Annotated in this window: 49 protein-coding genes (1 of these 49 cut by a window edge); 17 read left to right on the top strand and 32 right to left on the bottom strand. The window is 65.1% G+C overall.

Going from position 1 to position 47338, the window contains the following annotated elements:
* Nucleotides 1–229 (top strand): hypothetical protein (locus DFP89_RS20535; protein WP_220269839.1); only part of this gene is annotated, 229 nt, incomplete at its 5' end.
* 401 nt (nucleotides 230–630) lie between these two features.
* Here the strand turns inward: DFP89_RS20535 and rpsI are convergent.
* The 4 genes from rpsI to DFP89_RS12925 all read right to left on the bottom strand — a co-directional run bounded on the left by rpsI (nucleotide 631) and on the right by DFP89_RS12925 (nucleotide 3674).
* Complete coding sequence (gene rpsI / locus DFP89_RS12940; RefSeq protein ID WP_114349817.1) at nucleotides 631–1113, bottom strand: 30S ribosomal protein S9; 483 nt, start codon at nucleotides 1111–1113, stop codon at nucleotides 631–633.
* 2 nt (nucleotides 1114–1115) lie between these two features.
* Entirely contained in the window at nucleotides 1116–1580 is a 465-nt protein-coding gene (gene rplM, locus DFP89_RS12935) for a 50S ribosomal protein L13 (RefSeq protein WP_114349803.1), read from the bottom strand.
* A gap of 199 nt (nucleotides 1581–1779) precedes the next feature.
* Entirely contained in the window at nucleotides 1780–3171 is a 1392-nt protein-coding gene (locus tag DFP89_RS12930; RefSeq protein WP_220269838.1) for a glucose/sorbosone family PQQ-dependent dehydrogenase, read from the bottom strand.
* 80 nt (nucleotides 3172–3251) lie between these two features.
* On the bottom strand, nucleotides 3252–3674 hold the full coding sequence (locus tag DFP89_RS12925; protein WP_114349802.1) for a PaaI family thioesterase: 423 nt from the start codon (nucleotides 3672–3674) through the stop codon (nucleotides 3252–3254).
* 88 nt (nucleotides 3675–3762) lie between these two features.
* Between DFP89_RS12925 and DFP89_RS12920 the strand changes: the two genes are divergently transcribed.
* Nucleotides 3763–4563: an enoyl-CoA hydratase gene (locus DFP89_RS12920; protein WP_114349801.1), complete on the top strand. Its 801-nt coding sequence runs from the start codon at nucleotides 3763–3765 to the stop codon at nucleotides 4561–4563.
* On the opposite strand, the gene DFP89_RS12915 is transcribed toward DFP89_RS12920, so the two are convergent.
* From DFP89_RS12915 to DFP89_RS12875, 9 genes are all read right to left on the bottom strand, one after another.
* Entirely contained in the window at nucleotides 4560–5303 is a 744-nt protein-coding gene (locus DFP89_RS12915) for a cytochrome c biogenesis CcdA family protein (RefSeq protein ID WP_114349800.1), read from the bottom strand. The two genes, DFP89_RS12920 and DFP89_RS12915, sit on opposite strands and share 4 nt — an antisense overlap.
* A 76-nt stretch (nucleotides 5304–5379) precedes the next feature.
* Entirely contained in the window at nucleotides 5380–7998 is a 2619-nt protein-coding gene (locus DFP89_RS12910) for an Rne/Rng family ribonuclease (RefSeq protein WP_114349799.1), read from the bottom strand.
* 479 nt (nucleotides 7999–8477) lie between these two features.
* Nucleotides 8478–8690, bottom strand: coding sequence for a hypothetical protein (locus DFP89_RS12905; protein WP_114349798.1), 213 nt, complete (start codon nucleotides 8688–8690; stop codon nucleotides 8478–8480).
* Between the two features lie 16 nt (nucleotides 8691–8706).
* Complete coding sequence (locus DFP89_RS12900) at nucleotides 8707–10032, bottom strand: sigma-54-dependent transcriptional regulator (RefSeq protein ID WP_114349797.1); 1326 nt, start codon at nucleotides 10030–10032, stop codon at nucleotides 8707–8709.
* A gap of 16 nt (nucleotides 10033–10048) precedes the next feature.
* Nucleotides 10049–11842, bottom strand: coding sequence for a sensor histidine kinase (locus DFP89_RS12895; RefSeq protein ID WP_114349796.1), 1794 nt, complete (start codon nucleotides 11840–11842; stop codon nucleotides 10049–10051).
* Between the two features lie 93 nt (nucleotides 11843–11935).
* A complete protein-coding gene (purQ, locus tag DFP89_RS12890) occupies nucleotides 11936–12604 on the bottom strand; it encodes a phosphoribosylformylglycinamidine synthase subunit PurQ (protein WP_114349795.1) in 669 nt (222 codons plus the stop codon).
* Between the two features lie 159 nt (nucleotides 12605–12763).
* The gene (locus DFP89_RS12885; protein WP_114349794.1) at nucleotides 12764–13978 is read right to left on the bottom strand and encodes an NADP-dependent isocitrate dehydrogenase; all 1215 of its coding nucleotides are present in this window, start codon (nucleotides 13976–13978) and stop codon (nucleotides 12764–12766) included.
* Between the two features lie 108 nt (nucleotides 13979–14086).
* On the bottom strand, nucleotides 14087–15229 hold the full coding sequence (locus DFP89_RS12880; protein WP_114349793.1) for an HD domain-containing protein: 1143 nt from the start codon (nucleotides 15227–15229) through the stop codon (nucleotides 14087–14089).
* 41 nt (nucleotides 15230–15270) lie between these two features.
* Nucleotides 15271–15930 (bottom strand): alpha/beta hydrolase, encoded by a 660-nt coding sequence (locus tag DFP89_RS12875; RefSeq protein WP_114349792.1) that lies wholly within the window; start codon nucleotides 15928–15930, stop codon nucleotides 15271–15273.
* 163 nt (nucleotides 15931–16093) lie between these two features.
* Here DFP89_RS12875 and iscR point away from each other — a divergent pair, with 163 nt between their 5' ends.
* The 6 genes from iscR (at nucleotide 16094) to DFP89_RS12845 (ending at nucleotide 22509) form a co-directional block, all read left to right on the top strand.
* Nucleotides 16094–16552, top strand: coding sequence for a Fe-S cluster assembly transcriptional regulator IscR (gene iscR / locus DFP89_RS12870; protein ID WP_114349791.1), 459 nt, complete (start codon nucleotides 16094–16096; stop codon nucleotides 16550–16552).
* A 3-nt stretch (nucleotides 16553–16555) separates the two neighbouring features.
* The gene (locus DFP89_RS12865; protein WP_114349790.1) at nucleotides 16556–17581 is read left to right on the top strand and encodes a Gfo/Idh/MocA family protein; all 1026 of its coding nucleotides are present in this window, start codon (nucleotides 16556–16558) and stop codon (nucleotides 17579–17581) included.
* A 103-nt stretch (nucleotides 17582–17684) separates the two neighbouring features.
* Nucleotides 17685–18791, top strand: coding sequence for a carboxynorspermidine decarboxylase (nspC, locus tag DFP89_RS12860; protein ID WP_114349789.1), 1107 nt, complete (start codon nucleotides 17685–17687; stop codon nucleotides 18789–18791).
* A 54-nt stretch (nucleotides 18792–18845) separates the two neighbouring features.
* The gene (locus tag DFP89_RS12855) at nucleotides 18846–20069 is read left to right on the top strand and encodes a saccharopine dehydrogenase family protein (RefSeq protein WP_114349788.1); all 1224 of its coding nucleotides are present in this window, start codon (nucleotides 18846–18848) and stop codon (nucleotides 20067–20069) included.
* 88 nt (nucleotides 20070–20157) lie between these two features.
* Nucleotides 20158–21429 (top strand): AI-2E family transporter, encoded by a 1272-nt coding sequence (locus DFP89_RS12850; RefSeq protein ID WP_114349787.1) that lies wholly within the window; start codon nucleotides 20158–20160, stop codon nucleotides 21427–21429.
* 69 nt (nucleotides 21430–21498) lie between these two features.
* Nucleotides 21499–22509, top strand: coding sequence for a GlxA family transcriptional regulator (locus DFP89_RS12845; RefSeq protein WP_114349815.1), 1011 nt, complete (start codon nucleotides 21499–21501; stop codon nucleotides 22507–22509).
* Between the two features lie 3 nt (nucleotides 22510–22512).
* Here DFP89_RS12845 and DFP89_RS12840 read toward each other — a convergent pair whose 3' ends face one another.
* From DFP89_RS12840 to DFP89_RS12820, 5 genes are all read right to left on the bottom strand, one after another.
* A complete protein-coding gene (locus DFP89_RS12840; protein ID WP_114349786.1) occupies nucleotides 22513–22791 on the bottom strand; it encodes a putative quinol monooxygenase in 279 nt (92 codons plus the stop codon).
* The gene (locus tag DFP89_RS12835) at nucleotides 22788–23564 is read right to left on the bottom strand and encodes an SDR family oxidoreductase (RefSeq protein ID WP_114349814.1); all 777 of its coding nucleotides are present in this window, start codon (nucleotides 23562–23564) and stop codon (nucleotides 22788–22790) included. Before DFP89_RS12835 ends, DFP89_RS12840 begins: the two co-directional genes overlap by 4 nt.
* Before the next feature lie 117 nt (nucleotides 23565–23681).
* On the bottom strand, nucleotides 23682–24584 hold the full coding sequence (locus tag DFP89_RS12830; protein WP_147273313.1) for a hypothetical protein: 903 nt from the start codon (nucleotides 24582–24584) through the stop codon (nucleotides 23682–23684).
* A gap of 82 nt (nucleotides 24585–24666) precedes the next feature.
* The gene (gene ettA / locus DFP89_RS12825; RefSeq protein WP_114349784.1) at nucleotides 24667–26322 is read right to left on the bottom strand and encodes an energy-dependent translational throttle protein EttA; all 1656 of its coding nucleotides are present in this window, start codon (nucleotides 26320–26322) and stop codon (nucleotides 24667–24669) included.
* A 70-nt stretch (nucleotides 26323–26392) separates the two neighbouring features.
* Nucleotides 26393–27268 (bottom strand): sulfotransferase family protein, encoded by an 876-nt coding sequence (locus tag DFP89_RS12820; RefSeq protein WP_245948719.1) that lies wholly within the window; start codon nucleotides 27266–27268, stop codon nucleotides 26393–26395.
* A gap of 158 nt (nucleotides 27269–27426) precedes the next feature.
* Between DFP89_RS12820 and DFP89_RS12815 the strand changes: the two genes are divergently transcribed.
* Nucleotides 27427–28302 (top strand): hypothetical protein, encoded by an 876-nt coding sequence (locus DFP89_RS12815; RefSeq protein WP_114349782.1) that lies wholly within the window; start codon nucleotides 27427–27429, stop codon nucleotides 28300–28302.
* A gap of 39 nt (nucleotides 28303–28341) precedes the next feature.
* On the opposite strand, the gene DFP89_RS12810 is transcribed toward DFP89_RS12815, so the two are convergent.
* Nucleotides 28342–28845: a cysteine hydrolase family protein gene (locus tag DFP89_RS12810; protein ID WP_114349813.1), complete on the bottom strand. Its 504-nt coding sequence runs from the start codon at nucleotides 28843–28845 to the stop codon at nucleotides 28342–28344.
* Between the two features lie 28 nt (nucleotides 28846–28873).
* Nucleotides 28874–30241, bottom strand: a complete 1368-nt coding sequence (gene rimO / locus DFP89_RS12805; protein WP_181870334.1) for a 30S ribosomal protein S12 methylthiotransferase RimO — start codon at nucleotides 30239–30241, stop codon at nucleotides 28874–28876.
* Nucleotides 30242–30350: 109 nt separating this feature from the next.
* Between rimO and DFP89_RS12800 the strand changes: the two genes are divergently transcribed.
* The 3 genes from DFP89_RS12800 to DFP89_RS12790 all read left to right on the top strand — a co-directional run bounded on the left by DFP89_RS12800 (nucleotide 30351) and on the right by DFP89_RS12790 (nucleotide 31823).
* Nucleotides 30351–30827, top strand: coding sequence for a hypothetical protein (locus DFP89_RS12800; RefSeq protein WP_114349811.1), 477 nt, complete (start codon nucleotides 30351–30353; stop codon nucleotides 30825–30827).
* A 28-nt stretch (nucleotides 30828–30855) separates the two neighbouring features.
* Nucleotides 30856–31206 carry an MliC family protein gene (locus DFP89_RS12795; protein WP_181870330.1) on the top strand — a complete coding sequence of 117 codons (351 nt, stop codon included), beginning with the start codon at nucleotides 30856–30858 and terminating at the stop codon, nucleotides 31204–31206.
* Nucleotides 31207–31430: 224 nt separating this feature from the next.
* Nucleotides 31431–31823, top strand: a complete 393-nt coding sequence (locus DFP89_RS12790; RefSeq protein ID WP_114349780.1) for a hypothetical protein — start codon at nucleotides 31431–31433, stop codon at nucleotides 31821–31823.
* Between the two features lie 89 nt (nucleotides 31824–31912).
* Here DFP89_RS12790 and DFP89_RS12785 read toward each other — a convergent pair whose 3' ends face one another.
* The 6 genes from DFP89_RS12785 to DFP89_RS12760 all read right to left on the bottom strand — a co-directional run bounded on the left by DFP89_RS12785 (nucleotide 31913) and on the right by DFP89_RS12760 (nucleotide 36490).
* Nucleotides 31913–32674 (bottom strand): ABC transporter permease, encoded by a 762-nt coding sequence (locus tag DFP89_RS12785; protein WP_114349779.1) that lies wholly within the window; start codon nucleotides 32672–32674, stop codon nucleotides 31913–31915.
* Nucleotides 32671–33600, bottom strand: coding sequence for an ABC transporter ATP-binding protein (locus DFP89_RS12780; RefSeq protein WP_114349778.1), 930 nt, complete (start codon nucleotides 33598–33600; stop codon nucleotides 32671–32673). Before DFP89_RS12780 ends, DFP89_RS12785 begins: the two co-directional genes overlap by 4 nt.
* Nucleotides 33601–33836: 236 nt before the next feature.
* Complete coding sequence (locus DFP89_RS12775) at nucleotides 33837–34028, bottom strand: hypothetical protein (protein WP_114349777.1); 192 nt, start codon at nucleotides 34026–34028, stop codon at nucleotides 33837–33839.
* A 67-nt stretch (nucleotides 34029–34095) separates the two neighbouring features.
* On the bottom strand, nucleotides 34096–34890 hold the full coding sequence (locus DFP89_RS12770) for a lysophospholipid acyltransferase family protein (protein WP_245948716.1): 795 nt from the start codon (nucleotides 34888–34890) through the stop codon (nucleotides 34096–34098).
* Nucleotides 34890–35819 carry a cell division protein FtsX gene (locus DFP89_RS12765; RefSeq protein WP_114349776.1) on the bottom strand — a complete coding sequence of 310 codons (930 nt, stop codon included), beginning with the start codon at nucleotides 35817–35819 and terminating at the stop codon, nucleotides 34890–34892. The genes DFP89_RS12770 and DFP89_RS12765 overlap by 1 nt, the downstream gene beginning before the upstream one ends.
* On the bottom strand, nucleotides 35816–36490 hold the full coding sequence (locus DFP89_RS12760; protein WP_114349775.1) for a cell division ATP-binding protein FtsE: 675 nt from the start codon (nucleotides 36488–36490) through the stop codon (nucleotides 35816–35818). Before DFP89_RS12760 ends, DFP89_RS12765 begins: the two co-directional genes overlap by 4 nt.
* 126 nt (nucleotides 36491–36616) lie before the next feature.
* Between DFP89_RS12760 and DFP89_RS12755 the strand changes: the two genes are divergently transcribed.
* On the top strand, nucleotides 36617–37612 hold the full coding sequence (locus DFP89_RS12755) for a zinc-ribbon domain-containing protein (protein WP_181870329.1): 996 nt from the start codon (nucleotides 36617–36619) through the stop codon (nucleotides 37610–37612).
* On the opposite strand, the gene DFP89_RS12750 is transcribed toward DFP89_RS12755, so the two are convergent.
* The 5 genes from DFP89_RS12750 to argH all read right to left on the bottom strand — a co-directional run bounded on the left by DFP89_RS12750 (nucleotide 37613) and on the right by argH (nucleotide 43312).
* Nucleotides 37613–40132, bottom strand: coding sequence for a DUF4175 domain-containing protein (locus DFP89_RS12750; protein ID WP_245948713.1), 2520 nt, complete (start codon nucleotides 40130–40132; stop codon nucleotides 37613–37615).
* A 106-nt stretch (nucleotides 40133–40238) separates the two neighbouring features.
* Nucleotides 40239–41504: a diaminopimelate decarboxylase gene (gene lysA / locus DFP89_RS12745; protein WP_114349773.1), complete on the bottom strand. Its 1266-nt coding sequence runs from the start codon at nucleotides 41502–41504 to the stop codon at nucleotides 40239–40241.
* Nucleotides 41504–41779: a DUF2834 domain-containing protein gene (locus DFP89_RS12740; protein WP_114349772.1), complete on the bottom strand. Its 276-nt coding sequence runs from the start codon at nucleotides 41777–41779 to the stop codon at nucleotides 41504–41506. Before DFP89_RS12740 ends, lysA begins: the two co-directional genes overlap by 1 nt.
* Complete coding sequence (locus DFP89_RS20330) at nucleotides 41760–41915, bottom strand: hypothetical protein (RefSeq protein WP_181870328.1); 156 nt, start codon at nucleotides 41913–41915, stop codon at nucleotides 41760–41762. The genes DFP89_RS12740 and DFP89_RS20330 overlap by 20 nt, the downstream gene beginning before the upstream one ends.
* The gene (gene argH, locus DFP89_RS12735; RefSeq protein WP_114349771.1) at nucleotides 41912–43312 is read right to left on the bottom strand and encodes an argininosuccinate lyase; all 1401 of its coding nucleotides are present in this window, start codon (nucleotides 43310–43312) and stop codon (nucleotides 41912–41914) included. Before argH ends, DFP89_RS20330 begins: the two co-directional genes overlap by 4 nt.
* Nucleotides 43313–43339: 27 nt before the next feature.
* Here argH and DFP89_RS12730 point away from each other — a divergent pair, with 27 nt between their 5' ends.
* Entirely contained in the window at nucleotides 43340–43882 is a 543-nt protein-coding gene (locus DFP89_RS12730; RefSeq protein WP_245948723.1) for a TlpA disulfide reductase family protein, read from the top strand.
* Here DFP89_RS12730 and DFP89_RS12725 read toward each other — a convergent pair.
* Nucleotides 43857–44444: a DNA-3-methyladenine glycosylase I gene (locus DFP89_RS12725; RefSeq protein WP_114349769.1), complete on the bottom strand. Its 588-nt coding sequence runs from the start codon at nucleotides 44442–44444 to the stop codon at nucleotides 43857–43859. The two genes, DFP89_RS12730 and DFP89_RS12725, sit on opposite strands and share 26 nt — an antisense overlap.
* Before the next feature lie 91 nt (nucleotides 44445–44535).
* On the opposite strand from DFP89_RS12725, the gene DFP89_RS12720 reads away from it, so the two are divergent.
* From DFP89_RS12720 to phbB, 3 genes are all read left to right on the top strand, one after another.
* A complete protein-coding gene (locus tag DFP89_RS12720) occupies nucleotides 44536–45363 on the top strand; it encodes an EAL domain-containing protein (RefSeq protein WP_114349768.1) in 828 nt (275 codons plus the stop codon).
* 457 nt (nucleotides 45364–45820) lie between these two features.
* Entirely contained in the window at nucleotides 45821–46993 is a 1173-nt protein-coding gene (locus DFP89_RS12715) for an acetyl-CoA C-acetyltransferase (protein WP_114349767.1), read from the top strand.
* Between the two features lie 87 nt (nucleotides 46994–47080).
* Nucleotides 47081–47338, top strand: the 5' end (the start) of a protein-coding gene (gene phbB / locus DFP89_RS12710) for an acetoacetyl-CoA reductase (protein ID WP_114349766.1). The gene runs 468 nt beyond the window's last position; 258 of the gene's 726 nt are visible here — the first part of the coding sequence; the start codon lies at nucleotides 47081–47083; its stop codon lies beyond the right edge, outside the window.

The following is a 47338-nucleotide window of genomic DNA, read 5'->3' as shown; positions in this document are numbered from 1 at the left end:
ACATATCTCTTCAGATATCTCGCAATGTCAAAAAGCAGGGGAAACAAAACAACCTGAACCGCGCCATTTCCTTCGTGGCGCCGTCAAGCCATCAACTTCCCGATTTTTCCCCGTTTCCGAGGCAGAAACCCTATTTAGCGATCCGCTTCGATGCCGTCAAGAGCGTGTCTCAACTTTTTTCGTCGCGCCCCGCTGGGCCCCGTCCGATCCGGCGTCGCCGTTTCGGTGAGCGGGTATCTAGGGTCAGACGATCAGGGCCGCAAGCCGAAAAATGCAGATTCCACGAAGAAAAGTTTTAACTTGCTGATCTTAATAAAGATTAAAGTCGTAGGCCCATGCCGTCTTAGCTGACACCATGAAGGCAATCCTGGAAAGCACGACTCATCCGGGGCGGTTTTCGTCCTTTTCCAGCCCCGATTCACCGCAAAGTGGCGAGTCGCCGGGCGAGAATCCCCTGCCGAGCCATCGGGATTCGCGCCATGGCCGCGCCGGCAGGCGCAGAATCGGCGCCTGCGGCGATTCCCGGCCGCGGAATCACCCCCTGCCCCGCCATGCGAAAGAAACCGGCGGCGGAAATGAAAAACGCGGCCCCGAGGGACCGCGTTTTCGTATCGTATAGAGAAGAGCCAATCAGCGCTTCGAGAACTGGAACGAACGACGGGCTTTCGCCTTGCCATATTTCTTCCGCTCGACGACGCGCGAGTCGCGGGTCAGGAAGCCCGCGGCTTTCAGCGCGGCGCGCAGGCTCGGCTCGTGCAGCTGCAGGGCTTTCGAGATGCCGTGCTTGACCGCACCGGCCTGACCCGAAAGGCCGCCACCAGCAACGGTAGCATAGACGTCATACTGACCGACGACGCCGGCAACCTCGAAGGGCTGGCGCAGGATCATCTGCAGCACGGGACGCGCGAAGTAGGCGGCAATGTCCTTGCCGTTCACGACGACCTTGCCCGAACCGGGCTTCACCCAGACGCGGGCAACAGCGTCTTTACGCTTGCCGGTGGCATAGGCGCGGCCCAGCGAGTCGCGCTGCGCTTCGCGGATCGGAGCTTCGGCAACGACAGTGCCGGTGGTGACCGATTTCAGGTCGTCCAGGGTCTTGATGTCTTCGGCCATGTTCATGCGCTCCGGGTATTCTTGGCGTTCATGGACTTGACGTCCAGAACTTCGGGCTGCTGTGCCTCATGCGGGTGCTCGCCGCCGGCATAGACGCGCAGATTGGTCATCTGCTGCTTGCCCAGCTTGTTGCGCGAGATCATGCGCTCAACGGCCTTGATCACGACGCGCTCGGGATGGGCGCCTTCCAGAACCTGACGCGCGGTGCGGTGCTTGATGCCGCCCGGGTGGCCGGTGTGCCAGTAGTATTTCTTGGCATCGCGCTTGTCGCCGGTCATCTGCACCTTGTCGGCGTTGATGATGATGACGTTGTCGCCCATGTCCATGTGGGGGGTGAAGGTCGGCTTGTGCTTGCCACGCAGGCGCATCGCAACGATCGAGGCAAGACGGCCCAGAACGACGCCCTCTGCGTCGATCAGGATCCACTTCTTCTCGATATCCGCCGGTTTCGCGGTATAGGTTTTCATCGGTCGTCCCTTTTGGGGTGTAATTCGAGATGTGGGTGTATCGGCGAAAGCCGCTTTCCGGTCAAGTGCGTCGAGCGACGATTATACAAGCAAAAACAATTCGTTGCGAAATAGGTATCTAAACACCACATTGCAAGCCCCGAAAACGGGGCGAAAATCCGGGCCGGGCGCCGCTTTTCGGCCGCGCCCGGCGGAATGATCACTCGCCGAAGGTAAAGGCCAGAATCGCCCCGGGATTGGCCATCTGGTTGCTGGTGCCGCCATCTGTCGCGCGGGTGATGCCGCCCGCGTCGGTGGCGACAAAGATGGTCTTGCCATCCGGGCTGATCGCCAGATCGCGATAGCGGTTCTGGCTGTCGAAGAGCTTTTCAATATCGCCCTGCACCGACTTGCCATCCGCGTTCAGTCCCAGCCGATAGACCGCGCCATTCTTGAGGCTGGTCACCAGAAGCGAATTCTTCCAGCCCGGCACCGCGTCGGCGGCGTAATAGTCGATGCTGGCGGGCGATATGGTCGGCCAGCAGATGAAGGCCATGTCGCCGCATTTCTCATAATGGAAGGTATAGCCGTTCCTGACGGTGAAGAAGGTCTTCATCGGCTCGACGAAATCCTCGGCCCAGTCGGTCTCGACATGCTTGGGCACCGAGTCGGGGATCTCATAGTCGCTGAAGGTCAGGCTGGCGCAATCGGGCGCATCGGCCCAGGCGCCATAGACATAGGCCTGATCGTCGCGGAAACCGGCGACAAAGGGCCAGCCGTAATTGCCGCTAGCTTGCAGCAGGTTAACCTCGTCATCGGTCTTGGGGCCCTGTTCGGACTGAAACAGCGATCCGTCCGGACCAAAGACGATGCCCTGCGGATTGCGATGGCCATAGGTATAGACATGGCTGCGCACACCGGCGATTTCCGGGTTGTCAGCAGGGATCCCGCCATCGGGCGCGATCCGCAGGGTCTTGCCCTGATAGGCCGAGACATCGCCCGCCGCGACCTGCTCGGCGGTGGGCAGATCCTGCGCAGCGACATGCTTGCAGAAATTGCCGAACTGGTTCGCGCCATGATCGCCCTGGGTCAGATAGAGCATCCCGTCCGGCCCCAGCTTCAGCCGCCCGGCATTATGATCGTCGCCCGCGATCAGCCCCTCGATCACCGTTTGCGGCTGGCCCAGCGTATTCGACGCCGGATCATGGGTCAGGCGCACCACCCGCATGCGGCGGTCCAGCGCCTCGCCCGCGTCGCCATCATAGACATAGGCGGCATAGACAAGGTTCTGCGCCGGATCCAGCGCCATGCCCAGCAGCCCCTCATGCGCGGTTTCGCCGGTATAGGCGTCCTCGAACTTGTAAAGCACCGCCTTTTCGCCGCTGGTCGGGTCGATGCGGGTGATCTGCGCGGCCTTGCGCTCGGTCACCCACAGATGGCCGTCGGCGCCATAGGTGATTTCCCAAGGCGAGCCCAGATCGGCCGCGACCACCCGAGACTGGAACTTGTCGGCGACGATCTCGACACCCTGCGCGGCGGCAGCGCCGGTCAACGCGACACCAAGCGCGGCCGAGGACATGAGACAGGCAAGCAGGCGGTTCTGGGACGTCATGGCGATTCCTCCGGGATGAAACTGCGAAGAAATCCATTAGCCCCGCTGAACTTCGTCGCGACAAGCCGATTCGGCGCCGCCTATCCCTTGGGCGGGATCGAATAGGTCATCGAGCAACGCGCCACCGGCTGATCCACCCCGTCCGAGCGGATCAGGACATCGCCCACCGCCAGCACGCGGCCCAGCTTGAGGATGCGGCACTCCGCCAGCAGATCGCGCCCCGCCTCGGGCTTGCGCATGAAATCGACCGAGGCATTGGTTGTCACGGCCAGCGCCACCTCTCCGATCCGGGCCAGGATCGCCAGATAGATGGTGACATCGGCCAGCGCGAACATGGCGGGACCGCTGACCGTGCCGCCGGGGCGCAGGTGGCGGTCATCGACCCTGAGCCGCGCCACCAGCATCTGCGCATCCACCGATTCGACCCGGACCTGATCCGAGATCTGCGGGAACACCCGGTCCAGAAACCCGTTCAGCGTCGCGCAATCCATTGCAAGTGCCATGCTTTCCCCCTGCCCCGCACGCGGCTAGACTGAATCGCGGGACCCGGCGATGGCAAGCCGCATCGTAACGTCAGCGAGGGAGACGAGGATGAAGGACGGCAACCCGCAGCCGCTGGTGCTGCGTCAGGATCAGGGGCCGGTCGCGCGGCTGGTTCTCAACAGCCCCGGAAACTTCAACGCCCTGTCCCTGGCCATGATCGATGCGCTTGAGGCGGAGCTGGACGAGATCGCCGCGAATGACGATATCCGCGTGGTGATTCTGGCGGCCTCGGGCAAGGCCTTTTCCGCCGGCCATGACCTGCGCGAGATGCAGGCCGCGCGCGAGGATGGCGACGGCGGCCGCGCCGCCTATGAGCAGCTGTTTTCGCGTTGCGCGGCGATGATGCAGAAAATCCCCGCCCTGCCCCAGCCGGTCATCGCCGAGGTGCAGGGCATCGCCACCGCCGCCGGCTGCCAGCTGGTCGCAAGCTGCGACATGGCCGTCGCGGCCGAGGGCGTGCGCTTTGGCGTGAACGGCGTCAATATCGGGCTGTTCTGCGCCACCCCCATGGTGGCGCTGTCCCGCGCCATCCCGCCCCGCGCGGCCTTTGAATATCTGGTCACCGGCGAGTTCATGGATGCCTCCCGCGCCCGTGAACTGGGCCTGATCAACCGCATTGCCCCGCCCGAGCAACTGGCCGCCCAAACCATGGCGCTGGCCGAGGTGATCGCCGCGAAGCTGCCCGCCGCCGTGCGGCTGGGTAAGCGCGCCTTTCACCAGCAATCCCGCATGGGCTTGGGTGATGCCTATGCCGCGACCGGCCCGGTCATGTGCGAGAACCTGATGCGCACTGACACCGCCGAGGGCATTCAGGCATTTCTGGAAAAGCGCCCGCCGGACTGGGACTAGCCGACCAGCGCCAGCCCCGGAAAGGCCTCAAGCAGCCAATAGGCAAATCGGGCGAAATCGCCGCGATAGAGCGCGACCCCGACGATGACCAGCAACGCGCCCATGACGCGCTCGATCAGCCGCAGATGCGGCTTGATGCGGTTCATCAGCCCCATGGCGCGGTTGATGAAGATCGCCGACAGCAGGAACGGCACCCCCAGCCCGAGCGCATAGATCGCAAGCAGCGCCATGCCCCGCTCGACCGCCGCGCCGCCGGCAGCCAGCGACAGGATCATGCCCAGTTGCGGGCCGATGCAGGGTGTCCAGCCAAAGGCGAAGGCCAGCCCCAGCACATAGGCCCCCAGCGCGCTGCCGCCCCGGTCACCGACATCCATCCGCGCCTCGGTATCCAGAAAGGGGATGCGGAACAGGCGCAGGAAATGCAGGCCCATGATGACGATCACCACGCCCGAGGCTTTGACCAGATATTCCTGATACTGCAGGAACAGCCGCCCAAAGGCCGAGGCCGCCATGCCCATCAGCAGAAAGACCGTCGACAGGCCCAGCACGAAGAACAGCGCCGGCACGACCGCGCTGCGTTCGCCCGATTTCAGCCCGCCGACCCCCACCCCGGTCATATAGGCCAGATAGGGCGGCACGATCGGCAGCACGCAGGGCGACAGGAATGACAGGATCCCGGCCAGCAACGCGACCATCGCGGCGGGCAGGAAGGCGGCGTCTGCAAGCTCGATTCCAAACATGAGCGGCAGATTGCGCCATGAAAAAGGCGCGGGAAAGCCCCGCGCCCCTCACTCTTTTGTCATGGCCGACAGGGCGTTACCCCAAGGACCACCAGCCGCGACGCTTGGGACGCGTATCTTCGGCCTCGGCCAGTTCCGGTTCGGGTATCTGCGCCGGGGCGGCAGAGGCCGGAATTTCCGGCGCCACGGCGGGTTCGGGCTGAACCTCGGCCACCACGACCTCGGCGGCAATCTCGGCCACGACCTCGGGCGCAGCCTCTGCGACAGCAGTTTCCTCAGCCGGTTCCTCTGCGACAATCTGCGCAGGCTCACTCACGGGCAGCGCGCTCAGATCGACGATCTCGGCGGTCTCGACGCTGGTTTCGGCAACGGCTTCGATGGCAACGGGTTCTGCGACCGATTCGGCAGCGGCCTCGGCATCATCCGACTTGCGGCGGCGCGAGCGGGTGCGGCGGCGCGGCTTGGCGTCTTCCTCGCCAGCGTCAACTGCGGCAACCTCGGCCGGAGCCGCCTCGGTGATCTCGGCCACGACTTCGACCTCGGCGGCGTCCCCTGCATCGGCCTGCGCCTCGTCGCCGTTCTCGCCCTCGCCTTCGCCATTCTTGCCGCCACGGCGACGGCGGCGACGGCGGCGGCGGGTCTTGCCGCCATTCTCGCCCTGCTCGCCAGCTTCGCTGCGGGCCTCGTCGCTGCTGTCCTCGGCCTCGGCCTCGACCGCCTCTTCGATGTCGTCCTCTTCCTCGGCGACTTCCTCATCGTCGATCTGCGCCATCAGCCGCGCATCGACCGAGACCACCGGCGAAACCACTTCGGGCACGTTGCGGGTCGCGGTCTTGAACTTCTCGATGGCGAAATCGGGCGAGATCAGCGTCGGATCGGCCTCAACCCGCACCGACATGCCGTAACGCGCCTCGATCCCGGCGATATGCTCGCGCTTGGCGTTCATCAGGAAGTTGGCGACGGCGATCGGCGCCTTGACCAGCACTTCGCGCGAGCGTTTGCGGGTGCCCTCTTCCTCGATGGCGCGCAGGATGGTCAGCGCCAGACTGTCGTCCGAACGGATCAGCCCGGTGCCATGGCAATGCGGGCAGGGCTGCGTGGTCGATTCCAGCATCCCCGGACGCAGGCGCTGGCGGCTCATTTCCAGCAAACCAAAGCCCGAGATGCGCCCGACCTGAATCCGCGCCCGGTCGGTTTTCAGCTTGTCCTTGAAGCGTTTCTCGACAGCGGCGTTGTTCTTGCGCTCTTCCATGTCGATAAAGTCGACGACGATCAGACCGGCAAGGTCGCGCAGCCGCAGCTGGCGGGCAATCTCCTCGGCGGCCTCAAGGTTGGTCTTTAGCGCCGTGTCCTCGATCGAGCCTTCCTTGGTGGCCCGGCCCGAGTTCACGTCGATGGCGACCAGCGCCTCGGTCACGCCGATGACGATATAGCCGCCGGATTTCAGCTGCACGGTCGGGTTGAACATCCCGCCCAGATAGCTTTCCACCTGGAAGCGCGCGTAAAGCGGCATCTGGTCGGTGTAATGCTTCACGTTCTTGGCGTGGGACGGCATGATCATCTTCATGAAGTCCTTGGCGGTGCGGTAGCCGCGCTCGCCCTCGACCAGAACCTCGTCGATTTCCTTGCTGTAGATGTCGCGGATCGTGCGCTTGATCAGGTCGCCTTCCTCATAGACCGGCGCCGGCGCGATGGATTTGAAGGTCAGTTCGCGGATCTGTTCCCACAGCCGCATCAGATATTCATAGTCGCGGCGGATCTCGGTCCGGGTGCGCTGGCTGCCGGCGGTGCGGATGATCAGACCGGCGCCTTCCGGCACCTCCAGTTCAGAGGCGATTTCCTTCAGCTTCTTGCGGTCCGCGGCATTGGTGATCTTGCGGGAAATCCCGCCGCCCCGCGCGGTGTTCGGCATCAGCACGCAATAGCGGCCCGCCAGCGACAGATAGGTGGTCAGCGCCGCGCCCTTGTTGCCGCGCTCTTCCTTGACGACCTGAACCAGCATGATCTGCCGGACCTTGATGACTTCCTGGATCTTGTAGCGGCGCGCGCGCGGACGCTTGGGGGCGCGAATCTCTTCGGTCACGTCCTCTTCGGCGATGGATTCGATGCCGTCATCCTCACCCGCGTCCTCGGCATGGTCGTCCGCTGCGGCCTCGGCAGCTGCGGCGGCCTCTTCGGGCGTGCATTCGATGGGGGCAGCCTCTTGCACCGCAAGTTCGGCGGGCTCGTTGCCGGCGGTCTCATCCTCCAGCAGCGTATCGGCAGCCTCGGTATCGACGATGGTCATGCCCGGAATATCGTCCGAGACGGCAACCGCATCGCCATTGTCGGCGGCGGCGGCCTTGGGCGCCTTGCGGCGGCGGCCATTGCGCTTGGGCTTTTCGGCCTCTTCGCTTTCGGCGGCGGCGGCCTGACGCTCTTCCTCGATCAGGGCGCGGCGGTCGGCAGCGGGGATCTGGTAATAATCGGGATGGATTTCGGCGAATGCCAGAAAGCCGTGGCGGTTGCCGCCGTAATCCACGAAGGCGGCCTGCAGCGAGGGTTCGACCCGCGTCACCTTGGCCAGATAGATATTGCCAGCAAGCTGCCGCTTGTTGACTGTCTCGAAATCAAATTCCTCGACTTTGGTTCCGTCGACCACGACCACCCGAGTTTCCTCGGAATGGGTGGCGTCGATCAGCATTTTCTTTGACATGTTTCCGTCTTTCGGGCAGCCGCATCGGCCCGCCCGTGGGCGGGGGCAAGATACGACTGTCATGTATGAGGACGACAACGGACGCGCGCGCAACAGCAATCGCGGCGGAAAGGGCTTCCCCCTGCCGCCGTTGCCGATCTAGCTGCGCTGCGCGAACCATCGCGTCTGTTACCTTTCTTGGCCCTTTCCGCGGATGCGGGCCGGGCGGCGATGACGTGACCCAGAGGCCCCAAGGGGCATGGGCTTGATTTTCCGCGCGTCGTACACCGGCACTTTTCGGGTGTCGCGGCTGACGGACGCGCTGCGAAACTGGCAGGGGTTGGCAACCCAAAGTTGCGCAAACATCCCCATGACTGGCAAGATAGCGGCGAAGGCGCCGCCGATACAATCGGTTTTTCGCAAGCCGCCTGCCATTTGTTCAAGAGCGTAAGGGCGGGCGCCCCCTCGGCGCGGGTCCGCCTGCCGGCCCGGCGGGACGCTCAGCCCAGCAGGAACACGGCCAAGGCCGCAAGCGGCGCGGCCATCACCAGCCCGGCAATCAGCAGCGCCACAAAGGGCCGCCCGGCCGCATAGCGGCAGGCGGCGACGGCCAGCATGATCACCCCGCCGACCGACACCGCCAGCAAAAGCAGAGCAAGCTGGATCAGGCCGTCCAGATTGTAGCCGCCGACGGCTTCGGTGCGAAAACGCATGCCCACCCCCGGGACGTTACAGATAGTCGCCCCGGCTCAGCCCGTATTTGGCCATCTTTTCGTTCAGGGTCCGGCGCGGCAGGCACAGTTCGTCCATGACGGCGGCGATGCTGCCCTTGTGGCGGCGCATGGTATTGTCGATCAGCATTTTTTCGAAGCTTTCGACATATTCTTTCAGCGGCTTGCCCTCGGTGGTGGTGGCCTGCTGGGTTTCCTCGCCATCCGCCATCAACAGCGACGCGATCGAGCCCGAGCCGCGACGGTTCTGCAGGACAGCGCGTTCGGCCACGTTGATCAGCTGGCGCACGTTGCCGGGCCAGGGCGCCTGCAACAGCTGGGCGGCCTCTTGCGCGGTGACCTGCGGCGGCTCGCAGCCATATTCCTCGGCGAATTGCTCGGTCATGCGGTTGAACAGCGCCAGGATATCCTCGCCGCGCGAACGCAAGGGCGGCAGGGTGATCTTGAGCGCGGTCAGGCGATAGAACAGGTCGGGCCGCAGCGAATCCTCGGCCTTGCGGCCTTCGCCGCGGGCATTCGAAATGGCGATGATCCGCGTCTCGGCCGGGCTGCCCTGATCGCTGATAAAGGCCAGCAGCCGCGCCTGCAGGGGGTCGGACAGTGCCTCGATATCCTCAAGGCACAGCGTACCGCCGCGCGCTTCCTCGACAGCGGGCAGACCGTTTTCGACCGGGCCGAAGAGCTTGGCGGCCAGCACCTCGTCATTATAGGCAGCGCAGGAGATCGGCACGAATTTCTTGCTGGCGCGCGGCCCCACGGCATGCAGGGCATGGGCAACCAGCGTCTTGCCGGTGCCGGTTTCGCCATCGATCAGCACGTGGCCATCGGCCTGCCCCAGATCAAGGATGTCCTCGCGCAGGCGGTCCATGACCGGGCTGGCGCCGATCAGCTTGGACATGACCTGCTGGCCCTCGGACAGGTCGCGGCGCAGGGCACGGTTGTCCAGCGTCATCCGCCGGGCCTGACTGGCCTTTTTCACCAGCTCGGTCAGGCGCTCAGGGTTGAAAGGCTTTTCCATGAAGTCCATGGCACCGATGCGCATCGCTTCGACCGCCATCGGCACGTCTCCATGACCGGTGATCATGATGACCGGCAGGCCCGAATCGATACCCATCAACCGCTTGAGGAAAGCCATCCCGTCCATGCCCGGCATGCGGATATCCGAGACGACGACGCCCGGCCAATCGGCGCCTATCACCTTCAACGCCTCATCGGCGCTGGCAAAGGTTTCCGTATCAAAGCCCGAAAGCACCAGCCACTGGCTGATCGATTCGCGCATATCCGGTTCATCGTCGACAACGGCTATCTTTAACGTGCGGCTCATGGGCCATTACCTCATTTTACTCTGCGGCCATCCGGGGGCCCGTCTTGCGGCCCGGATCCAGAAGCGGCAGTTCAAGTTCAAAGACGGCGCCCTTGCCGCCTTCATCAGATGCATTATGCGCGGTCAGCCGACCTCCGAAATCTGCCGCGATCCCCGACGAGATCGCAAGCCCAAGCCCGGTGCCCTCACCGGGGGTCTTGGTCGTGAAAAAAGGTTCAAACAGATTTTCCAGGTCCGAGACACCCGGCCCGTTGTCGCGGACGGACAAGAAAGCGTGAGAACCGGCGCTGACAGTGATCTCGATGGCGGGGTCGCGGATGCCCTTGATCGCATCGACGGCATTGCGCAGCAGGTTGATGATGATCTGTTCAAGCCGGATACGGTCGCAATAGACCATCACCGGAAAACGCGGCGCATTGCGCTGCAAACGGATGGTGCGGCTGCGCAATTGCGGCTCCATCATCACCAGCGCGCTGGAGAGCGCCGCGCGCAGGTCGACCGGCTCAAAGGCCTCGCCGCCCTTGCGGGCATAGGATTTCAGCTGCCGGGTGATGGCGCCCATGCGCTCGACCAGATCGTCGATGCGCTGGAAACTGGACAGCGCCTCCTCGCCGCGCCCGCGCTGCAGCAGCAGACGTGCGCCGGCCAGATAGGTCTTCATCGCGGCAAGGGGCTGGTTCAGCTCATGGCTGACGCCCGCCGACATCTCGCCCAGGGCCGCCAGTTTCGAGGATTGCTGCACGGTCTGCTCGGCCACGCGCAATTCCTTCTGCACGCGCTCGCGTTCGGCGATCTCGCGGGTCAGGCGCATGTTCAGCGCCCGCAGATCGGCCGATTCGCGCATATAGGCCGCCGATTCGACCCGCGCCCGCCGTGACAGCAGATAGAACGCCGCCGCCAGCAGGATGGCAAAGCCCATGATGACCAATGCCAGAACCGCATTCACCCGCTCACGCACCGAATCATAGGTGGTGAACGAGATCATCTTCCAGCCGCGGAAGGGGATCCGCGTCTCGGCCTGCATCACCGCCTTGCCCTGCAGATAGGCGTCGGCGGCGGGCGAGGTCCAGTCCGCCGTCACCTGAAACGCCCGCGAGATGGCCGAGGGCGCCGAGCGCACCGCCAGCGCCTCGGGCAAGGTCAGCCCGCGCCAGCGCGGCTCGGTGGACAGGATGATGTTGCCCTCGCTGTCGGTGACCGCGATAGCGTCCGAAATTCCCGCCCAGGACCGCACCAGAGGCGTCAGATCGGTGCCGACGACGACCACCCCCAGCGTGCGCCCGTCCGAGACCACCGCCCGGGAATAGGTGAACTCATAGCCGCCCTGCGGATTGGTGGTGACGTTGAACACGGTGTCCTTCGAGCGCAGCGGCTCGACAAAGAACGGCTCCTGCACGTAGTTCTTGCCCAGCAGATTGCGGTCGGTCGATCCGACCAGCCGCCCGGAAGCATCCAGAAGCCGGATCGAAGCCGCGCCGATTTCCTTCTGGGCCGAGATCAGCCGCGCCGAACTGCCCGAGAAATTGTTCCCCGACAGCGCCAGAATCAGCGACGGATCGCGCGCCAGCAACAGGGGCACGACCGAGGTGCGCTGCAATTCCGACAACAGGTTCCCGGTATACAGCGCCGAGCGCAGCTCGGTCCGCACCCGCGTGGTTTCCGAAAAGCGCGTGGTCAGCCAGGCATTGGTGAACCAGATCGTCGCCGCCGCCGCGACCAGCAGCAGCGCGATGGCACCGCGCAGCCCCCAGCGGCTGGCCCGGCCAGTCCGCTGATCGCCATTCGTGGCTGCGTGATCATCCTCTTGCATGAGCCTCCGGCACCATCCCCGACGGGGGCCTTCGCAGTCTAATGCGCGACGGGGCGTCGCTCAAGTCAGGCGGCTGGGATCGGCCCGCCCCGGTCAGGCGGCGACCAGATCCCGCATCAGCGACACGAAAAGCTTCGCGCCATCAGTGCCGCCATGGACAGTCTCGGCGGCGCGTTCGGGATGGGGCATCATCCCCAGCACGCGGCGGTTTTCCGACAGAACCCCGGCGATATCCTCGACCGAGCCATTGACCGGCGCGGCATAGGTAAAGGCGATGCGGTCCTGATCCTTCAGCGCGGCAAGACCTTCGGCATCGATCTGGTAATTCCCGTCATGATGCGCAACCGGCACGGTGATGACATCGCCCGGGGCGTAAGCGCTGGTATAGGGGCTGGCCGAGGTCGCGACCCGCAGACCGACCTCGCGGCAGATGAATGTCAGACCGGAGTTGCGCATCAAGGCGCCGGGCAGCAGGCCCAACTCGGTCAGAACCTGAAAGCCGTTGCAGATCCCCAGCACATAGCCGCCGCGTGCCGCATGCTCGCGCACCGCTCGCGCAATCGGCGAATGCGCGGCGATGGCGCCGCAGCGCAGATAGTCGCCGAATGAAAACCCGCCCGGCACCGCGACCAGATCGATGCCCGCCGGCAGCGCCTCGTCCTTGTGCCACAGCCGCACCACATCTGCCCCGGCAGCATCCAGCGCCACGGCAAGATCGCGGTCGCAATTCGATCCGGGAAAGGTAATGACGGCAGCTTTCATGGCACGACTCCGGTTTTGACCCTGCCGCCCCTTTAGCCCAGAGCGCGCCCGCTGTTAAGCCGCTTTGACTTCTTCCATGTCCAAATATCCATCGGACAGCGCCGTAAGCGAAAAGGGCCGGGATTCCCCCCGGCCCCTCGCAACCTGCCTGTCGCCCGATCAGCCGATCAGCGCGTTGTTCAGATATTCGTCGACCTTTTCCAGATAACCCATGGTGGTCATCCATTTCTGGTCCGGCCCGACCAGCAGCGCGAGGTCCTTGGTCATGTAACCACCCTCGACCGCCTTCACGGTGACCTTCTCCAGCGTCTCGGCAAAGTTCATCAGCGCGGCGTTGTCATCGAGCTTCGCGCGATGCTTCAGCCCGCCGGTCCAGGCAAAGATCGAGGCGATCGAGTTGGTCGAGGTCTGGTTACCCTTCTGATGCTCGCGGTAATGGCGCGTCACGGTGCCATGCGCGGCTTCGGATTCCACGATCTTGCCATCGGGCGTCATCAGAACCGAGGTCATCAGCCCCAGCGAACCAAAGCCCTGCGCCACGATGTCGGATTCCACGTCGCCATCGTAGTTCTTGCAGGCCCAGACATAGCCGCCCGACCATTTCAGCGCCGAGGCCACCATGTCGTCGATCAGGCGATGCTCGTAATGGATGCCCTTTTTCTTGAACTGCTCTTCGAATTCCTCGGCATAGACCTTGGCGAACAGGTCCTTGAAGCGGCCGTCATAGGCTTTCAGGATGGTGTTCTTGGTCGAGAGATAGACCGGATAGCCACGGCTCAGACCATAGTTCAGCGAGGCGCGGGCGAAATCGATGATCGACTGGTCAAGGTTGTACATCGCCATGGCGACGCCCGAGCCGGGGGCCTGATAGACCTCGTGCTCGATCACCTCACCATCCTCGCCGACGAACTTGATCGACAGCGTGCCCTTGCCCGGATAGCGGAAATCGGTGGCCTTGTACTGGTCGCCGAATGCGTGGCGGCCGACGATGATCGGTTTCGTCCAATGTGGCACCAGACGCGGCACGTTCTTGGCGATGATCGGCTCGCGAAAGATCACCCCGCCCAGAATGTTGCGGATGGTGCCGTTGGGCGATTTCCACATCTTCTTCAGGCCGAATTCCTCGACGCGGGCCTCGTCGGGAGTGATGGTGGCGCATTTCACGCCGACGCCGTATTTCTTGATCGCCTCGGCCGAGTCCACGGTAACCTGGTCGTCGGTGCGGTCACGCTCCTCGATGCCCAGATCGTAATATTTCAGGTTCACGTCGAGATAGGGCAGGATCAGCTTTTGCTTGATGAAATCCCAGATGATCCGGGTCATCTCGTCGCCGTCGAGCTCGACGACAGGGTTCGCTACCTTGATCTTCGACATGGGTGGTCCCTTTGGTTAGATTCGGCTCGCCCGCGCTATAGCGGCATTCGCCGTAAAAGGAAAGGCCGGTATGCGATTGCATACCATTCGAAACATTCTGTCGCAGGCCTATTGCGGGCGGTTGAAAAACCCCTGCGCCCGCGCGTCCAGCCAGCGCCACAGATGCGGCGCCCCGCGTTCGATGCGCACACCCACCCGCTCTACCAGCTGGGCATAAGTCACCTCATATTCGATCCAGCTTCCGCCACCCGAGACAATGTTCTGCATCACCGGCTGTGCCCGGTCCAGCGATTTGGCAAATACCGCATCCGGGCTCTCATTCTTCTCGAACTCGGCCCAAAGCGCGTGGAATTCCTGCCCCTGCGCCGCAGGCAAAAGCCCGAAGATGCGCCTGGCGGCGGCCTCTTCGGCGGCAGCCTGCGCAGCACCGTGATGGGCGGCGCCATTCGCAGCGTGGATCGGCACGTCGCCGGCGTCGATCTCGACCAGATCATGCAGGATCAGCATGCGGATGACGCGGCCGATATCTGTGCCTGCCCCGGCATGGGGGGCCATGACCAGCGCATAAAGCGCCAGGTGCCAGCTGTGTTCGGCGCTGTTTTCATGGCGCGAGGCATCGCCCAGCGTGCTGGCGCGATAGACGGACTTCAACCGGTCGGCCTCGGCCAGAAAGGCCAGCCGCTGCGCCAACTCGCCCACGGGCGCCCGGCCCTCCAGCAAATCCGTCGCGGCCGCCATCGCCTCGGGCCATTCCGACCAAAGCCGCGCGGCGCGACCGCCATGCATATTGCCTTGCACAATGGCAATATGATCGGGCAGCGGCGAGGCCGCGCAAAGCACCTGAAACAGCGGCTGGACGTGATCCATCCGCTTGGCCATGCGCGCATCCGCGCTTTCGCCGACCTCGAATTCGCGCCAAAGCGCCATCAGCGCCGCGCCCTCGGGCAGCAGGCCAAACAGCCGCTCGGCGGCCGCACTTTCAGCAGCGGCCAGCGCCGCCATGTCATGGGCCAGATGGATCGGGTGATCGCCGCAGTCGATCTCGACCAGATCATGGATCAGGATCATGGCGATGGCCCGGTCCGAAGCCCCGAACACCATCGCATAAAGCGCCACGTGCCAGCTGTGCTCGGCACTGTTTTCGGGACGCGACAGGTCCATCAGCACATTGGCGCGGTCGACGGATTTCAGCCGGTCCGCCTCGTTCAGAAACGTAAAACGCCGCTCCAGCGCCGTTTCTTCTTCACTCAAATATCCCGGGGTCCGGGGCAGAGCCCCGGTCCGTTCATCACTCACCGCGTCGTCTCGGTCAGGCGGCGGCGGACATAGGTCTGCACCGTGTCGATCATCGGCTTCATGTAGATCTCGTCATCGCGGAAGAAATGGTCCGCGCCTTCGATTTCCTCATGGGTGATGGTGATGCCCTTTTGCTCGCGCAGCTTGCCCACCAGGGCATGCGTGTCCTTGGGCGGCGCCACGCGGTCGGCAGTACCGTTGATGATCAGCCCCGAGGCCGGGCAAGGTGCCAGGAACGAGAAATCATACAAGTTCGCCGGCGGCGCCACGCTGATAAAGCCGGTAATTTCCGGCCGGCGCATCAAAAGCTGCATCCCGATCCAGGCCCCAAAGCTGAAACCCGCGACCCAGCAATGCTTGGAGTTGGGGTTCATCGCCTGCAGGTAATCCAGCGCCGAGGCGGCATCGCTCAATTCACCGATGCCCTGATCGAACTCGCCCTGGCTGCGGCCCACGCCGCGAAAGTTGAACCGCATGACGGTAAAACCCATGCGGTGAAAGGCGTAATGCAGGTTATAGACGACCCGGTTGTTCATCGTGCCGCCATATTGCGGATGCGGGTGCAGGATGATGGCGATGGGGGCGTCGGGATTGGGCTGGGCGTGATAACGGCCTTCCAGACGACCTTCGGGGCCGGGGAAAATCAGTTCGGGCATGGGCTTCCTTTGAAACTCGGGTTTCTTGACCCTGTGGCGGCGCGGCTCTAGATCGTTATCTGGGAAGCGCGCCCGGCCAAGGCAAGACGCATTCAAGGACGGCCCCGGGGTTTGGGCCCCGTGGCGCGTTTTGTCTATGCGTCGCGGGCAGAGGAGAGGCAAGATGAAACTGTCAACCAAGGGCCGCTATGCGGTCATCGCGCTGGTCGATCTGGCCATTGCCAAGGGCGATGACCTGACCTCGCTGGCCGAGATCTCGAAACGGCAGGACATCTCGCTGCCCTATCTGGAACAGCTTTTCGTGCGCCTGCGCCGCGCCGGACTGGTCGATTCCGTGCGCGGGCCGGGCGGCGGCTACCGGCTGGCCAAGGCCCCCGAGACGATCCGTATCGCCGAGATCCTCGAGGCGGTGGATGAAACCGTCAGCGCCATGCATGTCGGCGCCGGTGCCTCGGGCGGGGTCTCGGGGTCGCGGGCGCAGACGCTCTCGAACCGGCTCTGGGAAAGCCTGTCGGCGCATGTTTATGTGTTCTTGCACAATCACACGCTGGCGGACGTGGCGCGCAACCAGTTGCTGCCCTGCCCCGCCCTGCCCAAGCTTCTGTCGATCGTGGACGACTGATCCATGCGGGTCATGGTCGCCGGCCTTGGCAATATGGGGCGCAGCCATGCGCTGGCATGGGCAAGGCAGCCGGGCGCGGAACTGGTCGGGCTGGTAAACCGCTCGCGCATCGCGCTGCCGCCGGAACTGGCGGGTATCCCCTTCAGCCACGACTTTCACGAGGCGCTGGAGCGCCTGCGCCCCGATATCGTGGTCATCGCCACCTATTCCGACAGCCATGCCGAATATGCCATCGCCGCCTTGCGGGCCGGCGCGCATGTCTTTGTCGAGAAACCCCTTGCCACCACGGTCGCGGATGCCCGCCGCGTGGTCGAGACGGCGCGGGAAACCGGCCGCAAGCTGGTCGTGGGCTACATCCTGCGCCACCACCCAAGCTGGCAACGCCTGATCACTGAAGCCCGCGCCCTTGGCGGCCCCTATGTGTTCCGGCTGAACCTGAACCAGCAAAGCTCGGGTCCGACATGGGCGGTCCACAAGGCGCTGATGCAGACCACGCCCCCCATAGTCGATTGCGGCGTCCATTACGTCGATGTCATGTGCCAGATCACCGACGCCGCCCCGGTCGAGGTGCGCGGCATGGGCCTGCGCCTGTCGGACGAGATCGCCGGGGACATGTATAATTACGGCCATTTCCAGGTGATCTTCGACGACGGCTCGCTGGGCTGGTATGAGGCGGGCTGGGGTCCGATGATGTCGGATACGGCGTTTTTCGTCAAAGACGTGGTCAGCCCGAATGGCGCCGTCAGCATCCGCATGCCGGCTGACGCGCGCTCGGACGATATCGACACCCATACGCAGACCTCGAAGCTGCGGCTGCACCGGGTCGGCCAGCCCGATCAGGACCTGTCGATGGACGGAGAGCCGGGCCATCAGGACCTCTGCGATGCCGAAGCCGCCTTCATGGCCCGCGCCATCGCGAATGATACCGACCTGACGCGGCACATGCAGGATGCGGTCGCCTCGCTGGCGGTCTGCCTTGCGGCGGACGAATCCGTGCGCTCGGGCCAGCCGGTACGACTGCGCGTCTGATCCGTCACGCAAGCGTCACCCTTCCTTGCGAAACCGCCCGCGTGGCCCTAAATGAGCCATTCCTTTTGACCTTCAACGGTTTCGCCACCGGGGGACCCGCACCATGTCCGATCTGCAGACGCCTTACTACCTGATCGACCTTGCGAAGCTGCGGGTAAACATGGAGCGCATCCAGTATCTGCGCGAACGCTCGGGCGTGAAATGCCTGCTCGCGCTGAAATGCTTTGCGACATGGTCGGCCTTTGACTTCATGCGGCCCTTCATGGACGGCACCACCTCGTCCTCGCTGTTCGAGCTGCGGCTGGGGCATGAGGAATTCGGCAAGGAAACCCATGCCTATTCCGTGGCTTGGGCGGATCATGAAATCGACGAGGCGCTGGGTTACGCCGACAAGATCATCTTCAACAGCCTTGGCCAGCTGGACCGCTTTGGCGCCAGGGCGGCGGAACGCGGCATTGCCATGGGCCTGCGCCTGAACCCGCGTTTTTCGACCAGCGGCTTTGATCTGGCCGACCCGGCCCGCCCCTTCTCGCGCCTTGGCGAATGGGACCTGCCGCGGCTGGAATCGGCCTTGGACCGCATTTCCGGGGTGATGATCCACTACAATTGCGAGAACGGCGATTTCGACCTGTTCGACGCCCAGCTTTCGCGGATCGAGGCCGAATTCGGCGGCTTCCTTGCCAAACTGGACTGGGTCAGCCTTGGCGGCGGCATCCATTTCACCGGCGAGGGCTATCCGCTGGACCGCCTTGCCGACCGCCTGAAGGCATTCTCGGAGAAATTCGGCGTCCAGGTCTTTCTGGAACCGGGCGAGGCCAGCATCACCAGATCCTCCTCGCTTGAGGTCACCGTTCTGGACCTGATCCACAATGGCAAGGACGTGGCCATCGTCGATTCAAGCATCGAGGCGCATATGCTGGATCTTCTGATCTATCGCGAAACCGCCAAGCTGCCGCAATCGGGCGATCATGCCTATCAGATCGCCGGCAAGACCTGCCTTGCGGGCGATATCTTTGGCGAGGGGCGCTTCCCGCAGCCCCTTAAGGTCGGCGACCGCATCAGCATTGCCGATGCCGCCGGCTATACCATGGTCAAGAAGAACTGGTTCAACGGCGTGGCCATGCCCGCCATCGCACTGCGCGAGGAAGACGGAACGATCCGCGAGGTCCGCCGGTTTTCCTATGACGACTACAAATCCAGCCTGTCCTGAGGGCTTCCCTCAGACCTAGCCAACCCATTCCTCTGCCCTGAAAAGGAGACTGAATTGGCCAAGAACGTGCTCATCATCGGCGCCGGTGGCGTCGCCCAGGTGGTCGCGCATAAGGTGGCGCAAAACGCGCAGGAATTCGGCACGCTGCATATCGCCAGCCGAACCGTCGCCAAAGCGGACAAGATCATCGCGAGCATTCGTGAAAAGGGTCATCAGGTCGAATTCAGCGCGCATCCGCTGGATGCGATGGACAGCAAGGCCGTGGCCGCGCTGATCCGCAGGATCGACGCCCATATCGTCATCAACGTCGGCTCGTCCTTCGTGAACATGACCGTGCTGGATGGCTGCATCGAGGCCGGCGCCGCCTATCTGGACACCGCCATCCACGAGGACCCGGCCAAGGTCTGCGAAACCCCGCCGTGGTATGCAAACTACGAATGGAAACGGCGCGAGGCCGTCGCGAAAGCCGGCATCACCGCCATTCTGGGCGCGGGCTTCGATCCCGGCGTGGTCAACGCCTATGCCCGTCTGGCCGAGGATGAATATTTCGACAAGATCGACTCGATCGACATCGTCGACATCAACGCCGGCAGCCATGGCCGCTGGTTCGCGACCAATTTCGACCCGGAAATCAACTTCCGCGAATTCACCGGCACCGTCTATAGCTGGCAGGGCGGCGAATGGCGCTCGAACAAGATGTTCGAGGTCGGGCGCGAATGGGACCTGCCCGTCGTCGGCAAGCGCACCGCCTATCTGTCCGGCCATGACGAGGTCCACAGCCTTTCCGCCCGCTACAAGGACGCCGATGTGCGCTTCTGGATGGGCTTTGGCGAGCATTACATCAACGTCTTCACCGTGCTTCAGAACCTTGGCCTGCTGTCGGAACAGCCGGTCAGAACCGCCGAAGGGCTTGAGGTGGTGCCGCTGAAGCTGGTCAAGGCCGTGCTGCCCGATCCCGCCAGCCTTGCCCCCGACTATGAGGGCAAGACCTGCATCGGCGATCTGGTCAAGGGCACCCAGAACGGCCAACCGGGCGAGGTCTTCATCTATAACGTCGCCGATCACAAGGACGCCTGGAACGAGGTCGGCAGCCAAGGCATCAGCTATACCGCCGGCGTGCCCCCGGTCGCCGCCGCCATTCTGGTCGCGCGCGGCACCTGGGACGTCAGGAAGATGGTCAATGTCGAGGACCTGCCCGCCCGCCCCTTCCTTGAACTGCTGGGCGATCTGGGCCTGCCCACCCGCGTCATTGACGCGACTGGCGATCACCCGATCTGATCCGACCTGACCCAATCGACAGGTCCGCGCCGGGGAACCTCGGCGCGGGCCTTGTCGTTTCCAACCTGCGAACAGGAGGAAACGGTGCATGACGCCTGACGAAAACCGCCGCCCGCATATGTTCCCAAGCTCGGACGGCGCGGCCCGGCCCAGCGTCGGCACCGTCGCCAACTGGGCGGTGATCGGCATTTTCCTGATCCTGCTCTTCGGGTTTTTCGCGCAGGCCCGCAACTTTCTGATGCCGGTGACGCTGGCGATCCTTCTGTTCTTTGTCTTCATCCCCTTTCGCCGGCTGATGGAGCGGCTGGGCGTCAGTGCCACCGTCACCGCCGCCATCGTCTCGCTGGGGCTGGTCGTGTCGGTGGTGGTGATCGGGTTTCTGGTCTCGGGCCCGGTGAACCGGCTGATCGAGAACGCCCCCCAGATCTCGACCCGGCTGGAACAGCGCCTGACCGAGATTCGCCAGAACTTCCGCGGCATCGAACGCGCCGCCGAAAAGCTCGATGAGATCACCGGCGGCGGCGACAGCCCCGAGGCCCCGCCCGGCACGCTGGCCCCCGATGCCACGCTGACCGGCACGCTGAGCAGCCCCGCCTCTCCGGGCCAGCCCGCCCAGCCGGACCAGAAGATCGAGGTTCAGGTCCAGACCACGCCCGAGACCTCGACCCTGGCCAGTGTGCTGAACCTTGGCCCGGCCTTTGTCGGCCAGATCATCTTCACGCTGTTCTTGCTGTTCTTCCTGATTTCCTCGGGCGACCTGATCTATCTGAAAATCGTGCAAAGCTTTGACACGATGCGCGAAAAGCGCGCCGCCTATATGGCCCTGCGCGAGATCGAGGACAGTCTTGGCACCTATCTGGGCGCCATCACCCTGATCAATGCCTGTCTGGGCGTCACGGTCGGTCTGGCGATGTGGGTCTGGGGCATGCCCAGCCCGTTCCTGTTCGGGCTGATGGCCTTTCTTTTGAACTATGTGCCCTATCTGGGCTCGGTCACCGGGGTCATCATCGCGGCGCTGATCGCGCTTTTCGTCTATGACGATCTGTTCACGCCGCTGATGGTCGGGCTGACCTATCTGGCGCTGACGTCGCTGGAGGGGCAGCTGATCACGCCGTTCTTCGTCTCGCGCCGGTTGCAGCTCAATACGGTGGTGGTGTTCCTGACCGTCGCGCTTTGGGCATGGCTGTGGTCGGTTCTGGGCATGATCGTCGCCGTGCCGGTCCTTGTGGTGATCCGCGTGCTGGCCGAGCATATTCCCGGTCTGAACAAGTTCGGCAACTTCCTGGCCGGCGAGGCGCCCCCCGCGCTTGAGGATGACGACGAGGACGAGGCCCCCGATCAGGCGGCCGGCAGGGCCTGATACGATTCACTGGATAAGTGGCGCAAACATGGCATGATCGCGACATAGCCAATGGGCGATTCGCGACGCATGCCGGACACATCCCCCCCACCCGACCAGAGCCAGCCCCGGCTGCGCATCGGCTTTCTGCTGGCCCCGCGCTTCACGCTGTCGGCCTTTGCGACCTTTGTCGACGTGCTGCGGCTGGCGGCAGATGACGGCGATGGCTCGCGCCCGATCCGTTGCCGCTGGAAGGTGCTGTCGACCGACATGGCACCGGTTCAGGCCTCGTGCTGCGCAAGGATCGAGCCGGACGAGCGGCTGGGCGACCCGGCGCGCTTTGACTATATCTTCGTGGTCGGCGGGCTGATCGAGGGGGGGCCGGGCCTCTCTTCGGAACATGCGACATTTTTGCGCCGCGCGGCGCAGGCGCGCGTGCCTCTGGGCGGGCTGTGCACCGGGGTATTCGCGCTGGCGCGGCTGGGGCTGATGGACGACTATCGCTGCTGCGTCAGTTGGTTCCACCATCAGGATTTTCTGGCCGAATTTGAAAAGATGCGCCCGGTCTCGGACCAGATCTTTGTCGTCGATCGCGACCGGCTCAGTTGTTCGGGCGGCGTCAGCGCCGCGCATCTGGCGGCCTTTCTGGTCGACCGCCATATCGGCGGTGCCGTCGCGCGCAAGAGCCTGTCGATCCTGATGATCGACGAGCCGATGCAGGGCGACCGCCCCCAGCCCGGCCTGCCGCTGGAGCTGAATGCACGCGACCCGCTGGTGCGCCGCGCCCTGCTGGCGATGCAGCAGAACCTGCAAGCGCCGCTGCCGATTGCCCGCATCGCCCGCGATCTGGGCGTCGGCCGGCGCAAGCTGGAGCGTCACTTCAACGCCGATCTGGGCATCCCGCCGGCAGATGCCTCGATCCGCATCCGTCTGGCGCAGGCGCGGATGCTGCTGACCCGCTCGGACCGCACGGTGACGCGCATCGCCGAGGAAACCGGCTTTTGCGACGCCTCGCATCTGATCCGGGTCTTTCGCGAAAGCGAGGGGATCACCCCCGACCTGTGGCGCCAGCAAAGCCAGGGCGTCGAGAACCTAGCCTAAGCTTCAGGCGATGCGCGACCAGCGCGTGACCTGCGGGCGCCCGTCCAGAAGCGGCAGGATCCGGGGCAGGATCCCCGCCAGAAAATCGGTGTTGTCATGGGCGCGCTCGGCCTCGGGGCTGTCCCAGACCTCGATCGAGGTGAACTCGTCGCCGCTTTGGTAATAGCCGTATTCGACGCAGCCCGGCTCGGTCCGGCTGTGCCCGGCCAGATCGCGCAGCAGGGCGACCAGCGCCTCGGCCTGACCGGAGCGGGCGCGGAAACGGGCGGTGACCCAGATCACAGGCGCTTATCCCATTCCTCGGCCTGCTCGCGCCGGGCCATGTCCTCGGCCGCCTTGGGCAGGACGGTGCGATAGGGCGGATGTTCGGCGGTGATGACCCCGATCATGGCGGTGATCATCTCGGCGGGATCGGCCTGCCGGGTCAGTTCGCGCACGGGCCAATGCGCCATGACCCGTTCGCCCTGCCCCCACCACTGGTCCTGCGATTCCATGCCGGTATCGTTGAAGCCGGTGCGATAGGCGCCGGGATTGACCGTGCAGACCTGAACGCCGTAAGGGGCCAGTTCCTCGCGCAGGGCGGCGCAGAAGCCCTCGACCGCGTATTTGCTGGCCGAATAGGCGCCGTCCCAGGGCACCTTGACCAGCCCGGCGACCGAAGATGTCCAGACAATCCGCCCGCCACCCGCCCTGATGAATTTTTTCGCCGCGCCCTGCGCCATTTCCAGCGCGGCAAAGACATTGGTGTCAAAGATGCGGCGGACGATCTCGGGCGGCAATTCGGCGACGGGACCGGATTCCATGATCCCGGCATTGTTGAAGAGCACGTCGAAATCCAGCGCCAGCGCGTGGCTGCGGTCGATCTCAGACAGCACGTCCAGCTTGATGACCCGCAGTTCCAGCCCGTCGCGCGCAGCCTCGGCGCGCAGATCGGTCACCTGCGGCCAGATATGACAGGCGGCAATGACCTTGTGGCCGGCCCGCGCCAGCCCCAGCGCGACCCCGCGCCCAAAGCCCGAGCCTGCCCCGGTGATCAAGACGGTCTTGCTGGTCATGGCGGCGTCCATTTGGTGCTGTTTCATCCCGAGGACCAAGTTTAACGGCCCGGCAGGCGCAGTCCAGCCATGCCTGCAAGGCAAGGAAGGTCGCGGCGGGATCCGCCTCGCGGCCTTTCAGGTGAAATCGGCCAGCGTTTCGCCGCGGGAAAACTGGCCGTCCAGCGTCAGTTCCCTTGGAACCGCCTTCGCATCGCCATAGCGGTCGGCCAGAACAGCGGGCCGGGTCGCGGCATCGTCGAAATAGTCCAGCACCGAGCCGAAATCCAGCGCCACGCTGCCGCGCTGCGCGCTGGAAATGGCAATCGGCTTGGTCCAGATCCCGGCGCTGATCAGCAGGGGCTCGCCCGGATAGGCGGGGGCGACCTTGTCCAGCAGCAGCCGCCACCGGTCCCAGATAAAGCCGTGATCGCCGCCGCAAAGGCGCTCACGGTTCGGATAGGCCGGGCATTCGTAATAGCGCAGACGCCCGTTCATCTTCTGGTTCAGCCGGGTGACCACGCCCTTGCGGGTGGACGAGGTGATCAGCGCGACCGAGCGCGACTCTTTCAGCAGCGCCGCGATGAAGCCGTTTTCCGCCAGATCGACATGCGCCCAGGCATTCGTCAGCGCCGCGTGTTTGTTGAAGCGAAAGCGCTGCATCGCAAGGCGGGTCTCGGCCAGACGGCGGGCATCATCGGGGTTCAGCGCGCCCCGCTCGTAATTGCGGATCGGGTAAAGGCTGATCAGACGCGGCACGATCTGGTCATCGGGCAGCGACAGAACGTCATCTGGCAATGGCGGTCCCAGAAGGTCGCTGCGCAGGCCGACGATATCGGCTTTCATCGCCGCATCCTCGATACGCTGGCCCAGCCATTCCACCTGATCGGGCGTGATGTCGCGCCCCAGAAAGGCCTGAAGATAGGCCCATGCCGGCGTGTCCGGCCTTGGCCGCGCCAGGATGCGCCCGCCGGTATCGCCAAATCGCAGCAGACTGGCCCCCTCGCCGCGGCTGATCGCGCGGGCAAGCAGGCGGGCCACGGCGCCACCGTCCAGCAAGGCATCGCCGGACGGCAGCGCGGCCTGGGCATCCTCAGGCGGTCTGCGCCATGGCCACATCGGATTAACGGGTGAACTTCTTGTATTTCACCCGCTTGGGCTCGATCGAATCCGGGCCGAGGCGGCGGACCTTGTCGGCCTCGTAATCCTCGAAATTGCCTTCGAACCATTCGACACGGGCGTCGCCCTCGAAGGCGAGGATATGCGTACAAAGCCGGTCAAGGAAGAAACGGTCGTGGCTGATGATGACCGCGCAACCGGCGAAATCCTCAAGCGCGGCCTCCAGCGCCTGCAGGGTTTCGACGTCCAGATCGTTGGTCGGTTCGTCCAGCAGCAGGACGTTCCCGCCCGATTTCAACAGCTTGGCCATGTGGACGCGGTTGCGTTCACCGCCCGACAGCAGGCCGACTTTCTTCTGCTGGTCGCCGCCCTTGAAGTTGAAGGCGGAGGCATAGGCGCGGCTGTTCATCGTCGCGTCGCCCAGAACGATCTGCTCTGCCCCGCCCGAGATTTCCTCCCACACGGTCTTGTTGGCATCCAGCGCATCGCGCGACTGATCGACATAGCTCAGCTTGACCGTATCGCCAAAGGTGATGGCACCGGCATCGGGGGCCTCATTGCCGGTCAGCATGCGAAACAGCGTCGACTTGCCGGCGCCGTTCGGGCCGATCACGCCGACAATGCCGCCCGGCGGCAGCGAGAAGGTCAGGTCCTCGATCAGAAGCTTGTCGCCCATGGCCTTTTTCAGGCCCTCGACCTCGATCACCTTGTTGCCCAGACGTTCGCCATTGGGGATGATGATCTGGGCATTGGACAGTTTTTCACGCTCGGACTGGCCGGCCAGTTCGTTATAGGCGTTGATCCGGGCCTTTTGCTTGGCCTGACGGGCCTTTGCACCGGCGCGGATCCATTCCAGCTCGCGCTCAAGGGTCTTTTGCTTGGCCTTGTCTTCGCGCGCTTCCTGTTCCAGCCGCTTGGCCTTTTGTTCCAGCCAGGCCGAGTAATTGCCTTCGTAAGGGATGCCGCGACCGCGATCCAGTTCCAGAATCCAGCCGGTGATGTCGTCAAGGAAGTAGCGGTCGTGGGTGACGATCAGGATGGTGCCGGGATATTCGATCAGGTGCTTTTGCAGCCAGGCGATGGTTTCGGCGTCAAGGTGGTTGGTCGGTTCGTCCAGAAGCAGCATGTCGGGCGCTTCCAGCAAAAGCTTACACAGCGCCACCCGGCGGCGTTCACCACCCGACAGCGATTCGACATCGGCATCGTCGGGCGGGCAGCGCAGGGCCTCCATCGCGACGTCGATCTGGCTGTCCAGATCCCACAGGTTTTCCGCGTCGATTTCGTCTTGCAGCTTGGCCATTTCCTCGGCGGTTTCGTCCGAGTAGTTCATCGCCAGCTCGTTATAGCGGTCCAGCTTGGCCTTTTTCGCGGCGACGCCCAGCATGACGTTTTCACGCACGTTCAGCGCCGGATCCAGATGCGGTTCCTGCGGCAGATAGCCCACGGTCGCGCCCTTGGCGGCCCAGGCTTCACCGGTAAAATCCTTGTCGATACCGGCCATGATGCGCAGCAGCGTCGATTTACCGGCGCCGTTCACCCCCACGACGCCGATCTTGACGCCGGGCAGGAAGTTCAGGCGGATATTTTCAAAGGTCTTCTTGCCGCCGGGATAGGTCTTGGACACCCCGTCCATGTGATAGACATACTGGTAGGAGGCCATGATCTTTCCCCGTCTGCTGAATCCGTGATTGTCGCGGATATGTAGTCGAGCGGCGGCAAAAGGAAAAGGCTCAGCGAAGCTGGCCGACGAATTCCGGGCCGAAGGTCCGGTCAAGAAATCCGAACTGCGGCTCAAGCTTCTCGCGCAGCCGGGCTCGCGCCTTGTCGGGAACGGTCAGCGCCGCGTCGGATGCAAACACCTTGCGCCCGACATCGCGATAATCGAAGGGCTTGAGGTCAAGAAAGCCCTCGATCCGGCGCAGAAAGCCCAAAGGATCATGCGCGATCATGCCGAAGGGCAGGTAAAGCAGCCGGTCCGGCCCGAAACACGCATTCCAGCGCGGCACATAGCTGAGATAGTCGCCGCGATCCATCAGCACCGGGTCCTCGACCTCATTCAGCCAGTCCTCGACGGTCTGGGGACGGCGGCGGGCGCGCATGAGATTCATCTTGAGCTGCGAAATCGCGCGATCGACCGGATGGCGGATGATATAGATGAACTTGGCCTGCGGCAGGAATTTCGCCACGAACTCGACCCCTTCGGCGGGCAGGGTCGAATATTCAGGCGTCACGTCCATGGCCTTGGCATGGGCGGGCGCGGGGGCGAAAACCAGCTTGTACCAGTGGTTCGTGAACATCGGCTCGCGCGCGATGCGGTCAAGATAGCGCTGCATTTCCTTGGGCATCTCCTGCCCGCGCGCATCCCAGCGTTTCTGGATGTTGATCCGGCCACGGCGGAAGTGCCAGGGCAGCCATTTGCGATGCTCTTCGATATAGCGGTGATTGAAGAACTGCGCCTCCTTGAAGGGCGGGGTCCAGATGTCGGGGTGCTGGCCCAGCATCTGCGACATCCAGGTCGTGCCCGCCTTCTGCGCGCCGATGCCCAGAATGTCGGGCTTGCGGGGTTTGCCTTCGGGGTCCCAGTCCATCCGTATCGCCCTTGTCATCACCAGTCCCGTCCTAACTAGGGCAGCCGCATCAGCGGCGAAAGCGCCGCGTCTGCGAAATTCGGCAACACTGGCGCGAATGCCGCAAAAGCCCTTTGCGGCGCATCGACAGGATTGGCCGATGCCGCTAACCTGCGGTCCAGACGGAGAGGTTCACGATGACGAGTTTCCTGCAAAACAACGGCTGGAAGGGCGTGCCCTATGCCCTGCCGCGCCAGCGCAAGTCCACGCATTCCATCGACGACGCCATGCGCCGCAACCGGGTGGTGCCGCCCGCGCAATGCCGCGACAACCGCGCCAAGCTGACCAATCTGCGCCACCTGATCGCCGGCGCCGAGCGCGAATACCGCGTCATGTCGGCCGAACTGGACCGGCTGAACGACGACGGCCGCTTGTGGCTGGTGGTCGACATCATCCACAAGACTTCGCTGGCATCGCTGGATCTGGCGGCAGCGCTGATGCAGTCCATGGGGATGAAGCAGGGCGATCTGGCGCGCAAGATCGCCGATGGCGTGCAGACGACCAGCGATATTGGCGGCGCGGCGGTGGGGCTGGCCAATGGCAGCGTCTCCAAGACCGAATTCTTCCGCACCGCCGGCCAGCGGTTGCTGACCCATACCCAGCCCAAGGGCGCGGGCGGGGCGATGGCCAAGGGCAGCGCTGATATCGCGCTGGGGGGCTGGTCCAGCCTCGACAATATCGTGAATGCGCAGGGCGGCCCCTCATCGGGGGCCCGTACCGGCGAGGCCGGGATCGAGCTGGCCGCCGGCCTGATCCAGCGCAGCGCCGACACGCTGGATGCCGGAACGCCCGGTGGCAGCCTCGATGCCAAGCATATCAGCGCCGTCGCCCAGATCGCCAAGGCCATGGCCAGCTATAACCGCGAGCTTGAGGGCGCCTTCAACCGGCGACTTGAGACCTCGGGAAACCTGATGGCGACCAAGGCCACCATGCAGGCGACCTTGCAACGCGCCATGGCGCGCTATCGCCGCGATGCGGCCGAACTGGAAAAGCTGCTGGAGGGTTGCCTTTAGGCGCGGTCCTGCGCCGCGGGACCGGTCTCAGGGCCGGTCTCAGGGCCAGACAGTTGCGGTTTCGGCCATGGCCCGCTTGGACCGCAGCGCATTCAGCGCCACGCCATGCACCAGTTGCGAGGGCGCGGCGCAGAGATCGCCCAGCACCGTCACCTGAAACGGCGCGGCATGTTCCGACATGGCGGTGAAGACGACGCAGTTCTGGGTCATCATCCCGCAGATCAGCAGGCTGTCGACGCCCTCAAGATGCGTCATCAGGTCAGTGCCCTGAAAGGAATCGGCATAGTTCTTGGTCACCACCGGCGCATCGCCCGCCGCCGCCAGAATGCCGTCGCGGATCTCGGTGCCGGGGGTTCCGGCGGCAAAGATCGGCTGATCGGCGGGAAACTCGTGGCGGATCAGGATGATCCGGTCGCCCGCCGCCCGCGCCCGCGCCATGGCGTCCAGAATCCGGGCCTCGGTTTCCTCGGCCTGAAACAGCGGCGCCTTGCCGCCGGGAAAATATTCCTTCTGCACGTCAATGACGATCAGCGCACGGGTCATGCCCATCCCTTCCGTTGCTTGCCGGGGATCAGAGCCGTCCCCAAAGGTCGTATTCGCCGGCCTCGTCCACGGTCACCGGGACGATATCGCCGGGGCTCAGCGCCTCGAAACCTTCGTCGATGAACAGGTTGCCGTCAATCTCGGGGGCGTCGGCCTTGGTGCGGCAGGTGGCGCCGTCCTGATCCACGGCATCCACGATCACCTCGATCCGGCTTCCGACCTTGGCGGCCAGCTTGGCCTCGGAAATCGCCTGCGCCTTTTCCATGAAGCGGTCCCAGCGGTCCTGCTTGACCTCGTCGGGGACGTGATCGGGCAGGTCGTTGGCCCGCGCGCCCTTGACGTTTTCGTATTGGAAACAGCCGACGCGATCCAGTTGCGCCTCGTCCAGCCAGTCCAGCAAGGTCTGGAACTCGGCTTCGGTCTCGCCGGGATAGCCGACGATGAAGGTCGAGCGCAGGGTGATGTCGGGGCAGGCCGCGCGCCATGCGGCGATCTCGTCCAGCGTCTTTGCCGCAGCCGCCGGCCGCGCCATGCGCTTGAGCGTGTCGGGATGGGCGTGCTGGAAGGGGATGTCCAGATAGGGCAGCACCAGCCCGTCAGCCATCAGCGGGATCAGGTCGCGCACATGCGGATAGGGATAGACGTAATGCAGCCGCACCCATGCCCCCAACGAACCAAGATCGCGCGCAAGGTCAGTGATATGGGCGCGGTGGCCGCGTTCGGTGGCGTATTTGCGGTCCAGCCCGTAAGCGCTGGTATCTTGCGAAATCACCAGCAATTCGCGCACCCCTGCCTCGACCAGCTTTTCGGCCTCGCGCATCACCGCATGGGCGGGACGGCTGACCAGACGCCCGCGCATGTCGGGGATGATGCAGAACTTGCAGGCGTGATTGCAGCCCTCGGAAATCTTGAGATAGCTGTAATGGCGCGGCGTCAGGCTGACGCCCGAGGCGGGCAGCAGGTCGATGAACGGGTCCGGGCTGGGTGGCACGGCGCCATGCACCGCGTCCAGCACCTGTTCATATTGCTGCGGGCCGGTCACGGCCAGAACTGACGGATGCGCGCCGGTGATGTATTCGGGTTCCGCCCCAAGGCAGCCGGTGACGATCACCTTGCCGTTTTCGGCCAGAGCCTCGCCGATGGCCTGCAGGCTTTCGGCCTTGGCGCTGTCCAGAAAGCCGCAGGTGTTCACGATCACCGCGCCCGCGCCCTTGTAATCGGGGCTGATCGCATAGCCCTCGGCCCGCAGGCGGGTCAGGATGCGTTCGCTGTCCACCAGCGCCTTGGGGCAGCCAAGGCTGACCATGCCGATGGTCGGCTGGCCTTCGCGGCGCGCGCTGTCAAAGATCGGCGCGGGGGCAAGGTCGGGGCGTAGCTGGGGCGGGTTCTGGCTCATGGCCGGCATATAATGCGCGGCGCGGCCGTTGTTAAGCACGAAGCGCGGGCGGCGCATACACCGGAACGTCATTTGGCGCGCTTTGCCGCGATATGGCAATCTGCGCGCCATGAAAACGCTCCGCCATATCGCCCGAATCCCGGCCCTTATCGGCCTGACCCTGACGCTTGCCGCCTGTGTCGCGACCACCACCGCCCCGCCGGTCGAGGCCGCCCCGCGCGGCAAGCCGATCGTGATCGCCAACAATCGCGGCGGCAACGTGATCGAGATGGTCCAGTATCGCAACAAACTGGCCGCCAGCGGCCGCCCGGTCGAGATTCGGGGCTATTGCGGTTCGGCCTGCACGATCCTGATCACCATGCCCAATGCCTGCCTTGCCCCTGACGGAACGGTCGGCTTCCACGCGCCGCGCATCCCCAACACCACCATCATCCCGCCGCTGGTCGATGAGATCATGGCCAGATTTTATCGCAACGGCATTCTGGATCGCTGGAACTCGACCTGGAAACATTCGTTAAAGATCCAGAAGATCTCGGCCAAGGAATATGTCCGGCTGGATCCGCAAACGCGGCTCTGCCGCAAGTAAGGCCGCATTTTATCACCGGAGCATGAGAATGACCGCTTTCCGCTGGGCCCCTGCCCTGTTCATCGCCCTTTGCACCCCGGCTTTCGCCGGCGCCAGCCTGACGATCCCGCTGGAGACCGGCGCGGAGGCGAACATCACCACCGCGCGCTATTCCTGCGCCGGCGGCGCGCCCTTTGCGGTGCAATACATCAACGCGGGCGAGAACAGCCTGGCGCTGATCCCCGTCGATGGCAGCGAGCGGGTCTTTGTGGCCACCGTCTCGGCCTCGGGGGCGCGCTATGTCTCGGGCGCGCATGAATGGTGGAGCAAGGGCGACAGCGCCACGCTGGATGACACCATGACCGAAGACCCCGCTATGGACTGCGCCCCCGCCGAATAAGCACGGGGCAAACACGGCCAGAAACCGACAGGACGGCCCGCTCCCGCAAGGGAGGCGGGCCGTTTTCGGTCATGACGGGCCCTTTGGCAGGACGCCGCAGCCATTACGCAACGTCATTGCCGCCTGCCGGTCGATCCGGCCCGCCACATGTTGACAGCGATCACTTTCATTCCCATCTCGGACTCAACAAAGTTTCCAATGTAAACTTCCCCCGAGGAGCCGAGATGAAAACCCTGTCCGCCGCTGCCGCCACCACCCTTGCCACCGCGCTTTTCGCCGCCACCCTGCCTGCCTCGGCGGGGATGGGCGCCGAAACAACGATCCGTCTGGCCGCGCCGCTGGCCGGCGCAACGCTCAATAGCGATCAGGCCGACATGTCGGTCTATTACACGCAAGGCAAGGACAAGACCCTTGAGGTGGTCGCGACCTATGTCAGCGACAGCGCGCCGCAGCCCCTGCAGATGTTCATGGCGCTGTCCGATGGCGACAAGGTGCAGTTCGGCCTGCCCGGCCATCCCGAAACGCTTTATCGCTTTGCCCGCAATGGCAATGTCGTCACCGTCACCAGCCAGGCGACCGGCCTAGCCGTTGCCACGCCGGACCCCGCAGGGGCCTGAGCGCGGCCGGGACCAGGGGCCATCCGAGGAGGGGGCGCCGCTGACTGCCTGATGCGGGCGCCCGCCTCTGGTCCCATCATTCCCGCAAGTTATTCCCGCAGCCGCCAGCCGGTCAGGAAGATCCAGCGGATCGCGACCATGCAGGCAACGATCATCAGCCCGACCGCGAACAGCGACAGCCCCACCGGCACGTCGGCCAGATCGAAGAATGCCCAGCGAAAGCCGGAAATCAGATAAAGGACCGGGTTCAGCTTGGCCACGCCCTCCCAGAAGGGGGGCAGCATGTTGGCCGAGTAGAACGCCCCGCCCAGAAACACCAAGGGCGTGATCACCATCATCGGCACAATCTGCAACTGCTCGAAATTCTTGGCCCATAGCCCGATGATGAAGCCCAGCAGCGAAAACGCCGTCGCGGTCAGGATCAGGAAGGCCAGCATCCAGAACGGATGCGCGATATGGACGCCGTTGAACCAGAAGCTGGTCAGCAGGATCACCATGGCGATCAGCACCGCCTTGCCCGCCGCTGCGCCGACAAAGCCCAGCGTGACCTCGATCCAGCCGGTGGGCGCGACCAGATACTCATAGATCGTGCCCGAGAATTTCGGGAAATAGATGCCGAAACTGGCATTGCTGACCGATTGCTGCAACACGGTCAGCATCATCAGGCCCGGCACGATGAAAGCGCCGTAAGGCACGCCCTCGACCGACTGGATGCGGCCGCCGATGGCCGCGCCGAAGACCACGAAATACAGGACCGTGCTGAGGACGGGCGAGGCCAGAGATTGCCAGACGGTGCGGAAGAACCGCGCCATTTCATGGCCAAAGATCGCGCGGACGGAACGCCAGTTCATGCTTGCGGCTCCTCGACCAGAGAGATGAAGATTTCCTCAAGGCTGCTTTGCTTGGTCGAGACGTCGCGCACGGCGATGCCCGCTTCCGCCAGATCGGCCAGCAGACGGGCGATGCCGGTGCGTTCGGCCCGCGTGTCATAGTCGTAACCCAGCGCGTTTCCGCTGGGCGACAGCGTCAGCCCGCGCCCCTTGAGTATCGGAGGCAGCGCGATCAGCGGCTGGTCCAGCAGGATGGTCAGATGCTTTTTGCCGAATTCGCCCATCAGCTCGGCCTTGGGCTGGCACAGCAACAACTGGCCGCGATTGATGACGCCGATGCGGTCGGCCATGTCCTCGGCCTCTTCCAGGTAATGCGTGGTCAGGATGATGGTCACGCCCTGCGCCCGCAGATCGCGCACCACCGCCCACATCTCGCGCCGCAGCGCCACGTCGACGCCCGCCGTGGGTTCGTCCAGAAACAGCACCTTGGGCCGGTGCGACAGCGCCTTTGCGATCAAGACCCGGCGCTTCATGCCGCCAGACAGCTCGCGCGTGCGGGCATCGCGCTTGTCCCACAGCGCCAGACTGCGCAGCAATTGTTCGACATAGGCCTCGTCCGGGGGCTCGCCGTAAAGGCCGCGGGTAAAGCGCACGCAGTCGATGACCTTCTCGAACGGCTCCAGCAGGATTTCCTGCGGCACGAGGCCGATCAGCTTGCGCGCGCCGCGCCAGTCGGTGCGGATGTCATGCCCGCCCACGCGCACGGTGCCGCCCGTGGGCACCACAAGCCCGCAGATGATCGAGATCATCGTGGTCTTGCCGGCGCCGTTCGGCCCCAGCAGCGCGAGGATCTCGCCCTCGTTGATCTGCAACGAGACGTCGTTCAGCGCCACCGTGCCGCTGTCATAGCGTTTCGAGAGGTGGTCGATATCGATGATCGGACGCATGCGCCCTCCTTGACTTTGGCTTGGGCCGGGGGCCTGGGGTCGTGGGCCGGGCGCATTGGACGTAAGCCCCGGGTCCGCGAAGCACAATCCGCCCGCCGAAGATTTTCGCCCCATCCGGGCACGGCACCGGGCTGGCAGGGGTAGATCGTCCCGCATGAGCCAATGCACCCCGCCCCCGTTTATCGCCGGCAGCTTCCCCGCCGGCGCAGGGAATGTCCAGAAGCGACGGCGCACGGCTATTCGCCCTGCATCTCGGCCTTGCCGGCACGGCTGGCATGTTGCGCGAAAGCCTCGATCATTGCATCGGGAAAACCGGCTTCGCGCGCCGCCTGCCGTTTGGCCGGGCCGATCACGCAGCCTCGCTTTTCCAGAAACACCAACAATTCGGTCCGCGGCACTGAACACAGCCAGCCATAAGCAGCCAGCACGGCCAATCCTGCGCAGAGACCAGCCAGAAGAAACCCAAGCCCTAGCCCCGGGCGCCACGTTTCAGGATCACGCCCCATCCACGGGCTGGACTGCGATGGGCTGGCCGCCGGCCTCGGCGTAAAGCCGCAGGCTGGCGGGCTCGATCTGCTGGAACAGGATCTCCATGACCGCACCGGCGCGTTCGCCCGCGGGCAGGACCGGCAGGAATTCGATCACCGCCGTGCCACCCCGGATCGGAAAGCCGCGCTTGGGCCAGAACATGCCGCAATTGACCGCCACCGGCACGATGGGCAGCCCGGTCGCGCGCTGGATCGAGCCGACCCCGTGCTTGTAGGGCAGGCTTGTGCCGGGCTTGGTGCGGGTGCCCTCGGGGTAGAAGACCAGCTGGCCAAGGCCATCGGGGCTGGCCATGGCGCCCTCGACCTCGGCGATGATCTGTTTCAGCGCGTCCTTGCCCTTGGCGCGGTCGATCGGAATGCAGCCGACCTTGCGCGCGAACCAGCCCATGATCGGCACGTTCAGGACCGCGCGTTTCATCACGAAGGCGCGGCGCGGGCAGACATGCGCCAGCGCCAGAATGTCCAGAAAGCTCTGATGCTTGGCGGCGATCAGGCAATCGCCGGCCGGGGGCGTGCCGCGCACCTCGACCCGCAGGCCAAGGATGACCCGCGCGGCGCCCATCATCTGGCCCAGCCAGAGGGTCGCCACGCGATTGGCCGAGGCGCGACCGCGCAACCCCTGCGGCAGGCCCCAAAGCCCCAGAACGATGGTCGCCCCGGCGATATAGAGGTAATAAAGCACCGTCCGGACCCAATCCAAGACCGAGGGCCGACGCGGGCGATAATCCTTCATCAGCTTCATCAACGCACCTCGCGCAGCATCCGCAGCGCCGCCCAGCGGGTCGCGCCAAAGCCGATGGCGGCGGCGGCGACCGGGATCAGCAGCGGCCAAAGCCAGCCCCAGCCCTGAAAGCCAAGGCCGGTCAGAAATCCCCCCGCCTGATCGACCGAGGGCAGCGCCCAGACCGCCAGCAGGCCCAGCACGGTGCCGCCCGCCGCCCCCATCGCGGCGCGGCGGGTAAAGCGGCGCACGAAGGCGGTGGCGATGGTGATGTCGCGCGCCCCGATCAGGCGCAGGACCCGGATCACCTGCCCATTCGCGGCCAGCGCCGCCTTGGCGGCCAGCGTGATCATCGCCCCCGCCGTGGCCGCGATCAGCAAAAGCGAGAACAGCCCCAGCACCCGCAGCCGGTTCGCGGCGCTGACCAGCGGCTGGCGCCAGCGGGTGTGGTCGTCCAGCACCGCGCCGGGCGCCTCGCCTTGCAGGCGCAGGCGCAGGGCCTCGGCGTCAAAGCCCTCGTCGCCCTCGACCACCTCGATCAGGCGCGGGACGGGCAGCGCCTCGACCGGGACATCGGGGCCGAACCACGGCTCAAGCAGCTTTTCGACCTGATCGTCGGGCAGGATTTTCGCCTCGGCGATGCCGGGCGTGGTCTTGAGCGCCTCCATCACCGCGGCGGTCTGCTCATCCAGCTGATCGGCGGGGGCTGAGACGCGCACGGTCACGGTCTGCGCCAGTTCGGTGGACCAGCGCTCGGCCAGCCGGCCGGTGGCCAGCGCCAAAGCCAGCGCGAAGACCGCCAGAAAGGCCATGGCCCCGGCGGAAAACACCGTCAACTGCGCGGTAAAGCCGGTGGGCGGCACCACGCGGTCGGTCCCCGCCGGATCGGGACGGGTCAGTCCGCGCCACAGCGCCGCGAAGTCGAGCGATTTCAGGCCAGCCTTTTTCACAGATCCGCTCCTGCCAGTTGCAGCCGCTTGCCGGCGATGCGCAGCACCCGCGCCTGCACCTGCTGCTTGGCGGCGCGGATCAGGTTCAGGTCATGGGTGGCAATGACCACCGCCTTGCCCGAGCGGTTCAGCTCGATCAGCAATTGCAACAGGCGCATGGACATGTCCCAGTCCAGATTGCCCGTCGGCTCGTCGGCCAAAATCAGGTCGGGCGACATGATGACGGCGCGGGCCAGCGCGGCACGCTGCCGCTCGCCCCCCGACAATTCGGGCGGCATGGCGCGGGCGTGGTTGCCCAGCTGCACCCAGGCCAGCAGATCGCCAAGCGCGGCCATGTCGATCGTCGCGCCCGAGACCATCAAGGGCAGGGCCAGGTTCTCGGCCACCGGCAGATGGTCCAGGAATTGCGTGTCCTGATGGACCACGCCGACGCGGCGGCGCAGGCCGGCAATGCCGTCGCGCGTCAGCCCGGTCACGTCCTGCCCAAAGGCCGTCATCCGCCCCGAGGTCGGCAGCAGCTCGGCATAGCACAGGCGCAGAAAGGTGGTCTTGCCCGCCCCCGAAGGCCCGGTCAGAAAGTGAAAGGACCCCGGCTGCAGGCTAAGCGTCATATCGGCCAGCAGCGGGTCGCCGCCACTATAGCCGAAGGACAGGTTCTGCATCTCGATCACGGGTTCACTCCTTGCACTGCGGCCTGCTTGGCGTGCGGTTCCGGGCTTGATAGAACAGTCCTGCGGCGAATGCGAGACGCCCGCGCGACCGAAACCGTCCGTATCGAAAAGGTGAGAGATCTGTCCATGCGTCTGACCTGCCCCCGCTGCGGCGCCCAATACGAGATCGCGGCTGCGGCCATTCCGGCGGCTGGACGCGAGGTCGAATGCTCGGCCTGCAGCCATGTCTGGTTCCAGCCGGGTCAAGCCAAGGCCGCCCAATCCGACAGCACGCCCTATGATCCGCAGGCCCGGCCAGCCCTGAACCGCCCCCTGAACGAGTCGATCCTGGCGATCCTGCGCGAGGAAACCGCCCGCGAATTGCAGGCCCGCCAAGGCGATACCGGCACGCCCGTCCCCGAGGCGGATCAAAATATCGCGAACGCCGCAGCCGAGGCCCATGCTGCGACGGCCCATGCCGAGGCCGTCGAATTCGCCGCCCCCGACGCGCAGGCCGAGGCATATGCCGAAACGCCGCCCCCCGCGATGCCCGATGGCGACTGGCCGGCAACCACCGTCACCGTGCCCCCGACCGGGGATGCGCCGGAACCGATGGCGCAGCCGCCACTGGCCCCTGAGCCGGAACCGGCTGCCCCCATGACCGAAACCGTGGTCGAGGCCGCATCTGAGATCGTTGAACAGGCATCGGACCCCGAGCCCGCCCCCTTCGAGGCTCCGGAACCCCCACGGCCCGAACCCGAGCCCGAAGACATGCGCCCCGAGCCGGTCGTCGCCGCCCTGCCCGATGCCGCCGAGCTGGCCGCGACGCTGACCCGCAGCAGTCCCGTGCCGACCAGCGCGGCACCAATCGCACCTGAACCGGCCCCGGCCAGCGCCGATACTCGGCAAGCCGAGGCCGAGGCCGTTGCAGCCGCTGCGCTGCCGGTGGCTGCGGCGGCAAAGCGCGGCTCGGGCTATGCCTCGGGCTTCGGGCTGGCGGCCATGCTGGCGCTGGGGATCGTCGCGGTCTATGCGCTGGCGCCGCGCGTTGCCGCCGACGAGGATGGCGGGCTGCTGGCCGAATGGCGCCAGGAAATCGACCGCGGCCGGCTGTGGCTGCACGACCGCATCATTGGCGAATAATCAGAAGTTTTCCAGCAAGCGGCCCAGATAGTCGCGCTCATCGCGGGAACGGTCGCGCTCGGCCTCGCGGCGGCGGATCTCGTCTTGCAGGTCGCGGGCCTTGCGGGCCGGGTCGCCTCCCTCGGCCAGGGGATCGCCACCGGTGATCGAACCGCCATCGCCCGAAAGCGTCCGCCCCAAAGGATCGGTCTGCGGCTGCTGCGACCAAGGCTGCGCCAGCCCGCGCTGGCCGCGCCCGTCGCCCGCCGGATCCTGCGCCCCGTCCCCCTGCTGGCCTTGCTGGCCCTGTTGGCCTTCCTGTCCCTCGGGCTGGTTTTGCGACAGCATGTCGCCAAGCGCCCGCATCCCCTCGCGCATGGACTGGATCGCCTGCGCCTGCCGCTCCATCGCGCCCGAGGGGTCGCCCTGCCGCAACGCCTCCTCGGCCTCTTCCATGGCGCGGCCCGCCTCGTCCAGATCGCGCCGCGCGGCCTCGCCCTGATCGGTGCCGCGTCCGGGCAGCAGGCCCCGCTGGCGGCCAAGGCTTTCGCGCAGCTCGCGCTGGCGGTCGGCCAGATCCTGATTGCCCTGATTGCCCTCAGCGCCGTCCTCGCCCTGCTGCCACTGGCCGTATTGGTCCTGCATCTGGCGCATCGCCTCGTCCGCCAGCTTTTGCTGGTCGCGCAGCGTCTCAGCGAGCTTGCCCATCCGCCCCGAGCGCGCCGAGGATGAGGGATCATCGCTTTGCGTGACGCGCAGGTTCTGCATCATGCGGTTGAACTGCTCCAAGAGCTCCTGCGCCTCGGCCATGCGGCCCTCGTTCATCAGGCGCTGGATCTCGTCCATCATCTGCTGGATCTGGTCGCCGGTGATCTGCTGGTTCCCGTCCTTGGGCGAGCGGTCAAAGCGCTCGGACGGGTCCTCGCCCTGCTGCTCGCCCAGCATGGCGATATATTCGTCGGTGGCCTTTTGCAGCTCGTCCATCAGGCGCTGGATTTCCTCGGGGCTGGCGCCGTTGCGGATCGCTTCGGACAGCCGCTCCTGCGCCTGCTGCATGCGTTCCAGCGCATCGGCCAGCCCGCCATCCTCCAGCGCAACGGCGGCGTCCCACAGCACCTGCGCCAGCTTGTTGCGCGCCTCTTCGGACAGATTGCCCGATTCCAGCGTGCCGATGGCGCCGTGCAGACCGTTATACAGATCTTCCTCGATAAAGCCCTCGGGCTGCCAGCTGACGGCACGCAGAACCTGCGCGCTGCGGGCCGCATTCTGGCGCGACCACAACAGATCGCGGCGCAGCTCGATCAGCGCGGCGGCCAGAGGGTCAAAGAACCGCCGCCCCGGCAGCACCATGGCCATGGGTGGGGCCACCCCCTCCTGCCCGATGCCGTCGCTGACCTTCAGCGAGACGGTGACCGGCAGGTTGGCCCAAGGATGGCGCGACAGATCCTCGGCCAGCCGCCCGCGAATATCCTTGCGCGACCCCGAGGCCGGCAGCGGCAGTTCCAGCGCGATGGCTTCGCGCGGCTCGGGCGCGATGGCCAGACCGAAGCGGCGGTCCACCGCCGCCAGATCCAGCGCGATCACCGCCGTGCCAGCGGCAATGCCATTGTCGTCCGAGGCGGTAAAATCCTGCACCAAGCGACCATCGACGCGGCGCTCGGGTGCGACGCCCGGCGCAACGACCGGCGCGGCATCGGGCAGGACGGTGATCTCAAAACGGCGGCCGGCGATCTCGACCACGCCGTCCCGCTCGGCCAGAAACTCCGGCGCCAAAGGGTCAGCCTCGGCCACCGCCGGGCCGACATCCTGCGCCAGTGCGACACCCTCGCCGTAAAAGCGAAAGCTCAGCTTGGCGCCTTTCGGCAATTCCAGCCGCTGCCCCTCGGGCAAGCCGTTCAGATAGATGGTCGGGCGGCGGGTATAGGCGGGGGGCTCGGCCCAGCCCTCCCATGTCGGGGCGGCGGGAACGTCGGGACGAAGCTCCGGCACCGGGCGAAAGCTCGTGCCAAGCGCGGCAAGGCTCTGCCCCAGCCGGCCCGTGGGCGCAAAGATCAGCGCCATGACCAGCGCCACCAGCCCGATCAGCCGCAGCCCGACCGGATCGCGCCAGCGCAGACGCGCATCGGGCGCAATCGGCCGCGCGCTGGCCGCAAGCCGCTCCATCCGCGCCAGATGCGCATTCCAAAGCGCGCCCGCCCCCTCATCGCCCGCCCCCACCGCGACCCGGTCGCGCAGGGCCGAAAGCGGCCGCCCCGGCAGGGTCTCATCGACCCGCGCCCGCGCATGTTCCAGCGTTGGCGAGCGGAACCGCCAAATCCCCCAGCCAGCCGCCAGCAGGATCGCCAGTGCCACCAGCCCCATGGCCCAGATCAGCGCGGCATTGGAAAACAACTCGGTCGCGCCAAAGGCCAGCGCCGCCAGCACCAGTGCCAGCACGACGCCAAGGGCCCAGAAGGCGCGGGCAAGGGCCTCCCACCACATGCCGGCGCGGGTCAGCCCGACCGCACGCGCCGCCGCAGAATGGCCCCGCCCTTCTTTCATGTGAAAATATCCCACGGGGGCTGGCCGACGAGTCCGCCACCGGTCCGAGGACCGGCGGACGGCGGGGGTGTGAAACCCCCGGCGGTCACGCTGCAATGGGATCCGATCAAAGCCATTCCGGGATGGTATCGCGTCCCAGCATTTCCTCAAGCGTCGGTCTTGCACGAATGACGGCGAAGTGATCGCCCTGCACCAGCACCTCGGGCACCAGCGGCCGCGAGTTGTACTCCGAGGCCATCACCGCCCCATATGCCCCGGCCGAGCGGAAAGCGACCAGATCCCCCGGCGCCAGCCCCGGCAGGTCCACGCCCTTGGCGAATGTATCGCCGGTCTCGCAGACCGGGCCGACCACGTCGAAGCGGCCAACTTCGGCACCCAGAGCGGCCTCGCGCACCGGGACGATATCGTGATGCGCGCCGTACATGGCCGGGCGGATCAGGTCGTTCATCGCCGCATCAAGGATCAGGAAATCGCGCCCCTCGCCCTCTTTCAGATAAACCACCGAGCTCAGCAATATCCCGCCATTGCCCGAGATATTGCGCCCCGGCTCGATCTCGATCTCGCAGCCCAGATCGCCCACGGCGTCGCGGATCACCTGCCCGTATTCAAGCGGCAAGGGCGGGGCGCTGTTGTCGCGCCGATAGGGAATGCCAAGCCCGCCGCCCATGTCCAGACGGCGGATGTCATGCCCGTCCGCGCGCAGAGCACGGGTCAGATCGGCCATCTTGGCATAGGCTTGGCGGAACGGGTCCAGATCGGTCAGCTGGCTGCCGATATGCATGTCGATGCCGACCACCTCGATCCCCGGCAGCCGGGCGGCACGGGCATAAACCTCGTGCGCGCGGGCGATGGGGATGCCAAACTTGTTTTCGGACTTCCCGGTCGCGATCTTTTCATGGGTTTTCGCGTCCACATCCGGGTTCACGCGGATGGCGATAGGCGCGCGCAGGCCCATGGAATGGGCGACGCGCGACAGCAATTCCAGCTCGGGCTCGGATTCGACGTTGAACTGGCGGATGCCGCCCGTCAGCGCCAGACGCATCTCGGATTCCAGCTTGCCGACGCCGGAAAAGACGATCCGCTCGCCCGGCACGCCGGCGGCCCGCGCCCGCGCATATTCCCCGCCCGAGACGATATCCATGCCCGCACCCAGATCGCCCAGCAGTTTCAGCACCGCCAGGTTCGAGTTCGATTTGACCGCGAAACAGACCAGATGATCGGTCCAGTCCAGCGCCTGCTGGAACAGCTTGAAATGCCGGGTCAGCGTGGCGGCGGAATAGACATAGACGGGCGTGCCCACGGCCTCGGCGATGCGGGTCAGCGGCACGTCCTCGGCATGAAGCCAGCCGTCCACATAGTTGAAATGGTCCATCAGACGATCCTGCGAGAGCGGATGAAAAGATAAAGCGGCAGTGCTGCGCCGATGCCAAGCCCCAGCGCGGGCAGGGTCAGCAGCGCGGCCCAGTTGCGGCGCACCATGGTCTCGATCAGGCACCACAGCACCAAGACGATCTGCGCCACGATCTCGGAGGCGCGGGTGCCCTGCCAAAGCCATTCGCCCCGCCACAGCGCCAGCCCGGCGCCCAGCAGCGCCAGTCCGGCCCAGACCAGCCGCAAGGGCGTCAGATCAGAGCGTCGAGACGACACCGACCCGCGCCTCTCCGCTAACGGTCAAGCCGGGTTCAGGTGCGGGCTCCGGGCGGGTTGGCGGGCCATCGACACCGCAGGCGGCACTCAGCGCCAGCAATGCGGCAAGCGCGGTCAGGCGCAGGGAACGGGTCATGCCAGTTTCTCCTTCCAGCGGGCGATCTGGGCGCGAACCTGCGCCGGGGCGGTGCCGCCATAGCTGGTCCGCGAAGCGACGGAATTGTGCACGCCCAGGACGTTATAGACATCATCGGTTAGCGCCGGGTGAACGGATTGCATCTGCGCAAGCGTCAGGTCCGGCAGGTCGCTGCCCTGTTTCTCGGCCATGGCGACCAGCGCGCCGGTGACGTGATGGGCGTCGCGGAAGGGCAGCCCCGCCTCGCGCACCAGCCAGTCGGCAAGGTCGGTCGCGGTGGAGAAACCGGACCCCGCGGCGGCCTCAAGCCGGTCGCGATTGGCATGCAGGTCCGACAGCATCCCGGTCATCGCCGCCAAGGCCAGCATCAGGTTGTCGCTTGCGTCAAAGACCTGTTCCTTGTCCTCTTGCATGTCCTTGGAATAGGCCAAGGGCAGGCCCTTCATCACCACGAACAGCGCCACGGCGGCACCAAGGATGCGCCCGATCTTGGCCCGGATCAGCTCGGCCGCGTCGGGGTTTTTCTTTTGCGGCATGATCGACGAGCCGGTCGAAAAACGATCCGACATGGTGACGAACCGGAACTGGGCCGAGGACCAGATCACCAGCTCTTCGGCCAGCCGCGACAGATGCACGGCGCAGATCGCCGCCGTAGACAGGTATTCCAGCGCGAAATCCCGGTCGCTGACCGCATCAAGGCTGTTCGCCATCGGCCGGTCAAAACCCAGCGCCGCAGCCGTCGCATGGCGGTCGATGGGGAAACCGGTCCCGGCCAGCGCCGCTGCGCCAAGGGGCGATTCGTTCATGCGCCGGCGCGCGTCCTGAAAGCGCGACAGGTCACGGCCGAACATCTCGACATAGGCCATCATGTGATGGCCCCAGGTCACCGGCTGGGCGGTCTGCAAATGGGTGAAACCGGGCATCACCCAATCGGTGCCCGCCTCGGCCTGCGCCAGCGCCGCGCGGATCAGCGCGTCCAGCCCCGCAATCGCGGCGTCGCACTGGTCACGCACCCAAAGCCGGAAATCGGTCGCCACCTGATCGTTTCTGGACCGCGCCGTGTGCAGCCGGCCCGCCGGCTCGCCGATCACCTCTTTCAGCCGCGATTCCACGTTCATGTGGATGTCTTCCAGCGCGGTGGAAAAGGCGAAATCCCCTTTCTCGATCTCTGACAAGACCGTGAGAAGCCCTTTCCCGATGGCCTCGGCATCGCTAGTGCTGATGATGCCTTGTGCCGCAAGCATCGCGGCATGGGCGCGGCTGCCCCGGATATCCTGGGCATAGAGCCGCTGGTCGAAGCCGATCGAGGCGTTGATCGCCTCCATGATCGCGTCCGGGCCGGCGGCGAAACGTCCACCCCACATCGTGTTGGCGGTGTTGGCGGGCTGCTCGGTCATGACGTATCCTTCGAGGGGAATGAAATGCTGCGTTGGCTGGTTCTTTATACGGCACTGGGGATCGGTGCAAATGCCGCGCTGGCCGGGGAAATCGACTGGCAGGCCGCCCATGACGGCGGCCTTGCGAAACTGGCCCGGACCGAGCCGACCCCGGTGCCCGAGACCCCCTTCACCGACCCCGAGGGCGGCACGCATTCGCTGGCGGATTATCGCGGCAAGGTGGTGCTGTTGAATTTCTGGGCGACATGGTGCGCGCCCTGCCGCGAGGAAATGCCCTCGCTCGACGCGCTGCAGGCTGAGCTGGGGGGCGATGATTTTCAGGTCGTGGCCATTGCCGCCGGCCATAACCCGCCCGCCGCCATCCAGAAATTCCTGACCGAGGCCGAAATCGCGAACCTGCCGGTGCGTCTGGACCCGCGTCAGGGCTTAGCGCGCGAGATGGGCGTCATGGGCATGCCGGTCACGGTGCTGATCGACCGCGACGGAAATGAGATCGCCCGCCTGATCGGTGGCGCCGACTGGGCGTCCGAGGCATCAAAAACCCTTATCCGGCAGGCGACAGCGCCTTGACGCGCGCATGCTGCGGGCACTGGATCATGTGATCGTTGACCAGCCCGCAGGCCTGCATGAAGGCATAGGTGATGACCGGGCCGCAGAACTTGAAACCACGCTTTTTCAGCGCCTTGGCCATGGCCTCGGATTCCGGGGTCTTGGCCTGGACCTCTTTCATCGAGGTCAGGCTGTTCTGGATCGGGCGGCCGCCGACAAAGGACCAGATAAAGGGTGAAAAGCCCTCGCTGCCCTCGATTTCAAGATAGATGCGGGCGCCGGTCACCGTGGCCTCGATCTTGCCGCGATGACGAATGATGCCGGGGTTTTGCAGGGCGCGGGCGATCTCGGGCTCGCCCCAGCGGGCGACGCGCTCGGGATCAAAACCCTCGAAACATTCGCGAAAGCTGTCACGCTTGCGCAGGATGGTGATCCAGCTCAGCCCGGCCTGAAACCCGTCGAGAACCAGCTTTTCCCACAGCGCGCGCGGATCGTATTCCGGCACGCCCCATTCATTGTCGTGATAGGCGACATAAAGCGGGTCGGTTCCGCACCATGTGCAGCGGCCAGTGGCATCGGTCATGTTTCATTAACCTCGAGTCCAGAAACCCCGTTGGGTTTACCCGATCTTAGGGGATGATGACCAGACTGCGACGGACGACAGGAGTCTAGGCATGACCGATAAAATCGATTCGCGCCCGGAATTCGGCTCTCCGCTGGATTTCGCGGTGGACCAGCAGGCGCGAGTGACAATGGCCACGGTGCGGCGCGCGGTGTCGCGCGGCGATGCCGTTCTGGCCTATCAGCCCGTGGTGCAGGCGGACCGCACCGAAACCCCGGCCTTTCACGAAGGGCTGATCCGAATCATCGACGAAACCGGCCGCATCGTGCCCCTGCGCGATTTCATGCCGCTGGCCGAAACCACCGAACTGGGGCGGCAGATCGACTGCCTGTCGCTGTCGCTGGGCCTGAAAGCGCTGGCCGAAGAGCCCTCGATCCGGCTGTCGATCAACATGTCCGCGCGCTCGATCGGCTATCCGGCCTGGCTGCAGACCCTGCGCGCCGGCATCGCCGAGGATGAGCGCGTGGCCGAACGGCTGATCCTTGAGATCACCGAAAGCTCGGCCATGGGCATGCCCGAACTGGTCGGCCGCTTCATGCAGGAATTGCAGGCTCATGGCGTCAGCTTCGCGCTGGACGATTTCGGCGCCGGCTATACCTCGTTCCGCTATCTGCGCGATTTCTGCTTCGACATGATCAAGATCGATGGGCAGTTCATCCGCGACATCGCGCAAAAACGCGACAATCAGGTGCTGACCCGGGCCTTGCAGGCCATAGCCCATCACTTTGACATGTTCACGGTGGCGGAATCAGTCGAGACCGCCGACGACGCGGCCTTCCTGATCGAGATGGGTATCGACTGTCTGCAGGGATATTATTTCGGCGCGCCGACCATCGTGCCTCCGTGGCGGTCGCCGAATACCGCCGCAAAGCGCAGCTAGGCCAGGCAAGCTGCCCGGCCCGGTCCGTACCCACTGCTGCCGCTACTGCCGGCGGCGGTGACGGCAAGGACGTTGGCCGCGAAACAGTCAGCAGCGTCCTGTCGGGTCGCGGCCCCAAAGCCACGCCCGTTTCTCTCGACAAAACCCCAGACACGGCCAAGGCTTAGCGCGGGGCGCCGCTCGCCCGGCTGCAAGACCCCGGCTCGGCAAGGCGGCGCGGCGCCGGATTGCCCGGGGGCCGGCAGGTGGTCTTGTCGCAATGCCGGGGCGGAATGTGGTGGCAGCCCTGCGAGCGCGCAAAGACCTTACCGGCGCAGGGGAGGAACCGATCCGGAATCGCACAAAGGCCGGGCAAAGACAGGTGAGGTCTGCGGGCAAGGTGCCTTGACCTTACGGAGCGAAACGGCAAACAGTTCCGTGTCTCCGAATTTCTCGGCCTTCAGTTAAGGAGCCTGTCATGACCAAAGCCGTAATCGTATCCGCCGCACGCACGCCCGTGGGCAGTTTCCTCGGATCCTATGCAAATGTTCCCGCGCATGACCTTGGCGCCACCGTTCTGAAGGCGATCGTCGAACGCGCCGGCATCGACCCGAGCGAAATCTCTGAAACCATCCTGGGCCAGGTCCTGACCGCCGCCCAAGGCCAGAACCCCGGCCGCCAGGCCCATATCCATGCCGGCTATCCGCGCGAATCCGCCGCCTGGCTGATCAACCAGGTCTGCGGCTCGGGCCTGCGCGCGGTCGGGCTGGCCGCGCAGCAAGTGCTGCTGGGCGACGCCACCGTGGTCGCTGCCGGCGGTCAGGAATCGATGTCGCTTTCGACCCATGCCGCCTATATCCGCGCCGGCCAGAAGATGGGCGACATGAAGATGCTCGACACCATGATCAAGGACGGGCTTTGGGACGCGTTCAACAACTACCACATGGGCACGACCGCCGAGAACGTCGCCACGAAATGGGGCATCACCCGCGAGGAACAGGACGAATTCGCCGTAGCCTCGCAGAACAAGGCCGAGGCCGCACAGAAGGCCGGCCGCTTCGCCGATGAGATCACCCCCGTCACCGTCAAGACCCGCAAGGGCGATGTCGTGGTCGATTCCGACGAATATATCCGCCACGGCGCCACGCTGGACGCGATGCAGAAGCTCAAGCCCGCCTTCTCGAAGGACGGCACCGTGACCGCCGGCAACGCCTCGGGCCTGAATGACGGCGCCGCCGCCGTTCTGGTCATGACCGAGGACGAGGCTGCCCGCCGCGGGTTGACCCCGCTTGCCCGCATCGCCTCATACGCCACCGCCGGCGTCGATCCGGCGATCATGGGTTCGGGCCCGATCCCGGCCAGCCGCCGGGCGCTCGACAAGGCCGGCTGGAAGGTCGGCGATCTGGATCTGGTCGAGGCGAACGAGGCCTTTGCCGCCCAGGCCATCGCGGTCAACCGCGACATGGGCTGGGATCCGGCCATCGTCAACGTGAACGGCGGCGCCATCGCCATTGGCCACCCGATCGGCGCCTCGGGCGCGCGCATCCTGAACACGCTGCTGTTCGAAATGGCCCGCCGCGACGCCAAGAAAGGCCTCGCCACGCTGTGCATCGGCGGCGGCATGGGCGTCGCGCTCTGCGTCGAGCGCTAAGACGGAAAAGGCGCGCGCAATGATCTTGCGCGCGCCGGACCGGCTGGATAGCATAATTTCAAGCACCATCTTCTAAAGGGGGAAGAAATGGCGAAAGTGGCCCTGGTAACTGGTGGCTCGCGCGGTATTGGCGCAGCCATCTCGAAGGCATTGAAGGACGCCGGCTATACGGTCGCGGCCAACTATGCCGGCAATGACGACGCCGCAAAAGCGTTCACCGCGGAAACCGGCATCAAGACCTATAAATGGTCGGTCGCCGATTACGATGCCTGCGCCGCCGGCATCAAGCAGGTCGAGGACGAACTGGGTCCGATCGCGGTTCTGGTCAACAATGCCGGCATTACC

The sequence above is a fragment of the Paracoccus lutimaris genome, from assembly GCF_003337565.1.
In the GTDB taxonomy this organism is placed as follows: Bacteria; Pseudomonadota; Alphaproteobacteria; order Rhodobacterales; family Rhodobacteraceae; genus Paracoccus; species Paracoccus lutimaris.
Note: the sequence above shows the minus strand (reverse complement) of the source record. Positions and strands in the feature narration are given on the sequence as shown.

Excerpts from the sequence above, each read along its gene's own strand:
- DFP89_RS12780 (WP_114349778.1), bottom strand. The coding sequence starts at position 33,600 with ATGCGTCCGATCATCGATATCGACCACCTCTCGAAACGCTATGACAGC.
- DFP89_RS12925 (WP_114349802.1), bottom strand. The coding sequence starts at position 3,674 with ATGGCACTTGCAATGGATTGCGCGACGCTGAACGGGTTTCTGGACCGG.
- DFP89_RS12800 (WP_114349811.1), top strand. The coding sequence starts at position 30,351 with ATGAAAACGCTCCGCCATATCGCCCGAATCCCGGCCCTTATCGGCCTG.
- DFP89_RS12785 (WP_114349779.1), bottom strand. The coding sequence starts at position 32,674 with ATGAACTGGCGTTCCGTCCGCGCGATCTTTGGCCATGAAATGGCGCGG.
- DFP89_RS12845 (WP_114349815.1), top strand. The coding sequence starts at position 21,499 with ATGCCGGACACATCCCCCCCACCCGACCAGAGCCAGCCCCGGCTGCGC.
- DFP89_RS12815 (WP_114349782.1), top strand. The coding sequence starts at position 27,427 with ATGACGAGTTTCCTGCAAAACAACGGCTGGAAGGGCGTGCCCTATGCC.
- iscR (WP_114349791.1), top strand. The coding sequence starts at position 16,094 with ATGAAACTGTCAACCAAGGGCCGCTATGCGGTCATCGCGCTGGTCGAT.
- DFP89_RS20330 (WP_181870328.1), bottom strand. The coding sequence starts at position 41,915 with ATGACCCGTTCCCTGCGCCTGACCGCGCTTGCCGCATTGCTGGCGCTG.
- argH (WP_114349771.1), bottom strand. The coding sequence starts at position 43,312 with ATGACCGAGCAGCCCGCCAACACCGCCAACACGATGTGGGGTGGACGT.
- rpsI (WP_114349817.1), bottom strand. The coding sequence starts at position 1,113 with ATGGCCGAAGACATCAAGACCCTGGACGACCTGAAATCGGTCACCACC.
- nspC (WP_114349789.1), top strand. The coding sequence starts at position 17,685 with ATGTCCGATCTGCAGACGCCTTACTACCTGATCGACCTTGCGAAGCTG.
- DFP89_RS12750 (WP_245948713.1), bottom strand. The coding sequence starts at position 40,132 with ATGAAAGAAGGGCGGGGCCATTCTGCGGCGGCGCGTGCGGTCGGGCTG.
- DFP89_RS12885 (WP_114349794.1), bottom strand. The coding sequence starts at position 13,978 with ATGTCGAAGATCAAGGTAGCGAACCCTGTCGTCGAGCTCGACGGCGAC.
- DFP89_RS12835 (WP_114349814.1), bottom strand. The coding sequence starts at position 23,564 with ATGACCAGCAAGACCGTCTTGATCACCGGGGCAGGCTCGGGCTTTGGG.
- ettA (WP_114349784.1), bottom strand. The coding sequence starts at position 26,322 with ATGGCCTCCTACCAGTATGTCTATCACATGGACGGGGTGTCCAAGACC.
- rimO (WP_181870334.1), bottom strand. The coding sequence starts at position 30,241 with ATGAGCCAGAACCCGCCCCAGCTACGCCCCGACCTTGCCCCCGCGCCG.
- lysA (WP_114349773.1), bottom strand. The coding sequence starts at position 41,504 with ATGGACCATTTCAACTATGTGGACGGCTGGCTTCATGCCGAGGACGTG.
- DFP89_RS12875 (WP_114349792.1), bottom strand. The coding sequence starts at position 15,930 with ATGCCCGAACTGATTTTCCCCGGCCCCGAAGGTCGTCTGGAAGGCCGT.
- DFP89_RS12820 (WP_245948719.1), bottom strand. The coding sequence starts at position 27,268 with ATGACAAGGGCGATACGGATGGACTGGGACCCCGAAGGCAAACCCCGC.
- DFP89_RS12920 (WP_114349801.1), top strand. The coding sequence starts at position 3,763 with ATGAAGGACGGCAACCCGCAGCCGCTGGTGCTGCGTCAGGATCAGGGG.
- DFP89_RS12930 (WP_220269838.1), bottom strand. The coding sequence starts at position 3,171 with ATGACGTCCCAGAACCGCCTGCTTGCCTGTCTCATGTCCTCGGCCGCG.
- DFP89_RS12720 (WP_114349768.1), top strand. The coding sequence starts at position 44,536 with ATGACCGATAAAATCGATTCGCGCCCGGAATTCGGCTCTCCGCTGGAT.
- DFP89_RS12810 (WP_114349813.1), bottom strand. The coding sequence starts at position 28,845 with ATGACCCGTGCGCTGATCGTCATTGACGTGCAGAAGGAATATTTTCCC.
- DFP89_RS12725 (WP_114349769.1), bottom strand. The coding sequence starts at position 44,444 with ATGACCGATGCCACTGGCCGCTGCACATGGTGCGGAACCGACCCGCTT.
- DFP89_RS12795 (WP_181870330.1), top strand. The coding sequence starts at position 30,856 with ATGACCGCTTTCCGCTGGGCCCCTGCCCTGTTCATCGCCCTTTGCACC.
- DFP89_RS12910 (WP_114349799.1), bottom strand. The coding sequence starts at position 7,998 with ATGTCAAAGAAAATGCTGATCGACGCCACCCATTCCGAGGAAACTCGG.
- DFP89_RS12865 (WP_114349790.1), top strand. The coding sequence starts at position 16,556 with ATGCGGGTCATGGTCGCCGGCCTTGGCAATATGGGGCGCAGCCATGCG.
- DFP89_RS12790 (WP_114349780.1), top strand. The coding sequence starts at position 31,431 with ATGAAAACCCTGTCCGCCGCTGCCGCCACCACCCTTGCCACCGCGCTT.
- DFP89_RS12905 (WP_114349798.1), bottom strand. The coding sequence starts at position 8,690 with ATGCGTTTTCGCACCGAAGCCGTCGGCGGCTACAATCTGGACGGCCTG.
- DFP89_RS12850 (WP_114349787.1), top strand. The coding sequence starts at position 20,158 with ATGACGCCTGACGAAAACCGCCGCCCGCATATGTTCCCAAGCTCGGAC.
- DFP89_RS12755 (WP_181870329.1), top strand. The coding sequence starts at position 36,617 with ATGCGTCTGACCTGCCCCCGCTGCGGCGCCCAATACGAGATCGCGGCT.
- DFP89_RS12770 (WP_245948716.1), bottom strand. The coding sequence starts at position 34,890 with ATGAAGCTGATGAAGGATTATCGCCCGCGTCGGCCCTCGGTCTTGGAT.
- rplM (WP_114349803.1), bottom strand. The coding sequence starts at position 1,580 with ATGAAAACCTATACCGCGAAACCGGCGGATATCGAGAAGAAGTGGATC.
- DFP89_RS12915 (WP_114349800.1), bottom strand. The coding sequence starts at position 5,303 with ATGTTTGGAATCGAGCTTGCAGACGCCGCCTTCCTGCCCGCCGCGATG.
- purQ (WP_114349795.1), bottom strand. The coding sequence starts at position 12,604 with ATGAAAGCTGCCGTCATTACCTTTCCCGGATCGAATTGCGACCGCGAT.
- DFP89_RS12900 (WP_114349797.1), bottom strand. The coding sequence starts at position 10,032 with ATGAGCCGCACGTTAAAGATAGCCGTTGTCGACGATGAACCGGATATG.
- DFP89_RS12895 (WP_114349796.1), bottom strand. The coding sequence starts at position 11,842 with ATGCAAGAGGATGATCACGCAGCCACGAATGGCGATCAGCGGACTGGC.
- DFP89_RS12715 (WP_114349767.1), top strand. The coding sequence starts at position 45,821 with ATGACCAAAGCCGTAATCGTATCCGCCGCACGCACGCCCGTGGGCAGT.